This window comes from Kribbella sp. NPDC104740, assembly GCF_055583505.1.
On the sequence record NZ_JBVJNV010000005.1, the window covers coordinates 392089 to 448964 of the forward strand.

The 56876-nt window shown below is 69.7% G+C and carries 50 protein-coding genes and 1 pseudogene (2 of these 51 only partly in view); 25 read left to right on the plus strand and 26 right to left on the minus strand.

The features are described 5' to 3' along the window. Together gyrA and gyrB are read right to left on the minus strand one after the other, a co-directional pair. Positions 1 to 1417 carry the 5' portion of a DNA gyrase subunit A gene (gyrA, locus tag ACZ6Z4_RS27475; RefSeq protein ID WP_465570203.1) on the minus strand. 1175 nt of this gene lie to the left of the window's left edge, so 1417 of the gene's 2592 nt are visible here — the first part of the coding sequence; it begins with the start codon at positions 1415 to 1417; its stop codon lies off the left edge, out of view. Between the two features lie 157 nt (positions 1418 to 1574). Next, positions 1575 to 3611, minus strand: a complete 2037-nt coding sequence (gene gyrB / locus ACZ6Z4_RS27480) for a DNA topoisomerase (ATP-hydrolyzing) subunit B (protein ID WP_465569958.1) — start codon at positions 3609 to 3611, stop codon at positions 1575 to 1577. Positions 3612 to 3953: 342 nt separating this feature from the next. Between gyrB and ACZ6Z4_RS27485 the strand changes: the two genes are divergently transcribed. Genes ACZ6Z4_RS27485 through ACZ6Z4_RS27495 form a run of 3 tightly spaced genes read left to right on the plus strand, consistent with a single transcriptional unit; the run spans position 3954 to position 5745 of the window. Further along, a complete protein-coding gene (locus tag ACZ6Z4_RS27485; RefSeq protein WP_465569959.1) occupies positions 3954 to 4586 on the plus strand; it encodes a hypothetical protein in 633 nt (210 codons plus the stop codon). Continuing rightward, the gene (locus ACZ6Z4_RS27490; protein ID WP_465569960.1) at positions 4583 to 5179 is read left to right on the plus strand and encodes a hypothetical protein; all 597 of its coding nucleotides are present in this window, start codon (positions 4583 to 4585) and stop codon (positions 5177 to 5179) included. Before ACZ6Z4_RS27485 ends, ACZ6Z4_RS27490 begins: the two co-directional genes overlap by 4 nt. After that, positions 5179 to 5745 (plus strand): hypothetical protein, encoded by a 567-nt coding sequence (locus tag ACZ6Z4_RS27495; RefSeq protein ID WP_465569961.1) that lies wholly within the window; start codon positions 5179 to 5181, stop codon positions 5743 to 5745. The genes ACZ6Z4_RS27490 and ACZ6Z4_RS27495 overlap by 1 nt, the downstream gene beginning before the upstream one ends. A 4-nt stretch (positions 5746 to 5749) precedes the next feature. Here the strand turns inward: ACZ6Z4_RS27495 and ACZ6Z4_RS27500 are convergent, their stop codons facing one another. The 6 genes from ACZ6Z4_RS27500 to dnaA all read right to left on the minus strand — a co-directional run bounded on the left by ACZ6Z4_RS27500 (position 5750) and on the right by dnaA (position 13681). Next, on the minus strand, positions 5750 to 7069 hold the full coding sequence (locus ACZ6Z4_RS27500; RefSeq protein WP_465569962.1) for a hypothetical protein: 1320 nt from the start codon (positions 7067 to 7069) through the stop codon (positions 5750 to 5752). 81 nt (positions 7070 to 7150) lie between these two features. Next, complete coding sequence (locus ACZ6Z4_RS27505) at positions 7151 to 7726, minus strand: DciA family protein (protein ID WP_465569963.1); 576 nt, start codon at positions 7724 to 7726, stop codon at positions 7151 to 7153. Continuing rightward, complete coding sequence (gene recF, locus ACZ6Z4_RS27510; RefSeq protein WP_465569964.1) at positions 7719 to 8858, minus strand: DNA replication/repair protein RecF; 1140 nt, start codon at positions 8856 to 8858, stop codon at positions 7719 to 7721. Before recF ends, ACZ6Z4_RS27505 begins: the two co-directional genes overlap by 8 nt. Position 8859: 1 nt before the next feature. Further along, positions 8860 to 9777, minus strand: a complete 918-nt coding sequence (gene gnd, locus ACZ6Z4_RS27515; RefSeq protein WP_465569966.1) for a phosphogluconate dehydrogenase (NAD(+)-dependent, decarboxylating) — start codon at positions 9775 to 9777, stop codon at positions 8860 to 8862. Positions 9778 to 9825: 48 nt separating this feature from the next. Further along, positions 9826 to 10971, minus strand: coding sequence for a DNA polymerase III subunit beta (gene dnaN / locus ACZ6Z4_RS27520; protein WP_465569968.1), 1146 nt, complete (start codon positions 10969 to 10971; stop codon positions 9826 to 9828). 520 nt (positions 10972 to 11491) lie between these two features. Next, a complete protein-coding gene (dnaA, locus tag ACZ6Z4_RS27525; protein ID WP_465569969.1) occupies positions 11492 to 13681 on the minus strand; it encodes a chromosomal replication initiator protein DnaA in 2190 nt (729 codons plus the stop codon). A gap of 476 nt (positions 13682 to 14157) precedes the next feature. On the opposite strand from dnaA, the gene rpmH reads away from it, so the two are divergent. The 9 genes and pseudogenes from rpmH to ACZ6Z4_RS27570 all read left to right on the plus strand — a co-directional run bounded on the left by rpmH (position 14158) and on the right by ACZ6Z4_RS27570 (position 23487). Next, positions 14158 to 14295: a 50S ribosomal protein L34 gene (rpmH, locus tag ACZ6Z4_RS27530; RefSeq protein WP_012924626.1), complete on the plus strand. Its 138-nt coding sequence runs from the start codon at positions 14158 to 14160 to the stop codon at positions 14293 to 14295. A 29-nt stretch (positions 14296 to 14324) separates the two neighbouring features. Further along, positions 14325 to 14687 carry a ribonuclease P protein component gene (rnpA, locus tag ACZ6Z4_RS27535; protein WP_465569972.1) on the plus strand — a complete coding sequence of 121 codons (363 nt, stop codon included), beginning with the start codon at positions 14325 to 14327 and terminating at the stop codon, positions 14685 to 14687. Beyond that, a complete protein-coding gene (gene yidD, locus ACZ6Z4_RS27540) occupies positions 14684 to 14995 on the plus strand; it encodes a membrane protein insertion efficiency factor YidD (protein WP_363670482.1) in 312 nt (103 codons plus the stop codon). The genes rnpA and yidD overlap by 4 nt, the downstream gene beginning before the upstream one ends. After that, positions 14996 to 15985: pseudogene (gene yidC, locus ACZ6Z4_RS27545) on the plus strand (membrane protein insertase YidC); the annotation flags it as partial. Between the two features lie 321 nt (positions 15986 to 16306). Beyond that, on the plus strand, positions 16307 to 16816 hold the full coding sequence (locus ACZ6Z4_RS27550) for a Jag family protein (RefSeq protein WP_465569974.1): 510 nt from the start codon (positions 16307 to 16309) through the stop codon (positions 16814 to 16816). Between the two features lie 52 nt (positions 16817 to 16868). Then, entirely contained in the window at positions 16869 to 17504 is a 636-nt protein-coding gene (rsmG, locus tag ACZ6Z4_RS27555) for a 16S rRNA (guanine(527)-N(7))-methyltransferase RsmG (protein ID WP_363670480.1), read from the plus strand. An 836-nt stretch (positions 17505 to 18340) separates the two neighbouring features. Next, positions 18341 to 19276: a ParA family protein gene (locus ACZ6Z4_RS27560; protein ID WP_363670478.1), complete on the plus strand. Its 936-nt coding sequence runs from the start codon at positions 18341 to 18343 to the stop codon at positions 19274 to 19276. A gap of 1571 nt (positions 19277 to 20847) precedes the next feature. Next, positions 20848 to 21027, plus strand: a complete 180-nt coding sequence (locus ACZ6Z4_RS27565; RefSeq protein WP_465569978.1) for a hypothetical protein — start codon at positions 20848 to 20850, stop codon at positions 21025 to 21027. A 1470-nt stretch (positions 21028 to 22497) separates the two neighbouring features. Beyond that, a complete protein-coding gene (locus tag ACZ6Z4_RS27570; protein WP_465569980.1) occupies positions 22498 to 23487 on the plus strand; it encodes a ParB/RepB/Spo0J family partition protein in 990 nt (329 codons plus the stop codon). Positions 23488 to 23704: 217 nt separating this feature from the next. On the opposite strand, the gene ACZ6Z4_RS27575 is transcribed toward ACZ6Z4_RS27570, so the two are convergent. From ACZ6Z4_RS27575 to ACZ6Z4_RS27590, 4 genes are all read right to left on the minus strand, one after another. After that, entirely contained in the window at positions 23705 to 24058 is a 354-nt protein-coding gene (locus ACZ6Z4_RS27575; RefSeq protein ID WP_465569982.1) for a DUF3817 domain-containing protein, read from the minus strand. Further along, on the minus strand, positions 24055 to 24918 hold the full coding sequence (locus ACZ6Z4_RS27580) for an SURF1 family protein (protein WP_465569984.1): 864 nt from the start codon (positions 24916 to 24918) through the stop codon (positions 24055 to 24057). The genes ACZ6Z4_RS27575 and ACZ6Z4_RS27580 overlap by 4 nt, the downstream gene beginning before the upstream one ends. A 7-nt stretch (positions 24919 to 24925) precedes the next feature. Next, positions 24926 to 25873 (minus strand): D-alanine--D-alanine ligase family protein, encoded by a 948-nt coding sequence (locus ACZ6Z4_RS27585; protein ID WP_465569987.1) that lies wholly within the window; start codon positions 25871 to 25873, stop codon positions 24926 to 24928. 174 nt (positions 25874 to 26047) lie between these two features. Then, positions 26048 to 27358 carry an aminotransferase-like domain-containing protein gene (locus ACZ6Z4_RS27590; RefSeq protein ID WP_465569989.1) on the minus strand — a complete coding sequence of 437 codons (1311 nt, stop codon included), beginning with the start codon at positions 27356 to 27358 and terminating at the stop codon, positions 26048 to 26050. Between the two features lie 198 nt (positions 27359 to 27556). On the opposite strand from ACZ6Z4_RS27590, the gene ACZ6Z4_RS27595 reads away from it, so the two are divergent. From ACZ6Z4_RS27595 to ACZ6Z4_RS27610, 4 genes are read left to right on the plus strand one after another with little or no spacing between them, the layout of a single operon-like run. After that, complete coding sequence (locus ACZ6Z4_RS27595) at positions 27557 to 27733, plus strand: hypothetical protein (RefSeq protein ID WP_363670468.1); 177 nt, start codon at positions 27557 to 27559, stop codon at positions 27731 to 27733. Positions 27734 to 27773: 40 nt separating this feature from the next. Continuing rightward, positions 27774 to 28448, plus strand: a complete 675-nt coding sequence (locus ACZ6Z4_RS27600; RefSeq protein WP_465569991.1) for a GNAT family N-acetyltransferase — start codon at positions 27774 to 27776, stop codon at positions 28446 to 28448. Between the two features lie 19 nt (positions 28449 to 28467). Beyond that, positions 28468 to 28863, plus strand: coding sequence for a DUF2784 domain-containing protein (locus tag ACZ6Z4_RS27605; protein ID WP_465569993.1), 396 nt, complete (start codon positions 28468 to 28470; stop codon positions 28861 to 28863). Between the two features lie 30 nt (positions 28864 to 28893). Then, positions 28894 to 29538: a permease prefix domain 1-containing protein gene (locus ACZ6Z4_RS27610; RefSeq protein ID WP_465569996.1), complete on the plus strand. Its 645-nt coding sequence runs from the start codon at positions 28894 to 28896 to the stop codon at positions 29536 to 29538. Here ACZ6Z4_RS27610 and ACZ6Z4_RS27615 read toward each other — a convergent pair. Next, positions 29535 to 29861 (minus strand): PadR family transcriptional regulator, encoded by a 327-nt coding sequence (locus tag ACZ6Z4_RS27615; RefSeq protein WP_465569998.1) that lies wholly within the window; start codon positions 29859 to 29861, stop codon positions 29535 to 29537. The two genes, ACZ6Z4_RS27610 and ACZ6Z4_RS27615, sit on opposite strands and share 4 nt — an antisense overlap. Before the next feature lie 81 nt (positions 29862 to 29942). Here ACZ6Z4_RS27615 and ACZ6Z4_RS27620 point away from each other — a divergent pair, with 81 nt between their 5' ends. Beyond that, positions 29943 to 32210: an MMPL family transporter gene (locus ACZ6Z4_RS27620; RefSeq protein ID WP_465570000.1), complete on the plus strand. Its 2268-nt coding sequence runs from the start codon at positions 29943 to 29945 to the stop codon at positions 32208 to 32210. Here the strand turns inward: ACZ6Z4_RS27620 and ACZ6Z4_RS27625 are convergent. From ACZ6Z4_RS27625 to ACZ6Z4_RS27665, 9 genes are all read right to left on the minus strand, one after another. Next, entirely contained in the window at positions 32201 to 33157 is a 957-nt protein-coding gene (locus ACZ6Z4_RS27625; RefSeq protein ID WP_465570002.1) for a DUF6528 family protein, read from the minus strand. The two genes, ACZ6Z4_RS27620 and ACZ6Z4_RS27625, sit on opposite strands and share 10 nt — an antisense overlap. A gap of 107 nt (positions 33158 to 33264) precedes the next feature. Further along, complete coding sequence (locus ACZ6Z4_RS27630; RefSeq protein ID WP_465570004.1) at positions 33265 to 34398, minus strand: N-acetylmuramoyl-L-alanine amidase; 1134 nt, start codon at positions 34396 to 34398, stop codon at positions 33265 to 33267. A 54-nt stretch (positions 34399 to 34452) separates the two neighbouring features. Then, positions 34453 to 34770: a thioredoxin gene (gene trxA / locus ACZ6Z4_RS27635; protein ID WP_363670586.1), complete on the minus strand. Its 318-nt coding sequence runs from the start codon at positions 34768 to 34770 to the stop codon at positions 34453 to 34455. A 46-nt stretch (positions 34771 to 34816) separates the two neighbouring features. Next, positions 34817 to 35815 (minus strand): thioredoxin-disulfide reductase, encoded by a 999-nt coding sequence (trxB, locus tag ACZ6Z4_RS27640; protein ID WP_363670452.1) that lies wholly within the window; start codon positions 35813 to 35815, stop codon positions 34817 to 34819. A 118-nt stretch (positions 35816 to 35933) separates the two neighbouring features. Then, a complete protein-coding gene (locus ACZ6Z4_RS27645; RefSeq protein ID WP_465570007.1) occupies positions 35934 to 36689 on the minus strand; it encodes an anti-sigma factor family protein in 756 nt (251 codons plus the stop codon). A 112-nt stretch (positions 36690 to 36801) separates the two neighbouring features. Continuing rightward, positions 36802 to 37485, minus strand: coding sequence for an RNA polymerase sigma factor SigM (gene sigM / locus ACZ6Z4_RS27650; protein ID WP_465570009.1), 684 nt, complete (start codon positions 37483 to 37485; stop codon positions 36802 to 36804). Further along, positions 37482 to 39113: a protein kinase family protein gene (locus ACZ6Z4_RS27655; RefSeq protein WP_465570011.1), complete on the minus strand. Its 1632-nt coding sequence runs from the start codon at positions 39111 to 39113 to the stop codon at positions 37482 to 37484. The genes sigM and ACZ6Z4_RS27655 overlap by 4 nt, the downstream gene beginning before the upstream one ends. Before the next feature lie 158 nt (positions 39114 to 39271). Further along, a complete protein-coding gene (murJ, locus tag ACZ6Z4_RS27660) occupies positions 39272 to 40927 on the minus strand; it encodes a murein biosynthesis integral membrane protein MurJ (RefSeq protein WP_363670446.1) in 1656 nt (551 codons plus the stop codon). Then, positions 40920 to 43283: a DUF6049 family protein gene (locus ACZ6Z4_RS27665; RefSeq protein WP_465570013.1), complete on the minus strand. Its 2364-nt coding sequence runs from the start codon at positions 43281 to 43283 to the stop codon at positions 40920 to 40922. The genes murJ and ACZ6Z4_RS27665 overlap by 8 nt, the downstream gene beginning before the upstream one ends. A gap of 24 nt (positions 43284 to 43307) precedes the next feature. Between ACZ6Z4_RS27665 and ACZ6Z4_RS27670 the strand changes: the two genes are divergently transcribed. From ACZ6Z4_RS27670 to ACZ6Z4_RS27685, 4 genes are all read left to right on the plus strand, one after another. After that, the gene (locus tag ACZ6Z4_RS27670) at positions 43308 to 44777 is read left to right on the plus strand and encodes a CCA tRNA nucleotidyltransferase (RefSeq protein WP_465570015.1); all 1470 of its coding nucleotides are present in this window, start codon (positions 43308 to 43310) and stop codon (positions 44775 to 44777) included. 72 nt (positions 44778 to 44849) lie between these two features. Further along, positions 44850 to 45518 (plus strand): hypothetical protein, encoded by a 669-nt coding sequence (locus ACZ6Z4_RS27675; RefSeq protein WP_465570017.1) that lies wholly within the window; start codon positions 44850 to 44852, stop codon positions 45516 to 45518. Between the two features lie 61 nt (positions 45519 to 45579). Next, positions 45580 to 46194 (plus strand): hypothetical protein, encoded by a 615-nt coding sequence (locus ACZ6Z4_RS27680; RefSeq protein ID WP_465570019.1) that lies wholly within the window; start codon positions 45580 to 45582, stop codon positions 46192 to 46194. 41 nt (positions 46195 to 46235) lie between these two features. Further along, positions 46236 to 47672 (plus strand): ATP-binding protein, encoded by a 1437-nt coding sequence (locus ACZ6Z4_RS27685; protein WP_465570021.1) that lies wholly within the window; start codon positions 46236 to 46238, stop codon positions 47670 to 47672. Here the strand turns inward: ACZ6Z4_RS27685 and ACZ6Z4_RS27690 are convergent. Then, positions 47665 to 48105 (minus strand): GNAT family N-acetyltransferase, encoded by a 441-nt coding sequence (locus ACZ6Z4_RS27690; RefSeq protein WP_465570024.1) that lies wholly within the window; start codon positions 48103 to 48105, stop codon positions 47665 to 47667. The genes ACZ6Z4_RS27685 and ACZ6Z4_RS27690 overlap by 8 nt on opposite strands. Before the next feature lie 113 nt (positions 48106 to 48218). Here ACZ6Z4_RS27690 and ACZ6Z4_RS27695 point away from each other — a divergent pair, with 113 nt between their 5' ends. After that, positions 48219 to 49769 carry an alkaline phosphatase D family protein gene (locus tag ACZ6Z4_RS27695; protein ID WP_465570027.1) on the plus strand — a complete coding sequence of 517 codons (1551 nt, stop codon included), beginning with the start codon at positions 48219 to 48221 and terminating at the stop codon, positions 49767 to 49769. 7 nt (positions 49770 to 49776) lie between these two features. Next, the gene (locus ACZ6Z4_RS27700; protein WP_465570030.1) at positions 49777 to 51033 is read left to right on the plus strand and encodes an amidase; all 1257 of its coding nucleotides are present in this window, start codon (positions 49777 to 49779) and stop codon (positions 51031 to 51033) included. Positions 51034 to 51041: 8 nt separating this feature from the next. On the opposite strand, the gene ACZ6Z4_RS27705 is transcribed toward ACZ6Z4_RS27700, so the two are convergent. Next, on the minus strand, positions 51042 to 52550 hold the full coding sequence (locus ACZ6Z4_RS27705; RefSeq protein WP_465570032.1) for a GMC family oxidoreductase: 1509 nt from the start codon (positions 52548 to 52550) through the stop codon (positions 51042 to 51044). A 127-nt stretch (positions 52551 to 52677) separates the two neighbouring features. After that, on the minus strand, positions 52678 to 54582 hold the full coding sequence (locus ACZ6Z4_RS27710; protein ID WP_465570034.1) for a glycoside hydrolase family 30 beta sandwich domain-containing protein: 1905 nt from the start codon (positions 54580 to 54582) through the stop codon (positions 52678 to 52680). Between the two features lie 135 nt (positions 54583 to 54717). Here ACZ6Z4_RS27710 and ACZ6Z4_RS27715 point away from each other — a divergent pair, with 135 nt between their 5' ends. Beyond that, positions 54718 to 55716: a LacI family DNA-binding transcriptional regulator gene (locus tag ACZ6Z4_RS27715; protein WP_465570036.1), complete on the plus strand. Its 999-nt coding sequence runs from the start codon at positions 54718 to 54720 to the stop codon at positions 55714 to 55716. Here ACZ6Z4_RS27715 and ACZ6Z4_RS27720 read toward each other — a convergent pair. Continuing rightward, positions 55709 to 56314 carry a TetR/AcrR family transcriptional regulator gene (locus tag ACZ6Z4_RS27720; protein WP_465570039.1) on the minus strand — a complete coding sequence of 202 codons (606 nt, stop codon included), beginning with the start codon at positions 56312 to 56314 and terminating at the stop codon, positions 55709 to 55711. The two genes, ACZ6Z4_RS27715 and ACZ6Z4_RS27720, sit on opposite strands and share 8 nt — an antisense overlap. Before the next feature lie 70 nt (positions 56315 to 56384). Here ACZ6Z4_RS27720 and ACZ6Z4_RS27725 point away from each other — a divergent pair, with 70 nt between their 5' ends. Next, positions 56385 to 56876 carry the start of an acyl-CoA dehydrogenase family protein gene (locus tag ACZ6Z4_RS27725; protein ID WP_465570042.1) on the plus strand. Its footprint extends 738 nt past the window's final position, so only the first 492 of its 1230 coding nucleotides appear in the window; its start codon is at positions 56385 to 56387; its stop codon lies beyond the right edge, outside the window.

A 56876-nucleotide genomic window follows, 5' to 3' on the forward strand; every position in this document is an offset into this window, starting at 1 on the left:
TCCGCCGCTCGTCGCCGTACTTCTCGACGATCTCGGCCAGCTCGTCGCGGACGATGGTCCGCTGCCGGACCGGGTCGGCCAGGATGTCCTCGAGGTCGGCGATGATCGCTTCCAGCTCGTTCAGCCGGTCGATGATCTTCTGCCGCTCCAGGGCGGCCAGCCGGCGCAGCTGCATGTCCAGGATCGCCTGGGCCTGCGTCTCGTCGATCTCCAGCAGGCTGATCAGGCCCTGGCGGGCCTCGTCGACGTCGGGGCTGCGCCGGATCAGCGCGATCACCTCGTCGAGGGCGTCCAGCGCCTTCACGTAGCCGCGGAAGATGTGCGCGTTCTTCTCCGCCTCGCGCAGCCGGTACCGGGTGCGCCGCTGGATGACCTCGATCTGGTGGTCGATCCAGTGCGTGATGAACAGGTCCAGGCTGAGCGTGCGCGGTACGCCGTCGACCAGCGCCAGCATGTTGCAGCCGAAGGTGTCCTGCAGTTGCGTGTGCTTGTACAGGTTGTTCAGTACGACGCGCGGCTGCGCGTCGCGCTTCAGCACGATCACCAGTCGCTGCCCGGTCCGCGACGAGGTGTCGTCGCGGATGTCGGCGATCCCGGTCATCTTGCCGGTGTTCACCAGCTCGGCGATCTTCTGCGCCAAGTTGTCCGGGTTGACCATGTACGGCAGCTGGCTGACGACCAGGCTGGTCCGGCCCTTGGCGTCCTCCTCGATGTCGACCACCGCGCGCATCGTGACCGAGCCGCGACCGGTGCGGTAGGCGTCGTCGATGCCCTTGTAGCCGACGATCAGGGCGCCGTTCGGGAAGTCCGGGCCCTTGATGTTCTCCATGCACGCGGCCAGGACCTCTTCCTGGGTCGCGTCCGGGTGCTCGAGGCACCAGTTCGCGGCCGCGGCGACCTCGCGCAGGTTGTGCGGCGGGATCTGGGTGGCCATGCCGACGGCGATGCCGGCCGAGCCGTTGACCAGCAGGTTCGGGAAGCGGGCCGGGAGGATCACCGGCTCCTGCGAGCGGCCGTCGTAGTTGGGGCGGAAGTCGACCGTCTCCTGGTCGATGTCGCGCACCATCTCCATCGCCAGCGGGGCCAGCCGGCACTCGGTGTACCGCATCGCGGCGGCCGGGTCGTTGCCCGGGGAACCGAAGTTGCCCTGGCCCTGGATCATCGGCGCGCGCATCACCCACGGCTGGGCGAGCCGGACCAGGGTGTCGTAGATCGCGGAGTCGCCGTGCGGGTGGTACTGACCCATCACGTCACCGACGACGCGGGAGCACTTGGAGAAGCCGCGGTCCGGGCGGTAGCCGCCGTCGTACATCGCGTAGAGGATCCGCCGGTGCACCGGCTTGAGCCCGTCGCGCACCTCGGGCAGCGCGCGGCCGACGATCACGGCCATCGCGTAGTCGAGGTACGACTGCTGCATCTCCGTCTGCAGATCGAGGGGCTCGATCCGGTCGTGTCCCGGGGAAATGGGGGTCTCGGTCATGTGAAGCTCGTCCCGTTCGGTTCAGACGTCGTACGTCGGTGAGTTCGGCGCTGGGGACCGGCCCCGGTACGGCGTACCGGAGCCGGTGGGGCGCTCAGATGTCGAGGAAGCGGACGTCCTTGGCGTTGCGCTGGATGAAGTTCCGGCGCGCCTCGATGTCGTCGCCCATCAGCGTCGCGAACGTCTCGTCCGCGCGCGCGGCGTCGTCCAGGGTGATCTGCAGCAGCACCCGGTTGGCCGGGTCCATCGTGGTCTCCCACAGCTCCTGGGCGTTCATCTCGCCCAGACCCTTGTACCGCTGGATCGCGTTGTCCTTGGGCAGCTTCTTGCCCGCCTCGGCACCGGCCGCGATCAGGCCGTCCTTCTCCCGCTCGGTGTAGGCCAGCTCGTGCGGCTGGTTGCTCCAGCGGATCTTGTACAGCGGCGGCTGGGCGGCGTACACGTGACCGCGCTCGATCAGCGGCCGCATGAAGCGGAACAGCAGCGTCAGCAGCAGCGTCCGGATGTGCTGGCCGTCGACGTCGGCGTCGGCCATGATCACGATCTTGTGGTACCGCAGCTTCTCCTCGTCGAAGTCCTCGTGGATGCCGGTCCCCAGCGCGGAGATGATGGCCTGGACCTCGTTGTTCTGCAGGACCTTGTCGATCCGGGCCTTCTCGACGTTCAGGATCTTGCCCCGGATCGGCAGGATCGCCTGGAACTTCGGGTCCCGGCCACCCTTGGCGGAGCCACCGGCCGAGTCACCCTCGACGATGTAGACCTCGCACTCCTCGGGGTTGGTCGACTGGCAGTCGGACAGCTTGCCCGGGAGACCGCCGCCGCCGAGCAGGCCCTTGCGGTTGCGGGCCAGGTCGCGGGCCTTGCGGGCGGCCAGCCGGGCGCTCGCGGCCGCGGTCGCCTTGCGGATGATCTCGCGACCCTCCTGCGGGTTCTGCTCGAACCAGGCGCCGAGCCGGTCGTTGACGACCCGCTGGACGAAACCCTTGACCTCGGTGTTGCCGAGCTTGGTCTTGGTCTGGCCCTCGAACTGCGGCTCGGCGAGCTTGACCGAGATGATCGCGGTCAGGCCCTCCCGGATGTCGTCACCGGTGAGCCGGTCCTCCTTCTTCTTGATCATCCCCTGGTCCTCGCCGAACGAGTTGACCAGTGAGGTGAGCGCGGCCCGGAAGCCCTCTTCGTGCGTCCCGCCCTCGTGGGTGTTGATCGCGTTCGCGAAGGTGTGCACCGACTCCTGGAACGAGCCGCTCCACTGCATCGCGACCTCGAGGCTGAGGTTGTTCTGCCCCTGCGCGGCCTCGAACGCGATCACGTTCTGGTGCACGGTCTCGCGGATGCCGGTCAGGTACTTCACGTAGTCGACCAGGCCGTCGTCGTACTTGAACGACTGCTCGACCGGGTTGCCGTCCTCGGTGTGGTCCGGGCGCTCGTCACGGATGACGAGCTCGAGGCCCTTGTTCAGGAAGGCGTACTCGCGGAAGCGGGTGGACAGCGTCTCGTAGGAGTAGACGGTGGTCTCGAAGACGTCGGCGCTGGGCCAGAAGGTGATCGTGGTGCCGGTGGAGTCCGCGGTCCCGGTCTCGGCCAGGTCCTCGTCCGGGTTGCCCATCGTGAACGTCTGCGTGTAGCTCTTGCCGCCGGTGTTCACATCGACCTGGAGCTTGGTGGACAGCGCGTTCACGACCGAGACACCCACGCCGTGCAGACCGCCGGACACCTTGTACCCGCCGCCGCCGAACTTGCCGCCGGCGTGCAGCACGGTCAGTACGACGGTGACGGCCGGCTTGCCCTCGGACTCGACGATGCCGACCGGGATGCCGCGGCCGTTGTCGACGACGCGGACGCCGCCGTCGGCCAGCAGCGTGACGACGATCTTGTCGCAGTACCCCGCCAGGGCCTCGTCCACGGCGTTGTCGACCACCTCGTAGACCAGGTGGTGCAGACCGCGCTCACCGGTGGACCCGATGTACATGCCCGGCCGTTTGCGGACGGCGTCGAGGCCCTCGAGGACCTGGATCGCGCTGGCGTCGTACTCGCGTTCGACGACGCTGGACGTGATCTCGGTCAGTTCCTCTTCGGTGCCGGTGCTGTCGGCGGACGGGATGGCGTCGGTCTCGGTCGGCTCGTCGGTCACCGGATGTTGTCCTCCTCGGACCCCGGTCAGCGGGGCATCGATGCACAGTGGACGCCGCCCCTGTCCCACCCCGCCCAGGGGATCCTGAGCAGAACAGGGAGGCGCGGCGCTCTCAACCCCTCCAGTCTACCCGTCGACCGAAGCAGAACCTGCCATGAGGCGCCCGAAACTCGGGTCAGGGCGTCTTTTCTCCCTCGTCACCATGTCCCCTCTCGCGGGTGGGGGCCCGGAAAGCGCTCACGGCCCCTCAGTGCCTTCCGGCCGGTTCACCCGTGACCGTCTGGTTTCCGAGACGAGCAACGCCCGGACCGCGCGCACCCGGCGGCCCCTAAGATCGCTGCCGTGGAAAGTCTCGACGACGTCATCGACGCCATGATCGCCGACCGGGTGATCCACCGGCACCGGCGCAAGTGGCTGATCGCGCTGGCCCTGATCGTCGTGCTGGCCGTCGTCATCTTCCTCACCGGCGGCTTCAAGGAGCACAAGGGCCGGGCGATCCCGACCGTCGAGGCACCGACCAGCGTCCAGGCCGGCCGGTTCGAGTACGGCTTCACCAAGGCGAAGATCATCCGCACCCCGAAGACGGAGTACAGCGAGGCGAAGGCCCGGCTGCAGGTCTACTTCGACCTGAAGAACACCGACGAGGACACCAAGACCAGCGTCTCGATGTCCGGCCGGCTGCTGAACTTGGTGCCCGGCGGCGGCGCCGACCTGATCGAGTCCAACGGCGCCACCTGCCACGACGAGTTGAACGTGGTGCAGGTCTACGGCCTGGAGTCACAGCCCTGCTTCGCGAAGTTCGACGTACCGGCGGACTTCGCCGCGGACGTGGTCGAGATCGGCGTCATGGCCGAGGAGTACAAGGCCGACGACGGGCTGACCGGAGCCAGCGAGGAGCCGTACTGGCACTCGCCCGGGGTCGCGAACTCCGTGGTCCGGATCAACGCGACCATCGAGACGGAGAAGGACGAATGAAGCTGTACCGCCCAGCCACCGTCGCCGTCGGGGTGCTGTTCGTCCTGCTCGGCGGGCTGTTCCGGCTGCTCGAGCCCGAGTCGGTCTACGAGGACCGGACCCGGGTGATCACCAAGGGCGCGATCGGGGAGGACGTCCGGTTCTTCGACTCGACCGTGACCGTGACCCGGATGCGGTTCGCCAAGACGTTCGCCGAGGAGAAGGGCGGCAGCGACAGCCCGCAGGTCGGCACCGAGGGCACCTTCGTCGCGGTCGAGTACGACGCCGTCCGCGGCACCACGGACCCGGGCAACAACTCCGTCACGCTGACCGCCGACGACGGGTCGGTCTACACCCCGGTCACCGAGATCATCGAGACCGGGATCGGCTTCACCGAGCCCGGCTTCGCCCGTAGCGCCGCGCTGGTCTTCGAGGTCAACCCGGCCGACGTCGTCGGGCTGACGCTGAAGGTGCACCCGACGTCGCTGTTCAACACCCTCAACCAGGACCTGGCGATCGACCTCGGCGTCCCCGACGAGGAGGTCGCCGAGCGCTCGATCGAGCAGGCGGAGGCCCAGTACGTGATTCCCGACTCCGTGGTCCGGGTGGCCTGATGACCGTCCCCGACCGCGTTCTGCAGCTGACAGCGAAGATCGCTCTGCTGGTCGCGCTGGCCTCACTGGGCGCGTTCCTGCTCGTCCGTACCTACCTGGGCGACCCCGAGACGGTCTACAAGCTGGGCACGGTCACCGACACGGTCTCCAAGGGCCCGGTGACGATCGAGAAGGTGCGCTGGCAGCTCGGGTCGATGCAGGTCTACACACAGCTGGTCGACAAGGAAGAGCAGCGCAAGGTCTCGCTGGAGAACAACGTTCCCGGCTCGGTCGTCGTCGCGGTGCACATGGCGGTGACGCCGCTGACCGGGCGCGACCAGCTGAGCGGCGGCGGTTTCGTGTGCGCGACCGAGCTGCGCGACGACCGCGGCAACGTCTGGAAGAACCAGGACGTCGCCACCGATCTCGGGCCGGCCTCCTGCTCCGACGACGACCACCCGATGAAGGCGAACCAGCCGAACAAGCTGGTGAAGCTGTTCGTCGTACCGGCGGACGCCGTACCGCACCTGGTCGGAATCCAGGTCGGGTCGCTGGACGAGTACCGCCGGGTGCTGATCACCTTCTGAGGGATCAGGCGGGCTGCTCGGCCTCGTCGGCGGCCTTCGCCTCGGCGGCCTCGGCCCGGCGCTCGGCGCTGACCGAGATGCACAGGTCGAACGCCGCTGCCAGCAAGGCGATCCGCAGCGTCTCGAAGACGACGTCGCGCAGCGCGCTCGCGATCTCGTGGTTCATCAGGTCCCACTGGTCGCCGTGGACGCCGATCAACCGCTGGATGCCGAGGAAGGTCCAGTCGGAGCCGAGCAGCCAGAACGTGTAGACCGTGCAGACCACACCGAGGAACACGGGTCCGACGCGGACCAGCAGCCGGAACGCGTTCAGGGTCGGGTAGAACTTCTCGCGGAAACCGCCGAGCACCAGGTTCGGCGCCTGGTTGGTGAGCTTGACCAGCCGACTCGGCTCCGCGGCCTCGACCGGCGTACCGCCGAAGCGGCGCTCGACCCGGGTACCGCGGAAGACGCCTCCGCTGGACAGCACCCGGTGCCCGAAGACGACCGTGGTGATCGCCAGCCAGGTCAGCGGCTCGCCGACCCCGTCCTTGAACAGCGGCCACAGGGTCTCCCAGGTGAAGCCCCAGAGCCACTCGAGACCACCGGGCAGCGGGATGCGGATCTTGTCGAAGAACTCCTTGACGCCGTCCCACCAGTCGACGGTGAAGTACCAGAAGCTGCGCGTCGCCAGCCAGGCCTTCAAGTCGCCGATCGCGTGCGGCGTGACCAGCACGGTGAGCAGGATGAAGAACGCTTCCGCCCACACCTGCAGGAATTTCGCCGGCCGGCTCGGCCAGCGGTCGTCGATCGCCTCGACCACACGGCGGATCACCAGCAGGATCACGATCGCCGGCAGGTAGTCCTTCCAGCCGCCGTCGACGAGGACGAAGAAGGCCGCCCCCGGACCGAGCCCGAGTTCGACGGTGTTGCTGACCGACAGCTCGGCGATCCGCTCGTCCAGGAAGCCCCAGGCCGACCAGACCGCGACCAGCGGCAGCAGCGTGACCGACAGCAGCTCCATTAGACCCTGCTGGGTCGGGTCCGAGGTCTCCTCGGACTGGTTCGCGGCCGCGTCGCGCCAGCGGTACAGCGAGGTGGCGCAGGTCCGGATCATTCCGACCGAGGCCGCGATCTGGATCAGTACGCCGAACGAGAACAACCCGACGCCGAGACTCTTGTGCTGGTGCTGCCCGAGCCAGATCGCGCCGTTGACCGACGCCCGGAAGCCGACGTACCCGGCCAGGAACCAGGTCACCAGGGGTAGCAGGTTGCGCCACCACAACCGGAAGGTGTCTCCGATCAGGTGGACCATCTCGCGGAAGCCGTCGACGATCGTGCGCATCGCGCCGATCCTAGGGGAGTCGCGGGTCCGGTCGGCAAGCCGGAACCCCGATATTCCTCTGGGAGCGGCTTTCTGCGGGCTCTACCCGTACGTGTCGCGCGGTCCACGGCCGCCGCGGACCGTGCGGGGGCCCTTGCGCCAGCTCGGCGCGTGCGGGCCCTGGACGTTGACGTGGGTGACGGTGCCCTCGCCGAGCTCGGCGTTTAGGCGGCGGATCAGCTCGGGGGCGAGCATCTTCAGCTGGGTCGCCCACGCGGTGGAGCTGGTGCGGACGGTGAGCTGGGTCTCCTCGTAGCTCTCCGGTGTGCAGTGCTCGGCCATCTCCGGGCCGACGATCGACGGCCAGCGGGCCATCACGCCGTGCACGGCGACGTCGACCTCCCAGCCCTGGTCGCGCATCAGGCGGCCGAGGGTGTTGGTGAGCTTCTGCGGGTCGCGGTCGTCGGGGCGGGCGCCGCTGACCTGGAAGCCGTAGGTGGTGGTGCGGCGGCGTCGCGTCCGGCGTACAGGCTGGATCGGGCCGGCGCCCTTGAGGCGGCCGGCCAGCGACTTCGCCAGGTCGAGGCCGTGCTTGTCGTGCTCCGGTTCCTCGTCGGGCAGCGTCGGGGCGTCGTCGCTCTCGTTGCCGCTCTCAGAGGAATTCCGGGGTTCAGGCACGGTTGACCGACCCGTCGCCGACCGCGAACCGGACACCCGACAGCTCACCCGGTACGTCGGCACCGACCGCCGCGGTGACCAGCACCTGCTTGGCCGGCGCCACCAGCTCGGCCAGCCGGTCGCGGCGCTGCGAGTCGAGCTCGGCGAACACGTCGTCCAGGATCAGCACCGGCTCACCTCCGTCCGCCCGCAGCAGCTCGTACGACGCCAGTCGCAGCGCGAGCGCGAACGACCAGGACTCACCGTGACTCGCGTACCCCTTCGCGGGCAAGTCCCCGAGCCCGAGCAGCACGTCGTCACGGTGCGGCCCGACCAGCGACGTACCGCGGTCGAGCTCGTCCTGCCGCTTCTCCCGTACGGCGGCCAGCAGCGCCTCGGCGAGCTGCTCGCGGGAGCGCATCCCGGGCTCGAGCGGCACCGACGACTTGTACTCCAGCCGGGCGTCACCCTTGCCGCGGGCAACAGCGTCGTACCCGCTGGAGACCAACGGACGCAGGGATTCCAGCAACTCGAGCCGGGTCGCGAGCAGCTCGGAACCGGTGCGCGCGAGGTTGGAGTCCCACACCTCGAGCGTCCGGAGCTGCCCCTCGGCGGCCGACGAACGGTTCTGCCGGCGGGCCATCTGGGCGCTGCGGAGCAACGAGTTCCGCTGCTTGAGCACGCGGTCGTAGTCCTGGCGGACACCGGCCATCCGCGGCGTCCGCAACGTGAGCAGCTCGTCCAGGAACCGGCGCCGCTCGGACGGGTCGCCCTTCACCAGCGCCAGATCCTCCGGCGCGAACAGCACCGTGCGGAGCAGGCCGAGCACTTCCCGGGGGCGGGGGACCGGCGACCGGTTGATCCGGGCCCGGTTTGCCTTCCCAGGATTGATTTCCAGCTCGATCACGACATCGCGCTCGTACTCGCCGCGGACCTCGGTCCGCACGATCGCGCGGGACGCGCCGGCGCGCACCAGCGGCGCGTCGGTCGCGACCCGGTGCGAACCGAGCGTCGCGGTGTAGTGGATCGCCTCGACCAGGTTGGTCTTGCCGTGGCCGTTCGGACCGACGAAGGCCGTCACGCCCGGGGAGAGCTCGACCTCCGCCTGCTGGTACGACCGGAAGTCGAGCAGTCCCAGGGCGGTGACGTACACCTCAGTGCTTGACCGGCGGCGTCGCGTACGACGGGTCCTCGGCGCCCTTCACCGCGTGCCCGCCGAACTGGTTGCGCATCGCGGCGATCGCCTTCATCGCCGGGGAGTCGTCCTGCCGGGACGCGAACCGCGCGAACAGCGACGCGGCGATCGCCGGCACCGGGACGGCGTGGTCGATCGCGGCCTCGACGGTCCAGCGGCCCTCGCCGGAGTCGTCGGCGTAGCCGCGGATCTTGTCCAGGTGGGTGTCTTCCTTGAGCGCGTTCACCATCAGGTCGAGCAGCCAGGACCGGATCACGGTGCCCTCGCGCCAGGAGTCGAACGCCTCCGGCACGCTCTCGACGATGTCCGCGGCCTCGAGCAGCTCGAAGCCCTCGGCGTACGCCTGCATGATCGCGTACTCGATGCCGTTGTGGACCATCTTGGTGAAGTGGCCGGCGCCGACCTTGCCGGCGTGCACGAAACCGAACTCGCCCTCGGGCTTGAGCGCCTCGAAGATCGGCATCAGCGTGGCGATCGTCTCGGACTCTCCGCCGACCATCAGGGCGTAGCCGTTCTCCAGGCCCCAGACGCCGCCGGAGACACCGACGTCGACGAACTTGATGCCCTTCTCGGCCAGCTGGGCGGACCGGCGGGTGTCGTCGGTCCAGCGGCTGTTGCCGCCGTCGATCACGATGTCACCGGGGGAGAGCAGGTCGGCGAGCTCGGTGATCACCGGGTCGATGGCCTGCACCGGCACCATCACCCAGACGATCTTCGGCTGACCGTCGGCGGTCAGCTTGCCGATCAGGTCGGCGGTGTCCTTGGCGTCGGAGATCTCCTGGTTGTGGTCCAGGCCGATCACCGTGTGACCCGCGTTGCGGATCCGCTGGCGCATGTTGCCGCCCATCTTGCCGAGACCGACAAGCCCGAGCTCCATCGTGAAATCCCCTTGTTCTGTTGGCTTTTCCCGTTGGTCTGGTGGCGGTCAGCTGTTCAGGCGGACCGGCATCAGCACGTACCGGAACTCGCTGATCGGGTCACCGTCGAAGTCCTCGACCCCGGTCAGCTCGGCCGGCTTCGTCGCTTGGGTGAACGCCAGATGGGCCACCGGTGTTCCGATCGCGTTCAGGCCGTCCAGCAGGTACGTCGGGTTGAAGCCGACCGTGACCGGCTCGCCGACCACGCGGGCCTCGATCGACTCCGACGCCTGCGCCTCGTCACCGCTGCCGGCGTCGAGCGTCACCGAGTCCTCGGAGAACGTCAGCCGGACCGGCGCGTTGCGCTCGGCGACCAGAGCGACCCGCTTGACCGCCTCGACCAGGGTCGCGGTGTCGAGCCGGACCCGGGTGGCGATCGCGGAGTCGGTCGGGATGATGCCGCGGACCTTCGGGAACTCGCCGTCGAGCAGCCGTGTGGTGGCCCGGCGGTTGCCGCCGGAGACCTCGCCCTCGAAGCCGACGATGCCGTCGCCGCTGCCGGGAGCCGCCAGCGACACGATGATGTCGGTGCCGGTCATCGCCTTGGCGGTCTCCGACAGCACCCGGGCCGGGATCAGCGCGGCGGCCGAGGCGTCGGGGGACTGCGGGTTCCACTCCAGCTCGCGGATCGCCAGCCGGTACCGGTCGGTGGCGAGCAGGGAGATCGTGGAGCCCTCGATCTCGACCCGGACGCCGGTCAGCACCGGGAGCGTGTCCTCACGCCCGGCCGCGGTGACCACCTGGGAGACCGCCTGGGCGAACACGTCGCTCCGGACGGTGCCGCTGGCGGCGGGGAGGTCGGGCAGAGCCGGATATTCCTCCGTGGGAAGCGTCTGGAGCGTGAACCGCGAGCTGCCGCAGGTGACCTGGGCCTTCGCGCCGTCCACGGCGACGTCCACGGGCTGGTTCGGCAGGCTCTTGGAGATGTCAGCGACCAGCCGGCCGGAGATCAGGCACTTTCCGGTGTCGGCCACCTGGGCCGGCACGGTGACACGTACGGAGGTCTCGTAGTCGAAGCCGGACAGGGTGATCTGCCCTTCCTCGGCCTCGACGAGAAGCCCCGCCAGGATCGGGACGCTGGGACGACTGGGCAAGCTGCGAGCGGCCCAGGCCACCGACTCGGCCAGTACGTCGCGCTCGACGCGAAACTTCACCGCTGGGTGCCTCCTGATTCGGCTGTGTGCCAGGCAGATCCTGCCACGGACGGATGTGATGTGTGTCCACCGGGCTTGACGCGGCGGTTCGCCACATCTCGTACCGACAGCCTGACAGGTTCCACCGACACTGCCCAGCACCGGGAGACGAGGGGTCGGTGAAGGGCCGAAAAACGGAGTTTTCCCCAGGTTGGGCCGCTCGAACCATTTTCGGACTTTGGAACCTCTGTAGATTCCATAAGGTTCTTCGCACGTGTGGAAAGTGTGGAAAAGCGGCGAAACCGCAGGTCAGACCGCGAATTGGCCTGTGTGCCGGGTGTGGACGAAATCGGGCTTGCCTGGGGACGCCTGGGTACGACGAGATCTGTCCCCACAGGCCCTCCACAACGAAACGCCCTTCGTCCACCGGGATACCCACAGTTATCCACAGCTGTGTCCCCAACCTGTGGGGTGCTCGTGACCGGGTCGTGGCGCTCGGCGTACGGGGTTCGTACGGCGGCTGTCGACCCGGCCGGCGAGGTCATTGCTGCTTGGCCTGGTGCTTGATCCGGTTGGTCAGCTCGGTGACCTGGTTGAAGACGCTGCGCCGCTCCGACATCAGCTGGCGGATCTTCCGCTCGGCGTGCATCACGGTGGTGTGGTCGCGGCCGCCGAACTGCTGACCGATCTTCGGCAGTGACAGGTCGGTCAGCTCGCGGCACAGGTACATCGCGATCTGGCGGGCGGTCACCAGGACCCGGCTCCGGCTCGATCCGCACAGGTCGTCGATCGACAGCCCGAAGTACGACGCGGTCTGGCCCATGATCATGCTCGCGGTCACCTCGGGCTTGCTGCCCTCGGGGATCAGGTCCTTCAGCACGATCTCGGCCAGGCTCAGGTCGACCGGCTGCCGGTTCAGGCTCGCGAACGCCGTCACCCGGATGAGGGCGCCCTCGAGCTCACGGATGTTGGTCTGCACCTTCGACGCGATGAACTCCAGCACCTCCGGCGGCGCGGTCAGCCGCTCGGTGGCCGCCTTCTTCCGCAGGATCGCGATCCGGGTCTCCAGGTCGGGCGGCTGGATGTCGGTGATCAGGCCCCACTCGAACCGGTTTCGCAGCCGGTCCTCGAGCGCCTCCAGGCGCTTGGGCGCCCGGTCGGAGCTGATCACGATCTGCTTGTTCGCGTTGTGCAGCGTGTTGAAGGTGTGGAAGAACTCTTCCTGGGTCTGGATCTTGCCTTCCAGGAACTGGATGTCGTCGATCAGCAGCACGTCGACGTCGCGGTACCGGCGCTGGAACTGGGACGCCTTGTCGTCGCGGATCGCGTTGATGAAGTCGTTGGTGAACTCTTCGCTGGACACGTACCGCACGCGGGCGCCGGTGTAGAGGCTGCGCACGTAGTGGCCGATGGCGTGCAGCAGGTGGGTCTTGCCCAGCCCGGAGTCGCCGTAGATCAGCTGCGGGTTGTACGCCTTGCCCGGCGCCTCGGCGACCGCGACGGCCGCGGCGTGGGCGAACCGGTTCGAGCTGCCGATGACGAAGGTCTCGAAGGTGTACTTCGGGTTCAGCCGCGCCTCGCCCTGGGCGTCGCTGGCCGGCGTACCGATCGGGGCCGAGCCGTTCGGCGGCGGGGCGACCGAGCCGAGCGGCTGCTGGTGACCGATCCCGTAGCCGTTGCCCTGGGCGTACTGCTGGTTGTTGTGCTGCGGCTGTTGCTGCTGGGGCGCCGGCTGCTGGTGCTGCGGAGCTTGGTGCTGCGGCGCTTGCTGGTGCGCCGGCGGCTGCTGCTCGTGGGACTGGTGGTTCTGGGGCTGCTGCTGCGTGTGCTGCTGCTGGGTGAGCGAGTCAGGCGCGGTCAGCTCGGACTGGATCGTCGGCTGGTACGAGCCGTCGGTCTGCAGCGGCTGGCTCTGCTGCTGCGGCGGCTGCTGGGACTGCGGCTGCTGCTGGTGAGCCTGAGGGGACTGGTCGTGCTGCGGCTGCGGCTGGTGCTGCTGGCTCTGCTGCTGCGCGTACGACTCGTCCTGCTGGAGCTGGCTCTGCTCGTACCGGTTCTGCCCCAGCGGGCTCGGCTGGAACTGCGCCGGCGGCTGCAGGTAGTCGCCACCCAGCTGGCCTTGCTGCTGCGGCTGCTGGTTCGGCTGCAGGTGGCTGGGCTGCTGGTGGTTCGGCTGGTGACTCTGGTGGTTCGGCGGCTGGTACTGCGGCACCGGCGGCTGGAACGGATTCTGCTGGCGGACCGGCTCCGGCTGCGGCGCCGGCTCGCGGAGCTCCGGGTCCAGCGACGGGTCGACGGTGACCGCGATCCGGATGTCCCGGCCGAAGCTCTCGCTGAGGATCCGCTCCAGGTCCGGCCGCAGCCGGGTCTCCAGCTGCCCGCGGGTGAAGTCGTCCGGTACGGCGACGATCGCGGTGCTCTCGTGCAGGGTGACCGGGCGGCTGTTGGTCAGCCAGGCCCGCTGGTTCGGGGGCAGACCGGCGAGCACCCGGGTCCAGGCCTCGTCCAGATCCTTCACTTCTGTCCTGCCGTCCGCGCTTGCGGACTGGTCCTCGACCACGCGTTGCTCCCCGAATCCATCGCTGCGGTGGCCGGTCCGCCCGGGCTGTGCTGCCCCGGCCGGTGCGACCTCGTCCCGATCACCGGCCACTGCTGGTGCGCCCGGTGGCCGCACGTCGCAATCGCTGGTCTCCTCAACCGGGTTTTCCTCATTGTCCACACGGTTGTCCACAGTTGTGAACGAAGCGCGGACCAGGTTGGTTACCGGGTGGGGAAAGTGGGACCTCTGGTGTGAAGGGCTGACGCTAACAAGTCCCGTCCTGCTGCTTCAAGCCGTCATCCACAGGCTATGCACGCCAAATTGGGGGCAACGTGCGGCGTGTCGGGTGGACGCCGGAGCGCAGTCGTGGTGGGCCTGTCGCTGTGGGTAGGCGGCCTGACCACGCTGTCACCGGGCCCTGACGGTGGGTTTCGTCCACAACCCTGTGGAAAACTATGGGGACGGCTGGTTTGACCTGTCCACAGGCCGCCACGTACCGTGGATCGGTCGGCGTTGAGCCGGCCGTTTCGTGCTGCGCTCCAGAGGGACCGTCTGTTTGTCGGCGTCATGTTGACTGGGTTCTGGGTCGGTGTGCAGGACCTGCACCATGGGGCAGATCTACCAGTGGATTTGTCGACAATCATGATCGAGTAACCGGAGTCATTCCAGTGAGCAAGCGGACCTTCCAGCCGAACAACCGTCGTCGGCACAAGAAGCACGGCTTCCGTCTTCGGATGCGCACCCGCGCGGGCCGCGCCATCCTCGCCTCCCGTCGTGGCAAGGGCCGTCAGCGCCTCGCGGCCTGAGGTCCGCCGACCGACGCGGTGACCACCTCGTGCTGCCCCCGTCGCACCGGCTCCGCCGGTCCGACGACTTCCGCCGCGCCGTCCGATCGGGACGGCGGGCTGGTCGGCGTGCGGTGGTCGTTCACCTGCTGCCCGGATCCGGCGTCACCGCCGGGACTCCGGTCGACGCTGCTCGTGTCGGATTCGTGGTGAGCAAGGCGGTGGGCAACGCGGTTGTGCGCAACCGTGTCCACCGCCGGCTGCGTGCCGTCCTGGCCGCGCGGCTCCCCGACCTGCCGGCCGGCAGCCTGACCGTCGTCCGGGCCCTGCCCGCGTCGGCCACGGCGTCGTACCCCGAGCTGGTGGCCGACGTCGACGGTGCGCTGCGGCGCGTCCTGGTGGACTCCCGATGACGTTCTCGCCCGTGAAGTACGGGCTGATCGGGTTCCTCAAGCTCTACCGGAAGGTCGTCAGCCCGATGTACGGGCAGGTCTGCCGGTTCTACCCCAGTTGTTCGGCGTACGCCCTGGAGGCGGTCGAGCGGCACGGCGCGGTGCGCGGTAGCTGGCTGGCGGCGAGGAGACTCGCCCGCTGCCACCCGTGGAACCCCGGCGGCTACGACCCCGTTCCACCCACAGATGTCGACCAGCGCGGAGAGTCGCTCTCCGCCAACCAGCCCGGATCGTCGACCGACGCCGGGCCTGTGCAGCGAGGTGCCTGAGTGATCATTCCCCTGGCCATCCCCGAGCTCGCCTTGTGGGACGGAATCGTCGAACTGTTCAACACGGTCATGACTCCGCTCTACTGGGCTGTCTCGGCACTGCTGGTGGGGTGGCACTGGCTGCTCTCGCAGGTGCTGGACCCGAACGGCGGCTGGGCCTGGGCGCTGTCGATCGCCGGCCTGACCATCGTCATCCGGACGCTGCTGATCCCGCTGTTCGTGCGGCAGATCCGCTCCAGCCGGAACATGCAGCTGCTGCAGCCGAAGATGAAGGAGCTGCAGAAGAAGTACGGCCACGACCGGGAGAAGCTCGGTCAGGAAATGATGAAGCTGTACAAGGAGACGGGCACCAACCCGTTCTCCTCGTGCCTGCCGCTGCTGCTCCAGTCGCCGATCTTCCTGGCGCTGTTCCGGGTCCTCGACTACGCGTCGAAGGGCAAGACGCACGCGAGCATCATGGACCCGCACGTCTCGTCGCTGCAGCACGCGAAGATCTTCGGCGCGGAGATCTCCCAGACCTTCCTGAAGGCCAACGGCGACGGCGCGACCAACGTCAAGATCGTCGCGATCGTGCTGATCATCCTGATGACCAGCACGATGTTCATCACCCAGCTGCAGCTGATGCGCAAGAACATGCCGAAGGAGGCCCTCGAGGGCCAGGCGGCGCAGATGCAGAAGATCATGCTCTACGTCTTCCCGATCTTCTTCCTGATCGGTGGCTTCAACTTCCCGATCGGTGTGCTCATCTACTGGTTCGTCTCGAACGTGTGGACGATGGGCCAGCAGTTCTACGTGATCCGCCGCAACCCGGCCCCCGGCACCCCGGCGTACGACGCGATGGAAGCCCGCAAGCGCGAGCACAACCGGCGCGCCGGCAAGCCCGAGGACACCGGTCTGGCCGGCGCCCAGGCCGAGGGTGACACGCTGACCGATCGCCGGCCGGCCCAGCGGCAGCAGCCGAAGCGCCAGTCGCGGAGCGACCGGAAGAGCGGCCCGACGGCCGGGCCGGCCGGCGCGAGCGGCGTACAGGACGAGCCGAAGGCGTCGATTAACGGCCAGCCGTCCTCCGCGTCGGCGACCCCGGCTCCGGCCAAGAAGGCCCCGGCCGCGAAGAAGGCTCCGGCCGGCGGCAAGCGCCAGCCGGCCGCCAAGTCCCGTGCGCAGCGGACCGCCCAGCAGAAGGCCGGGCAGAAGAAGTCCGGCGGCGGAACGCCCCGCAAGACCGACAGCTGAGCCACCGGCCGCTGTGATCCCTGCTTTTGTACGAACCGGGTCCCCGTGGGGCGGATCTCGAACCGTGAAGGAGTGGCCGTGAGCGACGGCATGCAGAACGAGTCGGCGGACAAGTCCACCGCTGACGAGCGTCTCAAGGCGCTGGAGGCCGAGAGCGACATCGCGGCCGACTACCTGGAGGAGCTGCTCGACATCGCCGACCTGGACGGCGACATCGACATGGACATCGACGGCGACCGCGCCGCGGTGTCGATCGTCGGCGCCGACCTGAGCAACCTGGTCGGCGAGAACGGCAAGGTCCTCGAGGCGCTGCAGGAGCTCACCCGGCTGGCCGTCTACCGGGAGACCGGTGAGCGGTCGCGGCTGATGCTCGACGTGTCGAACTACCGGGCCAACCGGAAGGCCGAGCTGGAGAAGGTCGGCAAGAAGGCCGTCGAGGACGTCCAGGCGACCGGCAAGCCGGTCCGGCTCGACCCGATGACACCGTTCGAGCGCAAGGTCGTGCACGACGTCGTCGCCGCGGCGGGCCTGACCAGCGAGTCCGAAGGCGAGGAGCCGCGTCGCCGGGTCGTCGTCCAGCCGGCCTGATCGTCGTGCTCTGCTCGTGACAGATGACGTTTCACGTGAAACCCCGCCGCTCGTGGAGGAGCTCTTCCCCCGGGCGGCGGGCCGCCTTGCGGCGTACGCCGACCTGCTGGCGACCGAAGGCACCCTCCGCGGCCTGATCGGCCCGCGCGAGGTCCCACGGCTGTGGGACCGCCACCTGCTGAACTGCGCCGTGCTCGAACGGCTGATCCCGGAGGAGTCCACGGTCGCCGACATCGGCACCGGGGCCGGCCTGCCCGGGATCGTGCTGGCGCTGGTCCGCCCCGACCTCCAGGTCGCGCTCGTCGAGCCGTTGCTCCGGCGTACGACGTTCCTGGAGGAGGCGGTCGACAAGCTCGGCCTGGACAACGCGTCGGTTGTGCGCGCCCGGGCCGAGGACCTGCGCGGTACGACGTACGACGTGGTGGCCTCGCGCGCGGTCGCGCCGCTCGGCAAGCTGGCCGGCTGGTGCCTGCCGCTGCTCGACGAGGGCGGCCTGATGTTGGCCATGAAGGGCGCCTCGGCAGAGGACGAACTGGCCGGCGCGGAGGGGGAGCTGGAGGCCCTGGGCGCGGAAGTTTGGCACGTTCACCAACTCGGCGTCGAGGAACTGGCCCAGCCGACGACTGTCGTGAGTATTGTGGCCGGACGTGCTGCGCGGGGATCCCAGCACAGAAGACGCGGGAGGTGAACGGGTTGGTGAGTCGCGCCGTCGGATGGCCGGACAGGAGCACGGGGGAATCCCGTACGACCCAGGGAATCGGCTGGCCGGCAGACCCCGGCACGCCGGTCGTCCGCATCATCGAACGCCTCACCCCCGAACCCCCGGTTGCACCGTCACCGGCTCCGCCCGTCGACCCCACCCCGGCGCTCCCATCGGCTGAGGCTGCACCGGCGCCGACGCAGGCACCGACCGAGCCGACGGAGCTCACGCCGACTGAGTCCACGCTGTCTGAGCCCACGCTGGCCGAGCTGATGCCGACTGAGTCCACCCCGGCCGGGCTCACCCCGGCCGGGCTCACCCCGGCCGGGCCCACCCCAGCCGAGACCGCACCGGCCGAGACCGCACCGGCCGAGACCGCGCCGGCCCCCGCACCGGCCCCCGGGCCGGTTCCGGCCGCCGAAGCCGCAGCGGCGTCTCGTCCAACCCCGCTGGCCGAGCCCTCCTCTGCCACGCCTGCTCTGTCTTCTTCCCCTGTTTCCTCTGCTCCGTTCGACCCCGCTCCGGCTCCGGCCGTCGAAGCGGCCGACCGGAACTCCATGCTCCAAGCCGCGGCCTCCCTCGACCTGGGAGCCGCCCCCACGACCTCGGCGACCGAGCCCGTTTCACGTGAAACCAGCCCGGCGCCGACCCCTGACGAAGAGTTCCCCGAGTCTCCACCACCTGTGGATGACCACCCCCGGAACCCACCCTCCCACGCGGGAATTCGTCCACAACCCCCTGTGGACAAAGCTGGGGAGGGACCAGCTCCGTCCCCGACCGACATCCTCTTCGGGCCACGTCCCGTACCTCTTGGAATGGGCGCCATGACTGCCGCACAGATCGCCGCGCGGGCCACCTCGGACGAGCTTCAGCGACGACTCCTCGAAACTCCGATCGCCGCCGCCACCGAACGGACCCTGCTCGTGAACGAAGGACGCACGATGGGCCGCGAGTTCCCGCTGCCCGCCGAGACCCGGGTATTCGTCGTCGCCAACCAGAAGGGCGGCGTCGGCAAAACCACCACCACGGTGAACGTCGCCGCTGGCCTGGCTCTCTACGGCGCCCGCATCCTGGTCATCGACCTGGACCCCCAGGGCAACGCGTCCACCGCCCTGGGCATCGAGCACTCCGAGGGCACCCCCGGTGTCTACGAGGCGATCATCGAGAACGAGCCCCTCAGCAAACTCCTCCAGCCCTGCGAGGAGCACCCCGGCATCGTCGTCATCCCCGCCACCATCGACCTGGCCGGCGCGGAGATCGAACTCGTCAGCATCGTCGCCCGCGAAAGCCGCCTGAAGAAGGCCCTCGACGCCCACCTCGCCGAAACCGAGGCCGCAGGCGAGAAATACGACTACGTCTTCATCGACTGCCCCCCGTCCCTAGGCCTCCTCACTGTGAATGCTCTAACCGCAGCCCGCGAGGTCCTGGTCCCCATCCAAAGCGAGTACTACGCCCTGGAGGGCCTCTCCCAACTCCTCCGCCACATCGAGATGGTCAAGTCCCACCTGAACCCCACCCTCGACGTGTCGACCATCCTCCTGACGATGTACGACGCCCGCACCAAGCTCGCCGGCGAGGTAGCCGCCGAAGTCCGAGGCCACTTCCAGGAAGCCGTCCTCCGCACTGCCGTCCCCCGCTCGGTCCGAATCTCCGAGGCCCCCAGCCACGGCCAAACAGTCCTGGCCTACGACCCGGCCTCAGCAGGAGCCCTCTCCTACCTAGAGGCCTCCCGAGAGATCGCGATGCGCAACAACGCCTGACCCACGCACCTCCCAGAAGGCCCGGACCCCAGTGGTCCGGGCCTTCTGCGTTCCACGTGAAACCACGCCCTGCCGTTCCGCTGAGACGGCACTCGCCGTTCCACGTGAAACGCGACCTCGCCCCACGCGAGCCCCCTGCATCCGCCGACTCGGCAGACCCCTTCCGATGTAGACGGCCGACTTCGCCCCACTAGTCCGGCGTCTGTTTCACGTGAAACGGCACCTGACGAGGTAGACGAGTCGACATGTCGCCGTACCGCTCTGACAGCTCACTCGCGATCAGTGCTGGTGCCCACTGGTAGCGCCCGGCACCTTATCCATGGACCTACAAAGCCCGCGTTCCACGTTGCGGCGCGATGATGCGTCCCTGATAGAGCTCGAGAGCAAGGCATACCTGGCAGCGACCTTGACGTAGCCGGAGGCAGGCTAGAAGTTCCGGCCCTGCGCCTGGTGGACAGGGACGGCAACTGTCGTACCGGGACCGCGAGCTAGCTGGAACCTTTCACGGGGCTGAGGGCTGAGCGCTGAGGGCTGAGGCTGAACCTCCTGGGCTGTGGGCCGTGCGCGGCGGGCGAGGCCTACGCGCTGAGGCCTGAGGGCCGGGAGTCCGAAAGCTCTGGACCGAGGTGGCGGACCGAGGCGCCGGTCCAATGGCGGCGGTCCGAGGGCAGCGGTCCGAGGATGGTGGACCGAGGGCGGGACGCGACGTTGGGGGAGACACGTGCGTGCTGCGCGGGCTCAAGCCGAGGGAGCGGGCCATGTGCTGGCCCGTCCGATCGCCGAGCGGCCCCTGCTCTTCAGGTGTGCGGGATGGGCTGAGTCACTATGCGACGCACTATGGGGAGAGGTGGCCGGGAGGGGGGAAGCGAGCTATCCCCCCAGGTTCACGCCGGCGCCCTGGGAGTCCAGCGATCCGTCGTCCCAGCTCCGCGGCGGGACGTGGGCGCACACCGCGCGGAGCGCTAGCGCTTTTGTGCTGATGGCACGTGGGATGGGTCCGTAAGGGGTCACGAGAACGATTGGTGGAGAAGGAGACTCGCGGAACCGCGAGTCGCCTGAAGGCCAATCAAGTCGCGGAGGACTGGCGTCCATCCGCGCAGTGAATGTGGGCATCCGAGCCAGACGGCTGTCAGGTCTCAGCAAAGCGGAGTGTGGTGTGACTGATCCCTTCCGGACGGAGGCGGCCCGAGGAGCGCTTGGCAGCTCGATGACTCCAATCTGATGCCGGCGCGAGCCGTGGTGCTCGGGCCATCTGTCGGTATCTGGGCCGAGCGCCAGTTGGCCACGGTCGCGCCGACTGTGCCATCGTCGCCAACCGCACCGTCGCCAACCGCACCGTCGCCGACCGCGCTGTCGTCGGGCCGGCCCCGCCATCGTCGCGCCAACCGAGTCATCGTCGCCTCGGCCGTGCCGACGTCGCCCCGGCCTCTCAGGTTGGTTCGACGCAGCGGTTGTGGCTGGGGAGCGTCGACCGAGTAGCGCGAAACGAGCTGTGGTTCGGACGTGGCACATAGAGGCGGTACTCCACGAACTGCAGGGTCGGCATGAGACCTGGCCCTGAGCGCGGAAGAATGGCGAGCGGCGTAGTCGACGGCTCTCCTGCGCGGTCTTGGGGAGGCGGTCTGAGGTACACGATCGCGGAGTACACGCCGGGGCAGGCCGCGGCGTTCACCGTCGTCAAGGCCGACGCGATGGAGGTCAGTGCCGAAGCGATCGGGTGCAACAGCCGCGCCGATCTGGAGTGGCGCTAGGGGGAGATGGGCCCATTGGGTCTGAGTCCGAAGTGGTATTGATGCCTGATCTGGGGTGGACCGGTTGATCGGCGTCGGCGATCTCGTCGACCGCGGCGGCCTCGACGCGGCACGGGCGGGTGCTGTACGGGGTAGTCCAAGGCGTCTCGCGCGGGTCCCGGCAGCCCGGGCTGTCGGGACCCGGCAACCGAGCCGGAGTCGCGGGAACGGTCGTTGGTGGCCCGGCGGTGCTGGTGGTGGAAGGCGATTTCGGGGCGAACGGTCGACAATATCGACGGTGGCCAAGGTATGGCAGGGACACGTGTGTCCGGCGGTGACGCGAGTGTCGGCGGTGACGTGAATGCCGGCGGCGACACGGGGGCATGGCGGGAAGACGCGCTACTTGGATTCTGTGAGAGCGGGGCGGTCCCAGGGCCCCGGAGTCGCTTGCCCTGGATGACCGGCCCGCAGATTGCACGGCGTACGGAACGCCCTCGCGGGCTCGGCCATGGCTTCGAGGGGGCGTTGCGCTTCGCGGATGTCGGGCAAGGATGCTGCTCTCAAATGGATCGACCGAAATACAGGCCTCGCGCTGAGGACAGCAGTGGGGTCAGCCTGAGCTCCCGAGCCTGGTTGCCAACGGCGGCGGTGGCATGTGCGGTGCACGGCAATGCTTGTGGATCCTTTGCCGCATGGTGCACTGCGGTCAAGGGCGCCTCGAGTCGGCTGCGGCCTCGCCATCTATATACAGCCGTCGGTGAGTTCCGGCGGCGGCGTTTAAGACGCGGGTGCAACGTTGTGTCCGCAGGCGCTCGCGTGGTCAGGGCTGGAGTATGTGGCTGGGGGACCCCTTTGCATCGGCGGGTGGACTTCGGCTCGGGTGGCTCGCGGAGATGGGCTCGCCGTCGGAGGTACGCGTCGGTGACAACGGACTAGGAGGAGAGCACCGAGTGCTCAAGTGGTCCGACCGCGCGGTGCCGCGGTAGCGCGTTCCACGTGAAACGTGCCAGCCTTCGCGCCAACGGCCGTCAGCTGCTGGTGGGTGGAGGGCCGAGCGGAACGGGGCGGAGGGGCACCGACCCCCGGGCGTCACAGGTAGGCCTGGAGCGTGCGTGGTCGTGATAGGGGCGGTGATGTTTCACGTGGAACGCCGCGGAGCCTGGCCCGCTGGCGCATGAAGCAGTCGGCCGCTTCGGCTGAAGGTGGAGGAGCGGCGGGGGTAGTTCACGTGGAGGAGGATCGAGGTGGTCGCCAGCGCCAATCAGTCCGTGAGGGTGGAGCGGGCAGGCGGAGATGCTTCACGTGGAACGGGGGGGCTGGGAGGGCTTGGGCGGCGTCGCGTCTCACGTGGAACGGGGGAGTTGGTGTGGGGGCGACACGGGGTGGTGGGGGTGAGGGTGTTGATGGGGCAGGGACCGGTTACCGTTGCGGGGCCGGGGTGGGGGTTTGCTCGGGTGGTGGATTCTGTGGTGGCTGACCTTGAGGAGCGGTATGAACACCAGGCTTGGGCGTGGACTGGGTGCTTTGATTCCGAGTAACCCGGCTCCGGGGGGTGCGACTTTGGGGAGTAAGTCGAGCTCGATTCCGGGGGCGCCGCCTGTGCAAGGGGAAGGGGCCGCTGGGGTTGGGGCGGCTGGTGGTGGTGCGGGTGGGGAGCTGGCTGCCGTGCCGGGGGCTGAGTTTGCTGAGATCGAGGTTGGGAAGATCACGCCTAATCCGAAGCAGCCTCGGAGTGTCTTTGATGAGGATGCGATGGCGGAGCTGGTGCACTCCGTGAAAGAGATTGGGTTGTTGCAGCCGATCGTGGTGCGGCGGCTCGAGGGGGACAAGTACGAGCTGGTGATGGGGGAGCGGCGGTGGCGGGCGACCCAGGAGGCTGGGTTGGAGACGATTCCGGCCATTGTTCGGAACACGTCTGACGATGTGATGCTGCGGGATGCGTTGCTGGAGAACCTGCATCGGAGTCAGTTGAATCCGTTGGAGGAGGCGGCTGCTTACCAGCAGATGCTGGATGATTTCGGGTGTACGCAGGAGGACCTGGCTTCGCGGATCGGGCGGAGCAGGCCTCAGATCTCCAACACGCTGCGGCTGTTGAAGTTGCCGGCTTCGGTGCAGCGGCGGGTGGCTGCGGGGGTGTTGTCTGCGGGGCATGCTCGGGCGTTGCTCGGGTTGCCGAGTGGGGATGCGATCGAGCGGCTGGCGCAGCGGATCGTTGCTGAGGGGCTTTCGGTGCGGACCGTTGAAGAGATCGTTGCCTTGGGCGACATGTCTGCCGACGACCCGACGCCGGCCCGGCGGCGGAACAAGCCGGTGGCGCCGCGGCTCGTGGACCTGGCGGATCGGCTGTCGGATCGGTTCGAGACTCGGGTGAAGGTCGACCTCGGGAAGACCAAGGGGAAGATCACTGTCGAGTTCGCATCGATCGACGACCTGGAGCGGATCGTCACGTTGATGGATCCGAACAAGCAGAGCGAGCAGTAGAGATGGGAAAAGCCCCCACCGGCGCTCGGGTGGGGGCTTTCGGAGGGGCTGCAGGAGCGATTTCGGTGAGGTCAGGTCGCTGAGGTCTGATCGTCAGATCGCTTAGGATCGCTCTCACAGAACTTTTCGGGGCACTTCCAGACCGATAATCGCGATATGTCGACAAATACATATGGCGGTTTACCGTCGCCGTTTCACGTGAAACGGCGATCGGCGCTCAACGCGTGAGGTCGTGGTGGACCTTGCGCTCGGCGTAGAACGACAGGAATGGGATCGTTCCGGCAAGAGCGACCAGGACCAGGCGGGTCAGCGGCCAGCGGACCCGGCGGGCCAGGTCGAACGAGGCGAGCAGGTAGACGACGTAGAGGAACCCGTGCATCGGGCCGACGACGTTCATCACTGCCGGGTTGTCGCCGAAGTACTTGAACGGCATCGCCACGAAGACGAGGACCAGGAGCATCACGCCGACCACGTAGGCGATCACGCGGTAGCGGGTGAGGGCACCCCGAGTTGCCGCGGAGAGCTGCGGCTGGGTGGCGGCGGGCGTGGCGGGATCTGCGGGGGAGGTCACGCAGAAACGGTACCGCTTGGGTCCTCAGGAGCCGGGGGCTGGTGGTCGGGATCACCTGTGCGGTGCGCGTCCAGCACCATTCGGCCCCACATCCACAGGGTGAACGCGGCGAAGATCCACCACTGGAAGGCGTACGCGACGTTGCGCAGGCCGGCGTGGTCGGTCGGCGGGGACGGCGGCTCGACGAGCGCGAGACCGGACGCTGATGCGCCGGCCGCGGGGGTGCTCGGATCTGCGGCGGTCTGGACGACGAAGGCGTCGTACACGCGGTAGTCGACCATGTGGACGATCGTCGGGATCCGCAGCGACTGCAGGATGCGGGTCTGGTTGACGTCGCCGGAGGAGTCCTGGGCCTCGGAGGAGGCGATGCCGCCGGTGAGAGTGGCGGGGCCGGTCGGCGCCTTGGCGGCGGGGTCGTTGACCGTCGGGACCCAGCCGCGGACGACCATCACGGCCCCGGGTGCGTTGAGACCGTCGAGCAGCAGCGGCGTGACGACCCAGAAGCCGTTCTGGCCGTTGTGCGCGCGATCGGAGATGTAGAGCTGGTCAGTCGGGGCCGCCCAGGTGCCGGTCACGGTGACGCGGCGGGCGACGGCTGAGGCGGGGAGGCCTGAGTCGATGGGGAAGAGGGACTGCAGCGGCACGGCGGGGATCGCTGCGCGGCCGGCTGTCGCTGCTGCGGTCTTCGAGCGGTAAACGTCGAGTTGCCAGACGCCGAGGACCGACATGACAGCAGCAATTGCCAACGCGAGCAGGAGCAGCGCCGACCACCGTGGGGTGAGTGCAGTACGCCAGAGTGGACGCCCTGCGGGCTGAGGAGGAGAAGACATCACGGGATCGGTCGGCGGGGCAACGGGCATCAGCGGATCAACGCGCAGCGGCCGCGGCGAGCAGGTCGCGGCACAGGACACCCAGCTCGATCCCCGCGGCCTCAGCGGCGAGCGGAACGAGCGAGGTCTCGGTCATCCCCGGCGCCACGTTGACCTCGAGGAACCACGGCACACCCTCGGCGTCGACGACCAGATCCGACCGCGAGAGGTCCCGCAGCCCGAGCGCCTGGTGGGCAGTGACAGCCGCCGCCGCGCAAGCCTCAGCGACCGCAGCATCCAACCGAGCCGGTACGACGAACTGCGTCGCCCCCGCCGTGTACCGCGCCTCGTAGTCGTAGAACCCCGAGTCCGGCCGGATCTCCACCGCCGGCAGCGCCCGCGGCCCGTCACCGGTGTCGACCACGGTGACGGCGACCTCGGTCCCGTCGACGTACCGCTCGATCAGCGCGACCGGGCCGTAGGCGTAGCAGTTCACCATCGCCGACGGCAGCTCATCCATCGTCCGCACAATCGAGGCGCCCAGCGCCGAACCACCGCGCGCAGGCTTGACCACCAGGGGCAGCCCGATCTGACCGGCGACCGCTTCCATCAGCGCCGCGGCGCCGAGCTCGCGGAACGTGTCGTGGCCGAGCACCACCGACTCCGGCGACCGCAGCCCGGCCGAGCGCACCATCGTGCTCGCGACCGGCTTGTCGAACGCCGTCCGGCAGGCGGCCGCGTCGGCGCCGACGTACGGGACGCCGTACAGGTCGAGGACCTGGCGCAGGGCGCCGTCCTCTCCGGTGACGCCGTGCAGGACCGGGAAGACCGCGTCGGGCGGGTCGTTGCGGAGGCGTTCGACCAGGCTCGCGTCGACATCACGCTGCTCGACCTCGACACCGACGCTGCGCAGGGCGTCCGCAACGCGCCGGCCCGAACGCAGCGACACGTCCCGCTCGTGCGACAGACCGCCGGCCAGTACCAGCACTCGACCCAGATCACTCATAGAACTTTCCCGATCACTCGTGGGCGATTCCGGCTCGGCGCCGGTCCCGAGGCCCATGGGAACGGTACCGCTACCCGGTCGCGGACCCACGGGCCGCCCGAACTTCCCAGCACGGATTTAGCACGGGCTCACCCAGCGTGGCGGTGCCCCCGGCAACGACCCCGGGCCGCCGCATCAGCTCAGCTCCGGACCCGGAGCGTCGTAGTCGTGCCCCGCGCCCGGCGTCAGCGGCCCGAAGGTCTGCCGCAGCTCGAGCTCCTCGTTGATCACCGCGGCCAGCCGCGCGACACCTTCGGTGATCCGCTCCGGCGTCGGATGACAGTACGACAGCCGCATGCACTGGGAGCCGAAACCGTCGGAGAAGAAGGCCGTTCCGGGCACGTAGGCGACGCGAGCGGTGACCGCGCGCGGCAGCATCGCCTTCGCGTCCAGGCCGTCCGGCAGTGTCAGCCAGACGTAGAACCCGCCGTCCGGCTTCGTCCAGGTGGTTGCCGCGGGCATCTTCTCGGTGAGTGCCGCGAGCATCGCGTCCCGGCGTTCCCGGTACATCTCGCGGAACTGCTTCACCTGCCCCATCCAGTCGTGCCGGGTCAGGTACGACGAGATCGCCAGCTGGCTGAACACCGGCGGGCAGAGCGTCGCCGACTCCTGCGCCAGCACCAGCTTCTCCCGTACGGCGTGCGGCGCGACCGCCCAGCCCACCCGGAACCCCGGCGCGAACGTCTTCGAGAACGACCCGAGGTAGATCACGCCTTCGCGGTCGTCCGCGCGCAGCGCCCGCCGCGGCTCGCCGTCGAAGCCGAGCAGGCCGTACGGGTTGTCCTCCAGCACCAGCAGGTCGTTGCGCTGGCAGATCTCCAGCACCTGACCGCGGCGCGACGCCAACAGCGAGACACCGGCCGGGTTGTGGAAGTTCGGGATCGTGTAGAAGAACTTGATCTTCTTGCCGGCCGCCCGGACCGCGGCGATCGCCTGCTCCAGCGCCTCCGGTACGACGCCGTCGTCGTCCATCGCGACGTGCACGACCTCGCACTGGTAGGCGCGGAAGACGCCGAGCGCGCCGACGTACGACGGTGCCTCGCAGATCACCACGTCGCCCGGGTCGCAGAACACCCGGGTCACCAGGTCGACGGCCTGCTGGCTGCCGACCGTGACGACGACATCGTCGGGGTGCGCGTCGATGCCCTCGAGCCGCATCACGTCGCAGATCTGGTCGCGCAGGGTCGGGTCGCCCTGACCGGAGCCGTACTGCATCGCGGTGGCGCCGTGGTCGACGACCAGGTCGCGCACCGCGGAGCCGACCACGTCGAGCGGCAGGCCAGCGATGTTCGGCATTCCGCCGGCCAGCGAGACCACCTCGGGGCGGCTGGCCACCGAGAACAGAGCCCGGATCTCCGATGCCGTCATGCCCTTGGTCCGTGCTGCGTACCGGTCGACGTAGTTGTCGAGACGGGTCTGCCGGACGTCGGGCAGGTCTGCACTCACGGAGCGGCTCCAGGGACTCGAGGGGGAAGTCTCAAGGCTACGCCGTGGTATCCGGGCGCGTGGATACCGATCGGCGCTTCCTCTCACTACCATGCCTTATAGGGGCAGGTTCGACCATGCCGCGGACTGGCAGCTGAGACGGCTGCCGGCCACACCTCACGCGGCGCGACCTGGCGGCACCGCGGAAGGCAGGACGGAATGAGCGTGGGCAAGGCGTTCGGTTTGGCACTCGGAGGACTGGTTCTCGGCCTGCTGGCCGGGTTCGCCGGCGAGCTGTTCAGACGGCAGCCGGCGGCCAAGGTGCAGCAGCGGTACGTCGCACCGGAGGCGGCCGAGACCCCGGACGCCCGGACCCCGGCGCCGGCGGCGCGATGAGTCCCGGCGCTCCGAGTCCCGAGAGCACCAGGGCCCGCTGATGGCCCGCCGGCTGGAACCGTTGACGCTCGCCAACCTCGGCGAGCTCCCGGCGCCGTGCCGGGCCTGCGTGTTCTGGGAGCTCGACCCGGTGGCCGCGAAGACGGCGAGCCGGACCGGTGACTCCGAGCTGGAGAAGGAAGCCTGGCTGTCCCAGCTGCTGCTCGACTGGGGCTCGGCGGGCTTCCTGCTGTACGTCGACGAGCAGCCGGCCGGCTACGTGATCTACGGCCCGGCCGCGAACCTGCCGCGGATCCAGGCGTTCCCGACGGCGCCGGTCAGCCCGGACGCCGTCGTACTGGCGACCGGGCGGATCCTGCCGCGCTATCTCGGGACGGGTCTCGGCAAGCTGCTCGTCCAGGCGGTCGCGAAGGACGTGCTGAAGCGCGGTTTCCGGGCGGTCGAGGCGTTCGGCGACTCGCGCTGGGACGGTCCGGGCTGCGTCTGGCCGACGGACTTCCTGCGCGCGGTCGGCTTCGGCGTCGTACGGGACCACCCGCGCAACCCACGACTCCGACTCGACCTGCGGTCGACCGTGACCTGGCGCAGTGAGATGGAGGCGGCCGTCGAGCGGGTCTGGGGCGTGATCCGCCCGGAGGCCCCCGCGCCGCGGCCGGTGACCGTTCGCGAGGTCAAGGAGCCGCAACGCCTCGAGCACGGCCCCGCCCCCGGCTGACCGACAGAAAGGCCCGCCCATGATCTACCGGCTGCTCGCCGACCTGATGATGGTGCTGCACGGCGCCTTCCTGCTGTTCTTCGCGATCGGCGGCTTCCTGGCCTGGCGCTGGCCGAAGGTGATCTGGGCGCATCTGGCGGTCGGCGTCTACAACATCATCAACGTGACGCTCGACTTCGCCTGCCCGCTGACCGGCGTCGAGAAGCACTTCCGCCGCGAGGGCGGCGAGATCCCGTACGACGGCGGCTACATCGCGCACTACCTGGACGGCCGGATCTGGCCCGAGGGCGGGACCCCGGTCGCCGAGAAGGTCGGCTTCGCGCTGCTGGTGATCTCGTACGTCGGCTTCTTCGTGCTCCGCAGCCGCCGCAAGCGCCGCGCAACCAGGGAAGGATCAGTGGTCACCCGGACGTGATCCGGGACCGGGATCCCTAGGCTGGTCGCCGTGACCAGTCCTGTCGACGCCTACATGGCCGACCTCAGCCGTGCGCTCAGCGGTCCTCGCCGGCGCCGGGCCGACCTGATGGCCGAGGCCCGGGACAGCCTGGAGGACGCCACCGAGGCGTACGAGGCGGGCGGGCTGGAGCGTCTCGAGGCCGAGCAGCACGCGGTCGGCGACTTCGGTGCGCTGGCCGAGGTCGTGCCGGGCTACCGGGCCGAGCTGGGGATCGCGCAGAGCCGGCGTACGGCGGTGCTGCTGTTCCTGGTGATGATCGCCCAGCCGGTGGTCTGGCAGGAGGGCGCCTGGGCTTGGACGCAGCAGCCGGAGGGCACCACGCCGCTCCTGGAGCTGCTGAACCGGTCGGTGATGGTCACCGGGTCGCTGTCGATCGTCGGAGCGGTGCTGGCGGTCGTTGGGACGGGTCTGGGCCTCCGCTACCCGTGGCTGCGGGACAGGGTCGCGCGGGCGACCGCTGTGTTCGCGCTGGTCAGTGCTGGAGCAGTAGGGACGATCGCTGTGCTGATGGGTTGGTTCAGCACCGAGCTGGAGGGCTCCAACCTGGCCGGGCTCAGTGTGGTCAGCGGCTTCGTGCTGCTGCCGTTGCTGCTGGTCTCGTACTCCGCGCAGCGCTGCCTGCGGCTGGCTTAGACCGTCCGGGGGCGCAGCACGCCCTCGATGACCGTCCGGAAGGTCTCCCACTCGCCCCGGCCGTCCACCAGCATCTTCTGCCCCGCGGACGTGAGCTGGTACGTACGGCGCTTGCGGCCGCTCACCGTGCTCCACTCGCTGGCCAGGTATCCAGCGCGCTCCAACCGCCGTAGCGCCGGGTAGAGCGTGCCGGTGGGCAGGTCCACCGCGCCGCCGCTGCGCTCCTGCAGCGCCTCCATGATCGCGTAGCCGTGCAGCGGCTCGTGCTCGACGACCGCCAGGATCATCGGGTCGAGGTGTCCACGCAGCGCATCCGCCTTCATGTAGCCAGTCTACCCATACGGCTGTTACCGTCGTCAGTAGATAAGTAGAACGGCTACATGTAGCGAAGCGAGGCGCAAGCGATGACCGTCGAAACCCCTGCCAGGCCGACCCAGGCGCCTGGACTGCTGCACCGGATCGCCGGGTGGGCGCAGCGGCACGCCGGACCGGCGGTCGCGCTGTGGCTGGTCGCGCTGATCGCGGTCACCGCCGCGTCGCAGTTGGTCGGAAGCGCGTACGAGAACGACACGTCGCTGCCCGGCACCGAGTCCCAGCGGGTGATCGAGGTGCTCGAGCAGCACCAGCCGCGCGGGGCCGCCGACGAGCTGCAGATCGTCCTGGCCGGAGACCTGAAGGCACCTGCGACCAAGGCGCGGGTCGACGCGATGCTCGCCGAGGTTCGGGGGATGCCGCATGTCGCCGAGGTCGCGGATCCGTACGCCGGGCAGGGGACGCTCGCGGAGGACGGCCGCACGGCGCACGCGACGGTGACGCTCGACGGGACCGGCACCGACCCAGAGGCGGTCCGGGCGATCATCACCGAGGCGCAGAACGCTGCCCAGCAAGGGCTTCAGGTCGAGCTCGGCGGCGACGTCGTGCGTGAGGCCGCCGAGAGCGCCGGGGGAGCCGCGGAGGGCGCGGGCATTCTCGCCGCGCTGGTGATCCTCATCTTCCTCTTCGGATCGTTGCTCGCGGCAACACTTCCGCTGCTGACCGCGGTCTTCGCCGTCGGCAGCACGCTCGGGTTGCTGGTGCTCGCTTCGCACCTGTTCACCGTTCCCGACTACACCGCGCCGGTGATGATGCTGGTCGGTCTCGGCGTCGGGATCGACTACGCGCTGCTGATCTTCTCGCGCTACCGCAGCGAGCTTCGGCGCGGTGCCGAGCGCCGGCGTGCGGCCGAGATCGCGCTCGACACGGCTGGGCGATCGGTGCTGTTCGCGGGGTGCACGGTCGTGATCGCGCTGCTCGGTCTACTGGCGCTCGGCCTCGGAGCCCTGCAGGGCATGGCTCTCGGCGTCACGCTGACCGTGCTGATGACGATGCTCGCGGCGGTGACGCTGCTGCCGGCGCTGCTCACGCTCTTCGGCAAGCGGATCGAGCGCAGCGTGCTCAAGCACGCCGCCAAAGCACGCCGTACGCCGGGAGACGGCTGGCGCAAGCTCGCGGGAGTCGTCCAGCGCCGCCCGTGGACGCCGCTGCTGCTCGGCGTCACCGCGCTCGTCGTGCTCTGCCTACCTGTGCTCGATCTGCGCCTCGGCTTCGCTGACGCCGGGACGGACGACCAGGCGAAGACCACGCGGAAGGCGTACGACCTGCTGGCGGACGGTTTCGGGCCCGGCTTCAACGGGCCGCTGATCGTCGTCACCGAGGTCGATCGCGCGGCGGCGGGGACTGCGGGCTCCACCGGGGCCGGCGAGGCCGCCCGTCCTGCGGACGTTACGAGGGCCGCCGAGGCTGCACAGCGCACGTTGGCGGGCCAACCCGGCATCGCGGCGGTGACCCCACCGCAGTTGAGCCCGGACGGCCGGATCGCCACCATGATCGTGTTCCCGACCTCGGCGCCTCAGGACGAAGCAACCGTCCGTTTGGTTGGCAAGCTGCGCACGGAGACGCTTCCAGCGGTTGCGGCACGGGCCGGCGGGAGCGGGGAGACCGGCGGGAGCCGGGAGGCTGGCGGCAGCGGGGACACCGGCGGGGCCGGAGCGAGCGGCGTCACCTATCTGGTCGGTGGCTCGACCGCCGCAGCAGAGGACTTCGCCGGAGCGGTCAGCAGCCGGTTGCCGATCTTCGTCGGCGTCGTCGTCGGGCTCTCCGCGCTGCTCCTGCTCGCGGTCTTCCGCTCGGTGCTGATCCCTCTCAAGGCCGCCGTGCTCAACCTGCTCAGCATCGGCGCAGCCCTCGGCGTCATCACGCTCGTCTTCCAGCACGGCTGGTTCGGCGCGCAGCCCGGTCCGATCGAGGCGTTCGTCCCGGTGATGATCTTCGCGATCGTCTTCGGGCTCTCGATGGACTACGAGGTCTTCCTGATCTCCCGGATCCACGAGGAGTGGCGCCGCAGCGGCGACCCCGTCCAGGCCGTCCGTGAGGGCCTGGCCAACACCGGCAGCGTGATCACCGCCGCGGCGGCGATCATGATCGTCGTCTTCGGCGCTTTCCTGCTCAGCCCGGATCGAATGCTGCAGCAGTTCGGCCTCGGCCTCGCGACCGCCGTACTGGTCGACGCCCTGCTGATCCGCTGCGTCGTCGTACCGTCGGTCCTGCGGCTGCTCGGGAACCGCGCGTGGTGGCTCCCGAGCAGGCTCGGCAAGCTGCTACCGACGATCGCGCTGGAGCGCGATCATTCGTAGGAGGCGCTCCAGACGCGGGCCTTGTAGATCTGGGCCTCGGGCAGGGTCCGCGTCGCGACCGGGTGCTCGAGGTTGACCGTGTCGGTGCACCAGCCGGTCAGGCAGCCAGGCTTCGGCGTGGTCCAGACCTGACGGCCGGCGCGGTTGGTGGTGACGCTCTTGATCCCGGCGCGGTCCGCGGTCGCCACGATCGCGGCCCTGGACTTGCTCACCCGGTAAACCTTCGAGCCCGTGGTCACCCAGAGCAGGTCGTGGTTGTCGAGCGCCGGCGCGAGGTCGTGGCCGCCGTCGGTCGGGAGGGTGACGAGCTCGGTCTCGGTCAGCTTCGGAGCGGCCGGCGGACCGGTCACCTTCAGCGCCGCCAGACGGGTGCCACCGAGGACCCACAGGACCTGGTGGTCCGGGTCCCAAGTGACACCGTGGGCGTCCGGCAGGGCGTATTCGGCGTACGTCGCGGAGGCGGCGCCCTGCGACGCGGTGTAGACCCGGACGAACCCGCCGGTGCTCGCCGCGACGGCGACGTTGCCGTTCGGCAGCAGCTCGATGCTGTGCGGGTTCGCCGGTCCGCCGACGTTCGTGCCCCACACGCGCCGCCCGCTCGGGTAGCTCGCCACGGCGGCTAGGCCGCGGGAGTCGGTGACCAGCGCGACATCCCGGCCGGACCGCGTCCGGCGCAGCTTCGCGTCGCTCGGCAGACCCCAGGCCGCGGTCAGGTCGGCGAACCCGTTCCGGGCCGTCGGGGACCAGGACCACTTCTCGGCGGCCGACTTGCTCCAGTCGGCGACCTTCGGGTCCATCACCCGGATCCGGGCCGCCGGTCCGTCCTCAGACTGCTGGTCGGTGATCGCCACCAGCTGGCCGTCGTCGGCGGGCCGGGACGCCGAGGCCACCGTGGGCGTGACCAGCGCGGCGCCCACCAGCACTGTTCCGATCAGTGCCTTGAACATCGTTCCACCACCTTGTGTAGTTGGTTGTTCACCAACAACACAAGGCATCGGTTAATGGGTGGCGACCGGCGGGGGTGATCAGAAAACTGATCGGGGAAACCGCGGGGTCAGACAGTCAACTGACCGAAGCGCAGCATGCCGGTGGCGGCGTCCTGCTCCGGCGGCAGGTAGACGCGCTGGATCGCGACCACGATCGCCTCGGCGACCACGTCGCGGAACTCCGGGTCGGCCAGCCGGGACGCGTCGTGCGGGTTCGTCACGTAGCCGATCTCGAGCCGGACGGCGGGCATCCGGGTCCGGCGCAGCAGGTCCCAGGTCTTCTGGTGGGTGCGGCAGTTGAGCAGGTCGGTCCGGGCGACGATCTCGCGCTGGACCAGCCCGGCGAACTGCTCGCCGATGCTCGACGACGTCCCGTGCAGGTCGGCGCCGTAGTAGTACGTCGCGACGCCCTGGGCCTCGGGGTTCATCGAGCCGTCGGTGTGCAGCGAGACGCACAGGTTCGCGTCGGTCTCGTTCGCGAAGGCGGCCCGGGCCAGCTCGTCCGGCCCCTGGTCGCGACCACGCGACAGATAAGCCCGTACGCCGGTGGCGCCGAGCCGGCCCTCGATCCGGGCGGCCAGGTCGTACGCGACGTCGGACTCGCGCAGGCCGAAGCCCTCCCAGCCGTAGTCGAAACCGCCGTGGCCCGGGTCGATCACCACGGTCTTGCCGGACAGCCGCGGACCGGCCGCGCGGACGGCCTCGGCCGAGCGCAGCGCGTCCGGCCGGCCGCCGGTGGCCATCGGGCGGATCCGCTGCAGCGCCTTGAAGGTGGACGGGCCGCAGGTGCCGTCGCCCGGCAGGCCCATGTTGCGCTGGAACTCGGTCACCGCGCGCTGGGTGTCGGGCCCGAAGATCCCGTCCACCCGCGCCACGGCGAAGCCGAGCTCCTGCAGCTTGGCCTGGAGCGCGAGCACGTCGTCACCGGTGAGCGGGTGCGAGACGACGTAGGTCAGCAGCCGGTCGCCCAGCCGCCAGCGCGCGTCGTCGATCGCCCGGTAGGTCTGCGGGCCGACGATGCCGTCGATCATCAGCCCGCGTTGCTGCTGGAAGCCCCGTACGGCGTGGGCGGTCGCCTCGTCGTAGACGAAGTGGTCGCCCGGTGCCAGCAGGCCGAGACGCTGCAGTTTGCCGATGATCTCGGCCACCGCCTCGCCGCTGTCACCGATCCGGTAGATCCGGGCGCCGTTGCTGGCTTCCATCAACACTCCTTGCCGTGCGGCGGATGACGTCCCGTTGCCGGGACAGACTGCAGGTCAGCTCGTGAAGTCGGCGAGTTCCTTCAGCAGCGCCGCCTTCGGCTTGGCGCCGACGATGGACTTGGCCAGCTCACCGTTCACGTAGACGTTGATGGTAGGGATACCGGTGACACGGTAGTTGCTCGGGGTGACCGGGTTCTCGTCCACGTTCATCTTCACGAACGTCATCTTGTCGCTGTGGTCCTGCGCCAGCTCCTCCAGGATCGGGGAGACCTGGCGGCACGGGCCGCACCACTCGGCCCAGAAGTCCACCAGCACCGGCTTGTCGCTCTTCAGCACGGTCTGGTCGAACTCGGCATCGGTGACGGCGTTCATCTTCTCGCCCACGGCGAACTCCTTAGGGTTGTTTCTCGAGTGTGTGTCAGACGGAGACGGGCTCGGTGGCCGCCGCGCCCGCGGCGGAGTCGCTGTGGCTCTCGGCGAACTCCAGCGTGGCCAGGTACCGCTCGGCGTCCAGGGCCGCCGAACAGCCCGTGCCGGCCGCGGTGATGGCCTGGCGGTAGGTGTGGTCGACCAGGTCGCCGGCCGCGAACACGCCCGGCAGGTTGGTGTTCGTCGTCCCGGCCTGGGTCAGCACGTAGCCGTCCTCGTCCAGGTGGATCTGGCCCTTGACCAGCTCCGAGCGCGGGTCGTGGCCGATCGCGATGAACAGACCGGTGACCGGCAGGTCGCGCTTCTCGCCGGTGACGGTGTCCGTCAGCTGGACGCCGGTCAGCTTGCCGTCGCCCTGGATCTCGGAGACCGCGGAGTTCCAGGCGAACTCGATCTTGTCGTTGGCGAAGGCGCGCTCGGCCATGATCTTGGAGGCGCGCAGCTCGTCGCGGCGGTGCACGATCGTCACCTTGTCGGCGAACCGGGTCAGGAAGGTGGCCTCCTCGATGGCGGTGTCACCACCACCGACGACGGCGATCTCGTGCTGCTTGAAGAAGAAGCCGTCACAGGTCGCACACCAGGACACACCGCGCCCGGACAGGACCTCCTCGTTCGGCAGGCCGAGCTTGCGGTAGCCCGAGCCCATCGCGAGGATGACGGTCTTGGCCTGGTGCACGGTGCCGGCCGAGTCGGTGACGGACTTGATGTCGCCGGTCAGGTCGACGCTGACGATGTCGTCGGGGACCAGCTCCGCGCCGAAGCGCTCCGCCTGGTCACGCATCTCCGACATCAGGTTCGGGCCCATGATGCCCTGCGAGAAACCGGGGTAGTTCTCCACCTCGGTGGTCGTCATCAACGCCCCGCCGGCGGTCACCGAGCCCTCGAACACCAGCGGCTCCAGCTGCGCCCGCGCGGCGTACACCGCAGCGGTGTAACCCGCGGGGCCCGAGCCGATGATGATCACGTTGCGAACGGCTGTGTCGCTCACGAATGGCCTTCCTAGCTTCCGAAGAGACTGGACGTCGTACTCAACGGATCCTAGAGGCCGACCATTCCCACGGTACCCACCGCCGCCGCCCGGCAAGCCAGGGGCTCACCGAACGGAATCAGCGGTTGCGCAGTGTCACAGTCGTGTCGTAGAAGGGCGTCGCGATCCCGCCGGAACCGCTACATCCGGTCACCACGAAGATCTTCACCTCGCGTGCCGACGCACCCGGTACGCCGATCACCGTCGCCCGCTTGCCGTCGACCGTGACCGGCTGCACGAGCCGGAGGTCGGAGTCGGGCTGCGTGGCCGCGAACTGCTTGGCGCACGCCTGCTCCTCGGCGTCACCGTGCAGGACCGGGCCGTTCGACCCGTCCAGCCAGCGCTGCGCGTCGGGGCCCACCTGGTCGGTGGAGATGCTCGGGACCGAGCTCGGGCTGCCGATCCCGGCCGCGCCGTCGGTGCTGTGGTCCGCGGTCGCCAGCACGACGCCGACGACGCCGGCGCCCGCGACGACGACCACCGCGGCCGCGGCGAGCAGCAGCTTCGGCAGGTGCCGGTGCGGCTCCTCACGGAGCTGGACCAGCGAGTGCACGCCGACCGTCGAGGCCCGCAGCACGGACTCCGACGCGATCACGGCGTTCAGGTGCTCGGCGACGTCGGCCGGCATCGGGATGTCGGTGCGGCCCTCGTCGGCCAGGTCCTCGGTCAGCTGCAGCAGCGCGTCGTACGTCTGCTGGCAGTCCGGGCAGGCCTTCACGTGCTCGCGGGCGCTGTGCGCCTCGGGGGCGGGCAGCAGGTTCTCGATCAGGTCGGCGATGGTGTCGGTGTCGAGGTGCTCGAGGTGCTCACTGGTCGGCAGACCGGCGTCGGTCATCGGTGATCCGCCCCCTCGCGGGACGTGCCCAAAGTGGTCATCGGTGGAGTGCTCCGGTCGGGATGCGCGGACAGGTCGCGGGTAGGCGACTCTGCTCCGACGGGTGACCAGGTCATTCGGTTCCCACCGTTCCCGAACTCGTCGCGGCCGGTACGTCGGCGCTGCCGCCGCGGGTCGTCTGCCAGTGCCGCAGCAGCGGCAGCAGCTTGGCGCGGCCGCGCGCGCAGCGGCTCTTCACCGTGCCCGGCGCGCAGCCGAGGATGGCGGCCGCCTCCTCGATCGAGTAACCCTCCATGTCGACCAGGACCAGCGCGCTGCGCTGGTCCTCGTTGATCTGCTTGAGCGCGTTCAGCACGTCGAGCCGGCGCTCGCGGATCTCGGCCGGGTCGTCCTCGGCCGGTCCGGCCAGCTCGGCGGCGCGGTCCTCGTCCTCCGGCAGCGGGTCGGCCGCCCGGACTTGCCGGCGCCGGATCCGGTCCAGGCAGGCGTTCACCACGATCCGATGCAGCCAGGTGGTCACCTTCGCGTCACCGCGGAACGAGTCGGCCCGGCGGAACGCCGAGATGAACGCCTCCTGCAGCGCGTCGGCGGCCTCCTCAGGCTCGCCCAGGGTGCGGATCGCCACCGCCCACATCCGGTCCCGGTGCCGTTTGACCAGGTACCCGAAGGTGTCCGGGTTGCCGGCCACGTGCAGCCGGAGCAGCTCGTGGTCGTCCATCGCCTCGTAGCCCTGCGGCGGCACAGGCCCCGCGCCCGGGCTGGGCGGCGGTCCGATCCGGGTGATGTCGGAGGTCATTTCTGGATCTTGACCTCCGAGATCTCGCCGCGGTACCCGCTGCCTTCCTTCGGCAGCTTCGTCAGCCAGACCAGAACGTACCGCGTCTCCTCCGGCGCGGCCGGCTTCAGCACCACCGAGTCGTTCGCGTCCTTGGCGGTCGCGACCGACTTCCAGCCGTTCGCCGAGGTCGGCGACACGCTCGGGTCGTCCTTGGGCACCATCAGCTCGAGGTCGGTGTCCTGACCGACCAGGTCGACGGTCACCTGCGAGACGTTGGTGGGTTCGCCGAGGTCGTAGACGATCCCGACGCCGTCCTTCTGCCCGCCGAGGTCGGCCCGCTTCTTGTACGACATCGTCGTCCAAGTGGTGTCGGACTTGCCGTCGTAGGTGTTCTTGACGTCCTCGGGGTGCTCCTCGCCGTTGCCGTCCGGCGGCGGGTCGAAGTCCTTGGCCCCGGCGATCGTCGCGGCCTCGTTGGTGACCGGCGGCGGGCCGGAGCTCTGCGGCGCGTCCGGCGTGGTCTCGCTGCCGCTCTGCTCCTTGTTGATCGCGCCCTTGACCAGGAACTGCGCCATCAGTACGACGGACAGCAGCGCCAGGATCGCCAGCAGGATCAGGATCCGGCCGCCCCAGCTGCCGCGGCGCCGCGGCTCCTCGGCCGGCGGGCGACGGCGACCGCCGCCGTTCTGCGCCGGCTGCTGCTGGCGGCGTACCGGGCGGGTCTCCTGGGTCTGGTTGTACTGGCCGTTGCTCGCGGCGCGCGACGGCGTCGGGTCGAGTGCCGGCGGCGGAGCCGCGGGGACGACCTGGGTGGCGTCGTCGATGCTGCCGTTCTGCCGGGCGACCGCGACGGTCTCGTCCATCTGGTTCGGCGGCTCGTGGGAGCTGCCGACGACGCCGGACAGCGCTGCGGACAGTCCTGCGGCGCTGCTGATCGCGGCCGCGTGGTGCCGCGGCGGGTCGCCGAGCAGCCGGTCGGCGATGTCGTCCAGCGAGCGCGGTACGCCGGCGCGCACCTGGCGCGGGCTGAGCAGCCGGCCGTGCTCGACCGGAGCGGGCTGGAGCCCCCAGGCCGGAGCCGGACCGGGCCAGCGGCCGGTCAGCGACGAGTAGAGCAGCTCACCGAGCGCGCGGACGTCCTGCTCCGGCGTACCGGGGCCGGTCGAGCGCAGCGCGGCCTCGGTGGCCAGGCCGACCACCTTGATCGCGCCCGCGTCGGTGACGACGACGGTGGCCGGGCTGATCGAGCCGTGCGAGTGGCCGGTGCGGTGCAGGTTCTCCAGTGCCTCGGAGACCTCGCGGGCCAGCCAGCCGGCCTGCTGGCCGGTCAGCGGCCCGGCGCCGAGCATCCGCTCCAGCGGGCGGCCACCGGCCCACTCGCGCACGCAGTAGGTGACGCCTTCGAACACGTCGCAGTCGAGCACCCGCAGGAAGCGGGGGTCGTTCGCGGCCGCGGCCCGCCGGGCCGCGTCGAAGAGCACGTTGGTCCGCGGGTCCCCGACCGGGAGGACGTCCACGACGACCGCTCGGCTGAGCACCTCGTCCACTGCCCGCCACACCCGCGCACCGTCGATCTCCGCGAGCAGCTCGGCGATCCGGTAGCGGCCGGCGAGCAGGGCACCAGGACTGACGGTCTGGTTCGACACGGTGTCTCTCGCCCTCCTCGATGCACTGGTCGGCCTGCGTCTCCGCTCCGGATCCGGTCGCGAGGACCCGGTTGCGAGCGGATGGCGGCCGATCGCAGGCCCCATGCTAGTGCCCTGGACCACTCATCCGGCGGGCACGAGTGCACAAGCGGCCCGGATCAGGACCGGCGGGCCCTTCCGGGCAGCTTCGATGTGACCATGGACACCACGTCGGTGACCTCGTGGATCCGTAGTACCCGCGCCACCCCGACGTACACCGGCAGCATCACCACGGCGCCGATCCCGAGCTGCAGGATCGAGGCGACCGGCCCGCTCCACTCGACCTGCGCGTTCACCAGCGACAGCACGCCGCGGCCGACCCCGGCGCCGACCACCGCGGCGATCACCATCGCGAGCATCGGCAGCCCGATCCCGGCGCCGTGCACGCGCGGGACCTTGCGGGACAGCACCCGGCGCGAGATCACCACCGCGACCAGGTACGACAGCGCGTACGCCGCCCCCAGCATCACGCCGCTGTAGCGCAGGTGCTCGGCGTCCAGGATCACCCGGACGCCGACCAGCGCCGCGGTGATGTTGGTGGCGGCGATCGCGACCTGCAGGAAGAACGGCGTCCGGGTGTCCTCGAAGGCGTAGAAGGTGCGCAGCTGGAAGTACTGGACCGTGTACGGCACCAGGCCGAGCGCCAGCGTCATCAGCGTGTACGCCATCAGCGTCAGGTTGTTCTTGCCCGAGCCGTAGCCGGCGATCACCGAGACGATCGGGTGCGCGAACGCGACCATCGCGGCCGCCGCCGGTACGACGATGGCGAGCGTCTGCCGGATCGACCGCGCCGACAGCCGGGCCACCTCGGTGACGTCGCCGTCCGCGGCCAGCGAGGACATCTGCGGCATCGCGGCCGTCGCCAGCGAGACCGTGACGATGCCGTGCGGCACCAGGATGATCAGCATCGCCGTGCTGTACGCGAACAGACCGGCCTTCGCGCCCGGGTCGTCGCTGGCGCTACCGGCGATCGCGAGCTGCGTCACCACGACCAGCGTCACCTGGTTCACCGCGACGAACAGCACTGTCCACAGGCCGAGCTTCGCGGTGTGGCCGAGGCCGGTGCCGCGCAAGCCGAACTTCGGGCGGTAGTGGTGACCGCTGGCCCGCAGGTACGGCAGCAGCACGAGCAGCTGGACCGCGATCCCGACCGTGTGGCCCAGACCGAGCAGCAGCTCCTCGTTCGTGCTGTACGTCGCAGGGTTGTCGCCGGTGCGGTAGACGAGCAGGAAGACCACGATCGAGGCGCAGGCGACGATGTTGTTCGCGATCGGCGCCCACATCATCGGGCCGAACCGGCGCCGCGCGTTCAGCACCTGGCCGACCAGCACGAACGCGCCGTAGAAGAAGATCTGCGGCAGGCAGAGCCGGACGAACATGATCATGTTCGCCTTCTCGGCCGCCCGGGACGGGTCGTGCAGCTCCTTGGGCAGGTACAGCTCGGCGATCGCCGGCGCCAGCAGCACGCAGCCGACGGTCACGACGGCGAGCACCACGAAACCGAAGGTGAGCAGCCGGTTGGTGAAGTCCTGGCCGCCGTCGTCGTGGTTCTTGATCGCCCGCACCAGCTGCGGCACCAGCACGGTGTTGAAGACACCGCCGGCCAGCAGGATGTAGAGGCTGTTCGGGATCGTGTTCGCGGCGGTGAAGATGTCGCCGCGCAGCGCGGTGCCGATGGCGGCCGCGAGCAGGGCGATCCGGACGAATCCGAGCAGGCGGGACAGCACCGTCCCGGCTGCCATCACCGCCGCGGAACGCAGGGTGCGGTCAGCCATCCTTCGACCCGACTCCTTCTTTCAGACTCTCGGGGGTGACCCGCAGCGGCTCGACCGGGGCCAGCGGGTTCGGCTCGTCCGGATGTGGGTCGTCGGTCCCGACCCCGTTGCGCGGCTCCTCGAGAGCCAGCGCGGCCGGGTCGATCGGCGCCGGGTGCAGCGGGTCGGACCCGGGCTCGGGGGCCGGGTTGCGGCGCTCGGAGCGCACCCGGCGGTAGATCCGGACGGCCGACGTACCGAACAGCAGCGCGACCGCGGACCCGACCAGGATCCAGCCGACGCTGCCGTACTGCGCGGCCTGGATGACCAGCTCGCGGGAGCTGCCGACCGGCAGCTCGTCGACGGTGACCACCTGGGCCTCGGCGCGGATCAGGCCGTTCTGCTCGGCGCTCGCGTCGATCTGGTACGTCGCCTTCTGGCCCGGCGGCACGGTCTTGATCTGCACCGGGTCGATCCGCAGGTCGGTCCGGTTCACCGAGCGGACCACGACCCGGACCCGGACCGAGACGTTCAGCTCGTTGGCGATCGTCAGCGGGAAGGTGCCCTTGCTGCCGGACAGGTTCACCTTGAGCTCGCGGTGCGTCCCGGCGGCGCCGCCGGAGTTCGTCACCAGGTGAACCTTGCCGAGGTAGTAGTTCACCGAGCTCAGCTCGGAGGTGGTGAACCGCTGCGACTCGTCCGGGAAACCGCGCCAGCTGCTCGACGCGCTGCGCAGGAGCGCGCGGCGCAGGTTCTCGTCGGCGCGCTCGCGGTTGGTCAGCAGCGAGACGTACGTCGAGGTCGCGGTCGCCAGCGACTTGATCTGCTGCAGCTGGTTCGCGGTCAGGCCGGGCGTGGAGCGCGGGACGTTCGGGCCCTTGGTCAGCACCGGCTTGGCCTGCGGGTGCTTCGGGTCGTTGCGGTAGAACACGTCCAGGCCGACCGGTGTCGTCCACGGCAGGGTCAGGCCTCCGGCCAGCGCCGCCGTCGCGGCGGCCGGGTCCTCCCAGCCGCGCGGCGGCACGGCGACGACGGTGATCTGGCCCTTGCCGGTCGCGGCCAGCAGCGCGGTCTCGGCGGCGAAGCGCTGCCGGACCTGGATCGGGTCGTTCGCGGTCGACGGGTCCGGCCCGCCGGAGGTCAGCGCCGAGTCCGAGATGATCGTCCGGACGCTCTTCACCGGGCCTTCGGGCGTCAGTACGTCGTACATCGGGGTCGGCGCGAGCGCCGGGCGGGCGTCGGGCGTCCACGCGGAGCTGGGGACCAGGTTCACGTCGTCGGGCTTCGTCCCGGCGTACCCGGTGGTGGCGGCGGCCAGGTTGCGGCTGCTGGCGGCACCGTTCTCGAGCCAGAGCCCGGACTGGAAGTACTGCGGGCCGCCGAGGTTGAACTGCTCGGTCGCGGTCCGGGCCTGGCCGACCAGGTCGCGCAGCGCGCCGCCGCCGTCGATCAGGCTGCCGACGTCCGGGTCGCCGTACGGGAGCATGACGACCGGGTTCCGGGCCAGGCTGGCGCTGAAGGTGCTGAACCAGGCGGCGGCCACCTTCTGGCCCTTGCCGGCGCGGGTCTGGCCGTTGTCGGTCACGCGGTAGCCGGCGACCATCCGCTTGACCTCGTCGATCATCGCCGGGTCGACCAGCCAGGTCACCTTCTGGGTCTTGCCGATCGCCAGCAGCTTGCCGAGCTCGCCGGCCGGAGCCAGGGCGTCGGCCAGGGACTCGTTCGCGAACCGGTCACCGGTCAGCAGCGTCGGGCGGTGCCGCAGCGGGACCACCAGCGCGGTGGTCACCTTGCGCGGCAGCGGCGTCGCGGGGACCACCGGCATCAGCGTCCGGGCCAGCCCGGCGGAGATCCGGCCGAACTCGTCGGTGTCCTCGTTGCGGTAGTCGCCGCGGAACCGGACGCCGACCGTGTACGCACCGGGCCGGTTGTCCTTCAGCCCCCAGTCCGACCAGCGGACCACGAGCCGGAACGGGACCGTGGCCTTCGGCGCCAGCGGAGCGTCGTACTCCTGGAAGGTCGCGGAGTCGGAGTTGTTCAGCCCGACGCAGTCGTTGCGGTCGTTCAGCGGCTGGTCGGCCTCGGTCGGGATCGCGGCCAGCTGCGCGCGCGTGGTGAGCCGCCGGTCGACGATGCAGACCTGGGCCTGCGAGTTGACCAGCGTGGCCTGGCTGGTGTTGGTGACCCGGCCGGTGATCACCACCTGGTCGCCGGGCTTGGGTGCGGTCGGCGTGAAGGAGTCGATGGTCACGTCGACCACCGGGTCCTCCGCCGAGGGGCTCGCGACCGCGTCCGGGACCGGCTGGGCCGCCACCGACGCAGCGATCACCAGGCTCGCGCCCACGCTCGCGCAGAGCCTCAGTCGCCGTCTGAACACGCCGTCACCGTAACCTAGTTCCCCGTGTCTCCTACTCCCGACCAGTCGCGCTCCTCCGGATCGCTGTCCGCCATCCAGCGGCAAGGCGTCCAGGCGTTGCTGAAGATCGCCCCGGTGGTCGACGAGCTGGGTGCTCGCTTCGACGCGGCCGGCCACGAGCTCGCGCTGGTCGGAGGTCCTGTTCGCGACATTCTCCTCGATCGTGGGAGCAAGGATCTCGACTTCGCCACCTCGGCCCGGCCCGAGGTCGTCCAGCGGCTGCTGACCGGCTGGGCCGACCACGTCTGGGACATCGGCAAGGCCTTCGGCACCATCGGCTGCCGCAAGGACGACTGGGTCCTGGAGATCACCACCTACCGTTCGGAGTCCTACGATCCCACCTCGCGCAAACCGGAGATCGAGTACGGCGAGACGCTCGAGGACGACCTGGCCCGGCGCGACTTCGCGATGAACGCGATGGCGGTCCGGCTGCCCTCGCACCAGTTCGTCGACCCGTACGGCGGCCTCGAGGACGTCGCGGCCAAGGTGATCCGGACCCCGGGCACCCCGGAGGACTCGTTCTCCGACGACCCGCTGCGGATGATGCGGGCGGCCCGGTTCGCCGCCCAGCTCGCGTTCACCCCGGACCCGGCGGTGGTGGCGGCGATGACCGCGATGGCCGACCGGATCACGATCGTGTCGGCCGAGCGGGTCCGCGACGAGCTGGTGAAGCTGGTCTGCGCGCCGTACCCGCGGGTGGGGCTGGACCTGCTGGTCTCGACCGGGCTGGCCGACCACGTGCTGCCCGAACTGCCCGCGCTGCGGCTGGAGCTCGACGAGCACCACCGGCACAAGGACGTCTACCAGCACTCGCTGACCGTGCTCGACCAGGCGATCGACCTGGAGCCGCGGCTGGCCAAGGACGGGATCGAGGCGCCGGACTTCGTGGTCCGGTTCGCCGCGCTGATCCACGACATCGGCAAGCCCAAGACGCGGCGCTTCGAGGGCGACGGCAAGGTGACCTTCCACCACCACGACGTGGTCGGGGCGAAGCTGGCCAAGAAGCGGATGCAGGCGCTGCGGTTCAGCAACGACGAGATCCAGAAGGTCGGCAAGCTGGTCGAGCTGCACCTGCGCTTCCACGGCTACGGCAGCGGCGAGTGGACCGACTCCGCCGTCCGCCGGTACGTCCGCGACGCGGGCGACCTGCTGAGCCGGCTGCACGTGCTGACCCGGGCCGACTCGACGACGCGGAACCAGCGCAAGGCCAACGCCCTGCGGTCGGCGTACGACGATCTCGAGGTGCGGATCGACCGGCTGCGCGAGCAGGAGGAGCTGGACGCGATCCGGCCCGACCTGGACGGCAACCAGATCATGGAGACGCTCGGGATCGGTTCGGGGCGCGAGGTCGGCGAGGCGTACAAGTTCCTGATGGAGCTGCGGATGGACCGCGGCGAGATCGGCGCCGACGCCGCGCGCGAGGCGCTGCTCGCCTGGTGGGCCGCCCGTAGCTGACCCGGTCAGGGTGACCTGATCGTGCCCTGTGAGTTGTACACAGGTCTGTCCACAGGAAGGTAACTTCTGTGGATGGAGTGGTTGCTGGCCGCCCTCGGCGGCGGTGGGGTGGCGCTGCTCGGCCGGTATCTGTGGGACCGCCGGAGTACCCGCAGAGCGGCCCGGCGGGCTGACGCGGAGGAGCTGGCCGAGATCCGTCGGCTGGCCGACGAGGACATCACCCTGCTCGGCGAGGAGCTGAGCCGGCTCGACCACCGGGTCACCGGCCGCACGCTGGACGCCGACGCGCGGATCGACTTCCAGATCGCGCTGGACGCGTACGAGGCCGCGCAGCGCGCGGTGCAGGGAATCCGCTCGCCCGACGGGATCAGCGCGGTCACCGACGCGCTCGCGACCGGGCGCTACTCGATCGTCTGCGTGCAGGCGCGGGTCGCGGGCGAGCCGGTGCCGGAGCGGCGGGTGCCGTGCTTCTTCAACCCGCAGCACGGGCCGTCGACCACCGACATCGTGTGGACGCAGCCGAAGTACGGGACCCGGACGGTGCCGGCCTGCGCGCAGGACGCGGCGCGGGTGAGCGCGGGCGAGGACCCGGAGGTCCGGTACGTGCGGATCGGGCTGCGGCGGGTGCCGTACTGGCAGGCGGGGGCGGCGGTCACGCCGTACGGGCAGGGGTACTTCGCGCTCGGGCCGTGGACGAGCTACGTGCCGCTGACCGGGTTCGACAAGAACGGCGAGACCTGACCGCGCCGTTCCACGTGGAACAAAAGCCAGTCCACAGGCCGGGCTGGTCTACTCTCCGGCCATGGACTTGTGGAGCATCATCGGCTGGGGCGGCTCGGCCCTGGTCGTCGTGTCGCTGCTGCAGACCCGGATCCTGCGCCTGCGGCTGCTGAACCTGGTCGGCTGCATCGTCCTGGTCGCCTTCAACCTGGTGATCGGCGTCTGGCCGATGGTCGGCATGAACGCCGTCCTCGCGGTGATCAACGTCGTCCAGCTCTACCGCCTGCTCCGCCACCGCCACGACACCTCCGAGTACGCCGTCCTGCAGGTCGGCTCCGGCGACGCCTACCTGAAGCACGTCCTCGACGCCCACGCCAAGGACATCACCCGCTTCAACCCCGACTTCACCGCGGCGACCGCGCCGTACGCGTTCCTGGTCCAGCGCGGCGAACGCACCGTCGGCGTCGTCCTCGCCCACGACGCCGGCGACGGCCGCGCCCAGATCGACCTCGACTACGTCCTGCCCGAGTACCGCGACTTCACCCCCGGCGAGTTCGTCTACCGCCGCAGCGACGTCTTCACCGCCCACGGCTTCCACCAGGTCGTCGCCCCCCGCCGCATGCGCGAGTCCGCCGGCTACCTGAACAAACTCGGCTTCCACCGCGAGGGCGCCGACCTGGTCCTCACCCTCACCTGATACTTGTATAACTGTATTTATAATAAGTACACTTCTACATTATGCAGAAGCCGTCCTGGATCTTCGCCCGAGATGCCGAGTGGCAGCACCTGACGCGGTTCGCAGCCAGTGCACCCGAGCGTCCCCGCCTCGGGGTGGTCAGTGGGCGGCGGCGCCAGGGCAAGACCTTCCTCCTGCAGGCGCTCGCCGAGCGGACCGGCGGGCTCTACTTCGGTGCGACCGAGGCGACCGAGACCGAGTCGCTCTCGTTGTTCGCGACAGCGCTTGCGACGCACGTGGGGGCAGCGGCGCCACCACGGTTCGACAGTTGGGACGACGCTGTCCGGTACTTGTTCTCCCTCCCTCCGGCTGCCGGGCCGCTGGTCATCGATGAGTTCCCCTACCTGAGCAAGATGTCTCCGGCGCTGCCATCGATCCTCCAGCGAGAGTTCGACCGTGCGGTCCCGGGTGCCGGCAGAACGCAGTTGCTGCTCTGTGGGTCTGCGATGTCGGTGATGGGCGGGCTGCTCTCCGGCACGGCGCCGCTGCGCGGCCGGGCGAACCTCGAACTGATCGTCAAACCGTTCGACTACCGGTTGGCCGCCGCGTTCTGGCAGGTCGATAACCCGAAGGTCGCGGCGCTGCTGCACTCGGTGGTGGGTGGGACGCCGGCGTACCGGCGGTTCGTCGACGATGACGCACCGACGTCCGCCGGCGACTTTGACGACTGGCTGCTCCGCACCGTGCTCAGCCCGGCCAGTCCACTCTTCCGGGAGGCTCGCTACCTGCTCGAGGAGGAGACCGAGATCAGGGACACCGCGTTGTACCACTCGGTGCTCGCAGCCGTTGCCAACGGCAACGGGACGCGGGGTGGGATCGCGAACTACGTCGGTCGCAAGTCCACCGACATCGGTCATCACCTGCTGGTTCTGGAGGACAGTGGGCTGTTGCGCCGTGACCAGGACGTCTTCCGGTCCGGCCGTTCGACGTACCGGGTGGCCGAGCCGCTGGTGGTCTTCTACCAGGTGGTGATGCGCCCGCAGTGGGGCCTGCTGGAGAGCGGACGTGCCGAGAACGTCTGGTCCGCGGCCCGGCGTCGGTTCGCGTCACAGGTCGTCGGTCCGCACTTCGAGCAGCTCTGTCGCGAGTTCGCGGCGAGCGCACCCGCCGACCTGTACGGCGACCTGCCGACCGAGGTCGGCCACGGCATCGTCGCGGACCGCTCCCGGCGGACCCAGATCGAGATCGACGTCGTCGTCCTGGGTCCGGCACTCCCGGGACAGCGTCGCAGGCTGCTGTCGCTCGGCGAAGTCAAGTGGGGTGAGGTGATGGGTCGCCGTCACATCGCCCGGTTGGAGCGCGCCCGCGAGCTGCTCTCCAAGGACTACGACACCACCGGCACGATCCTGGCCTGCTACAGCGGCGCCGGCTTCGAACCTGATCTTGACCCCGCCGTCCTCACGCTCGGCCTCAAGGATCTCTACAGCCCAGCTAGCTGAGCTCCTTGGCGAAGCAGAGGGACGCCGGTTCGTGCTCGAAGGGTGGGTACGGCGGGGTCGGGGTGTAGCCGTACGACGTGTAGAGGGCGATGGCGGCGTGCTGCTCGGTGCCGGTCTCGAGGCGGAGGGTGATGAGGCCTTGGCTGCGGGCCTCGGACTCCAAGTGGGTGAGGAGCAGGCGGGAGAGGCCTCGGCCGCGGAACGGTGGGGCGACGTACAGGCGTTTGACCTCGCCGAGGGTGGGGGTGACCGGTTGGAGGCCGATGCAGCCGACCGGGGTGCCGTCGAGGAGGAGCAGGGTGAAGGCGGTGTCGGGGTGTGGGGTGACCAGGGGCTGGTCGGCGCCGTAGATCGCGGCTAGCTCTGACTGCTGGGCGGTGGTGAGAATGATCAGGGCCGGGTCGGTGGGGGTGGCCGGGCGGAGATCGAGCATGGATCCGGACGCTAGCAACGGGGTGTGACGGCGAGGTTTCCGGAGACTCTCGGTCACCGAGTGGTTGCTGTGAGGTCTTCCCCAATTCATCATTACCGTTCAGTATTTCTCGCATGGTGACGCGCAGAGCAGTCCTCGGTGGGGTAGTGGCGGCCGGTGTCGGAGCGGCTGGTGTCGGGCCGGCGTGGGGTGCGCCCACGCTGCGGACGGCGGCGGATGCTTCGGCGACGCTCGTCAGGGGAGCGACTTTTCCCGAGGGAGTGATGGCTGGGGTCCCGCGGACGGACGGGGCGACGCTGTGGACTCGGGTGCCGCGCGGGGTCTTCGAAGGGGACGCCGAGCTGGCGGTCGTGGTGTCGAAGCAGCGGGATCTAAGTCGGCCGGTGGTCGTCGAGACCGTGGTGGCGGAGAAGCAGTGGGACGGGTGCGTGCACTTCCAGGCCGTGGGGCTGAGTGCGGGCGAGGAGTACTTCTACCAGTTCCGCGGGAAGGACACGGCCTCTCCGGTCGGGCGGTTCCAGACGTTGCGGCCGGCTGATTCGAACCAGCCGGTGCGGATCGGGTTCTTCACCTGCCAGGGGTTCACCGAGGGGTACTACGCGACGCACCGGCATCTCGCGCAGGAGGATCTCGACCTCGTGGTCTGCCTCGGGGACTACGTGTACGAGGCGACCGTGCCCGGCGTGCGCGGGATCGATCTCAACCTCTATCCCCAGATCCTGCCGACGATGCGTGCGAAGTACACGCTCTACCGCAGTGACCCCGACCTGCGCGCGATGCACCAGCAGCACGCGTTCCTGCCGTTGTGGGACGACCACGAGTTCCGCAACAACTACAGCAAGGACAACTGGACGCTGCCCGAGCTGTTCTTCCAGGAGAAGAAGTCCGCGGCCTGGCACACCTGGTTCGAGCGGATGCCGGTCCCGCGGTACGCCGGCGACATGACCCGCACCTACCGCTCGCTGAAGCTCGGCCGGACCGTCGAGCTGTTCGCGATCGACAACCGGCAGTACAAGGACGACCAGCCCTGCGACGACGGCGGCAGCATCGTCTGCGCGGCCGCGGACGCGCCCGGTCGCTCGATGCTCGGCGCACCGCAGAAGGCCTGGCTGGAGAACGGGCTGCGCTCGTCGGGCGCCCGCTGGAAGGTGCTCGCGAACCCGAACATGATGATGGGCATGGTCACCGGCGCCGCCGGCGAGCGCGCGTTCATGGACACCTGGGACGGGTACGGCGCCGAGCGCACCGAGCTGCTGTCGCTCGCTGCCGAGCGGGTCTCGGACCTGGTGGTCGTCACCGGTGACGACCACGACACCTTCTCCGGCGAGCTCTGGGACACCGGCTTCGCGCCCGGCAGCCCGGGCAACCCCGGCGGCAGCAAGAGGGCCGGCGTCGAGTTCGTCGTACCGTCGGTGTCGTCGACGAACACCGGTGACCTGAGGACCGCGGCGGCGACGAAGGCCGAGGAGCAGAAGCGCCTGCAGTACAACCCGCACCTGAAGCAGATCGACATGCGGCAGCACGGGTACGGCGTCCTCGAGGTCACCCAGGACGCCGCGACGCTGTCCTACCGCGCGGTCGACAAGCTGCACGCGAACGCCGGGGTCACGACCAGCTATCAGGTTCGGACGAGCAGGGGCAGTTCGACGCTCGACGTGCTCTGATAGCCCGATGCTTCAGGAGATCGCCGCCCAAGTCCGCTCCGGTGAGCTGGATCCGGCCGACCTGGTCGAGGAGGCGCTCGGCCGGGCGCGCGATGCCGCGGCGCTGAACGCGGTCGTCCATCTCGACTCCGACGGCGCCCGGGCGGCCGCGGCCTGGCACGACCGGAAGGGCGCGCTGGCCGGCGTTCCGGTGCTGGTGAAGGAGATCATCGAGGTCGAGGGCTTGCCCTACCGCTGCGGTTCGGCGGCGATGGACGAGATCGGCAAGACCGACGCCGACGTCGTACGCCGGTTGCGCGCGGCCGGCGCGATCGTGATCGGGCTCAGCCACTCGCACGAGTTCGCCTACGGCTGCACCGGTACGTCGAACCGCGTGGGCCCGTGCCGCAACCCGCACGACCCGGAGCGGATGACCGGCGGGTCGAGCTCGGGCGCCGGCGCCGCGGTCGCGGCCGGGATCGTGGCGCTGGCGATCGGGACCGACACGGCCGGCTCGGTGCGGATCCCGGCCGCGCTGTGCGGAGTGGTCGGCTTCAAACCGGCGTACGGGACGTTGCCGGCCGACGGGGTGTTTCCGCTGTCGCAGAGCCTGGATCACGTCGGGGTGCTGACCGCGACCGTCGCCGACGCGACGTACGCGCTGGCCGCGCTGACCGATTCGTTGCCCTCGGCACCTATGGCGACGGCGCCGAAGCTCGGGGTGGTGACGACACCCGAGTGCGACGCCGAGGTGGCCGAGGCCTGGTCGGCGAGTCTGGCGCGGTTGCAGACCGCCGGAGCGACCACGACGCCGGTCGAGCTGCCCGACGGCCTTCGGCAGACGGCGATCGATCTGCAGGGGCCGGAGGCGGTGGCGAACCACGCCGGACGGGACACGAGCGCGTATCAGCCGGACGTGCAGCTGCGGTTGAAGGAGGCGGCGGAGATCCCGGCCGCGCGCTACGTTCAGGCGCAGCGGGATGCCGAGACGATCCGCGCGCAGGTGCTGACGATGCTGACGACGTACGACGCTGTGGTGCTGCCGACCGTGCCGATGGTCGCGCCGCTGATCTCGGCGGTCGCGGATCTGGAGGACTCGACCGCGGTCCGCGCGCAGCTGATGCGCAACACGCGCCTGGGAAATCTCACGGGCTTTCCGGCGATCAGTGTCCCGCTGCCGGTCCGTGGCCTGCCGGTCGGGCTCCAGGTAGTTGCCAGAGACAACGAAGCCGCGGCCGCCACGGCCTTCTGGATCGCCGGCCGGACGGGGGCGGACCTGCTCTGAGCACAGGATCAGTCGAGCAGCAGGTCCGCTGCCTTCTCGGCGATCGCCAGCACGGTGGCGTTGGTGTTCGCCGACGGCACGCTGGGCATCACCGAGGCATCCGCGACCCGGACTCCGTCCAGCCCCCGCACCTTCAGTTCCGGGTCGACGACCAGGCCCAGTGCGCAGGTCCCGACCAGGTGTGAGTACGTCCGGGTGCTCAGCTTGACGTACTCCCGGAGGTCGTCGTCGGTTTCCAGCCGGTGCCCAGCGCCGCCCTCGTCGAGGCGCCACTTCAGGAACGCGTCCGAGCGGCCGAGTCGCAGGGCCAGCCGGAGCCCGTCGACCATCCGGTCCAGGTCGCTCGGGTTCTCGTAGTAGGCCAGGTCGATCACCGGTCGGACCGTGGGGTCCGGGCCGGCCGCCCGTACCGTTCCGCGGCTCTTCGCGCGGGCGGCCGAGAACAGGAACGTGTAGCCAGGCTTGCTCGGGGGCTTCCAGCCGCGGGTGCCCCACGGCTCCACATCGTCGTCGGGTGACCGGACGTCGATATTGCCCGGGGCAAGCATCATGAGCAGGTCCGGGTCGGCCGACGGTGAGCTCCGGACGACCAGCCGGGGCATGTTCGGACTCGTCGCCGGGACCTGCTCGGCCGTCGCGAAGCTGACATTCGCCTGCGGGTGATCCTGCAGGTTGGCGCCGACGTCCGGCAGGTCGAGCACCGGTTCGATCCCGATCGCCCGCAGGTGGTCCGCCGGACCGACGCCGGACAGTTGCAGCAGGTGGGGTGAGCCGATCGCCCCGGCGCTCAGCACCACCTCGCGAGCGGCGGCGACCTGCACGGTCCGGCCGTCGACGTCGTACTCGACACCGGTGCACCGGGTCCCGTCGAGCACCAGGCGGCGGACCAGCGCGCCGGTGGTCACGACGAGGTTCGGTCGGTCCCGGACCGGATCGAGGTAGGCGTCCGCCGCGCTCTGGCGCCGGCCGTCCACCACGTTGAGCTCGTGGGGGGCCACACCTTCGGTGTCCGCCCCGTTGCCGTCGACCAGGCTCGGGATCCCGGCCTCCTCGGTCGCCGTCAGGAAGGCGCTGTAGAAGGGGTCCTGCGCGAGCGGTACCGGCGTCGGCAGCGTCATCGGCCCGTCGGCGCCGCGCCAGCGCGGATCACCGTCGCTCCGCTCGCTCCGGCGGAAGTACGGCAGCAGGTCGTCGTAGTTCCAGCCTTCCGGCCAGTCGGCGTAGCTGGTCCGGTGACCGCGGATGTGCAGCATCGCGTTGATCACGCTGGTCCCGCCCAGCACCCGGCCCCGGGGCAGCGGGACCCTGACGCCGTGCAGACCGGCCTGCGGCGTACTGGTGAAGGCCCAGTCGTACGGGCCTTCCCACAAGGTCCAGAGTTGCAAGTTGGTTTCGGGGATCTCGTCCGGGCCCGCCTCCAGGAGCAGCACGCTGTTGGCCGGGTCGGCGCTCAGTCGGTTCGCCAGGACCGAGCCCGCGGTGCCGGCACCCACGACGACGTGCGTAAAGGTGTCCATGCCCCCACGGTGGTCCTTGATTCGGAAGGCACCAACCCAATGGCGAAAACATGCCTTTTCAGTTGTCGGCGGCAACCAAAGGAGCGGCCGGTCCCCGGGGCGGGGGACCGGCCGCTGCGTCCCGGCGTCAGCTGTAGGCGCGCACGTCCGCGAGGGTCCACCAGTGGTCGCTCGCACCCGTCGACGTGACCTTCAGGTGCCGCGCCCGTGTCGGCGGAACGTCGACGGTGGTGAGCTGGCCGTCCGACGTACCGGACTTCAGCGGACGCCACGTCGTACCGTCGTTGCTGTACGACAGCTGCCAGGTCCCCGGGTAGTCCCCGATGTTCCCGCCGCTGTCGAGCGCGACCCGCCGAACCGTCCGCGCCGTCCCGAGGTCCACCGCGACGGACTGGCCGGAAGCGATCGCCTCCTTGCTCTGCCACAGCGTCGAGCCGTCGTCGTCAGCAGCGAACGCCGCCAGATCAGCACCGACCGAAGCCGTCGCCGAAGCGATCGGCAGCGCCCGGTACTCCGAACGCAACTCCCGCGCCCACACGAACGTCCCGATCGATCCGCCCGGCAGCGTGTACTCGAACGACTTCCCACCGACCGCGACCGCGAACGACCGCGGCTCGTCGTTCTCGTTGTGCACGAGCAGCGCCGTCGACCCGTCCGGGTTGCGGAAGGCGGCCGACATCAGCTGCCCGTTCCACCCGGTCGTCCCGTACGACGTGGAGCCGATCCGCCGCGCGCCCGGCTTCACGAACTTCGACAGGTGACCGATCGTGTAGTACTCCGCGTCGGTGGTCACCGTCCCGTCGGCCTGCCGCGTGACCAGACCGGTGCAGGTGTCGCAGCCGCCGTTGTGCGGACCGCCGTCGGCGTTCAGCGCGATGTTCCAGTTCACCACGGAGCGAGCCCAGTTCCGCGTGGTGCCGAGCATCAGCGTCCGCGCGTGCCAGGTGAGCGTGCCGCGGAAGATCTGCGGCGGGGTGTCGTTCGGCCCGTGCGAGCCCGAGCACTCGGTGAACCAGATGCCCTTCTCCGGGAACGCCTGCTGCAGCTTGCTCTGGTCGGAGGGGTTGCCGGAGTAGCAGTGGTACGCCGTACCGGCGATCCAGCGCGCGGCCTTCGAGCTGAGCAGCTGGTACGGGTAGTCGGTCTCCGGGTCCTCACCGGGCGGCGTGTTGGCGACGTCGCCCGGGTGCGTGGTCCAGTTGTGGTCGTAGCCGAGGATCTTGGTCCGCGGGCTGACCGCCTTCAGCATCGGGCCGAGCTGCTCGATCACCGCGGCCGCCTGACGCACCGGCAGGTCCGTGCCCGGGTAGCCGCTGGGCGTGCGGTTCTGCGGCTCGTTCTGGATCGACAGGAAGTCCACCGGTACGCCGGCCGCCGTGTACGCCTGGACGAACTTCACCAGGTAGCGCGCGTAGGCGTTGTAGATCCGCGGGTCGTCCTTGAGCCGTCCGCCGACCAGTGAGTCGCCGGTCTTCATCCAGGCCGGCGGGCTCCACGGAGTGGCCATCACCTTGAGCGCCGGGTTCAGCTGCTTGGCGCGGCGCATCAGCGGCAGGATCTGCTTCTGCTCGTGGGCGATGCTGAAGTGCCGCAGCGGGAAGTCGGTCTGGCCCGCGGGCACGTCGTCGTAGGTGTAGTGCTCGGTCTGCGCGGTGAAGTCCGACGAGCCGACGACCTGGCGCAGGAAGCTGACGCCGATGCCCTGCTTGGGGTCGAAGAGCGAGCGCATCGTCTTCTCGCGGTCCGCGGCCGAGAGCTGGTAGAGCACCGCGGCCGAGGAGTCGGTGATCGAGGCACCGAAGCCGTCGACGGTCTGGTACGTCGTACCGGGGTCGACCGTGATCGTGGTGTGCTTGCTCGCGCCCTGGGCGAAGGCGACCGGAGCCCGCTCGTGCAGCAGCTCGGCGCGGTCGGGGGTGGTCACCCAGACGCGGGCCTGCTCGGTCGGTGGCCGGTGCGCCTGGGCGGCGGCCGGGCCGGTCAGTGAAGCGGTGGCGAGCGCCAGGGCGGCGGCGACTGCCGGTGTTCTCATCGCACTCCTCAGGTTCGTCCCCAGATGAAACACGGCTGCAACAAATCGCCTCAGGAAACTCCGCTGGCTCGACCTCTGTCAAGGTGCTGAGGCGGCACGCTAGGGTGCTGAGCGTGAAACAAAGCGATGTAACAAATGCCTAGCGGACGCGCGACCGTCCGCGAGGTCGCGGCCGCCACCGGGGTGTCGATCGCGACCGTCTCCCGGGTGCTGAACCAGCAGGGCAGCGTCGCGCCGGAGACCCGCGCCCTGGTCGAGCGCGCGGTCGAGGAGCTCGGCTTGCGCGCGCCGAGCCCACGCGGCGGCACGCCGAAGCCGGCTGCCGGCGCGGTCTACGTGCGCTGCCCGTACCTGCTGACCGACTACTTCGGCCTGATCGTCAGCTCGATCGCCGAGTCGTTGGACCGGCACGGCCGGCAGCTGGTGCTGAATGCAGGGCAAGGAGTGGCTTCCACTCTGCGAGAGCAGTCAGGAATTGCTGGTGCTCTTTTGATCCTTCCACCGGAGTCTCCTGACGAGCTCCTCCAACTCCGCAACCGGCGCACGCCGTTCGTCGTCGTCGATCCCCGGACGCCGCTGCCGCGCGACATCGCCTCCGTCTCCGCCGCGCACTTCTCCGGCGCGCGCCAGATCAGCGCGCATCTCACGAGCCTCGGTCACCGGCGGATCGGCGTCGTCGCCGGTCCCCGCGAGTGGCTCGCCAGCGATGCCCGGCTCGGCGGCCATGCGGCAGCTCTCGCCGACGCAGGCTCGCTGCCCGACCCGTCCCTCGTCCGCTACGTCGAACCGACGACCGAGGAGGGCCACCGCGCGGCAGGCGAACTGCTCGACCTCCCCGACCGCCCGACCGCACTCGTCGCCTTCAACGACAAGGCCGCCGTCGGCGCGCTGCAAGCAGCCGCCGAGCGCGGCCTCCGCGTCCCGGACGATCTCTCGGTCGCAGGCTTCGACGACATCGACGTCAGCCGCGCGACCTCGCCCATGCTCACCACCGTCCGCCAGCCCCTCCAGGAGATGGGCCGAATGGCAGTCAGCCTGCTGATCCGCCTCCTCGACCGCCACGAGGTAGAAGCCCTCCACGTCGAGCTCGCCACCGAGCTGGTCGTCCGCGGCTCCACCGGCCCGGCTAGCTGAGCGCCTTCAGCGCGTTCAGCGCGCGGTCGACCAGATGCTCGGCCGAGTACGGGCGCTCAGACTCAGGCAGGCCCGACCACTCGATTGCCAAATCCTCGACGTACGCCAACCACGCGTGGACGGTGAGCCGCAGCGGTGACCCCGGCCGGTCCTCGCCGGGCTGGTCGAGCAGTGCCAGCACCCGCGCGGTCAGCGCCGCGCGCGTCTCGGCGTACACCTCGACGACGAAGACATCCCCGCCGGCAGCGCCGCGGACGAAGGAAATGTAGGAGTCCCGCCGCCGCCCGACGAAAGCGACGAACGCGAGCAGCATCTGCTGGAGCTGGTCGGCCCGCGGCAGCGAGTCGTCCGGCCGGGTGACCCGCAGCAGGCGCCGCCCCGCGGCGCGCATCACCGCGATGTAGAAGTCCCGCTTGGTCGGGAAGTAGTGGAACAGCAGGCCCCGCGAGATCCCCGCCTCGGCGGCGACGGCGTCGATCGAGAGGTCGTGGATCGGCTGGGTGCGCAGCATCATCAGGCCGATCCCGACCAGTTGCTTGCGGCGGTCGTCGGCGCTCAGCCGGCGCCGGGCCGGCGTCGCGGGCTCGTCCACACTCACGCTATTGAGCATTGCTTAGAACGTGCGCTACGGTCAAGAACGTCCGAGCTGTCCGTTCCGAGGAGTGCTGATGGGGTTCGCGCCGTCCGCGAGGGCGCAGGAGCTGATCCAGCGGGTCGACCACTTCCTGCGCACCGAGATCGAGCCGGTCGAGGCCGAGCTGCACGCCGCGACCGCGCACGCCGCCGACCCCTGGCAGCCGACGCCCGCGTTCAAGGACCTGCAGGCCAAGGCCCGTGAGCAGGGGCTGTGGAACCTGTTCCTCCCGCCCGCCGAGCCCGGCAACGAGCAGTACGGCGAGGGCCTGAGCAACGTCGACTACGCCCCGATCGCCGAGCTGACCGGCCGCTCGTTCCTCGCGCCGTACGTCTTCAACTGCAACGCCCCGGACACCGGCAACATGGAGGTCCTGCTGCGCTACGGGACGGCCGAGCAGAAGCAGCGCTGGCTGGAGCCGCTGCTCGACGGCACGATCCGGTCCGCGTTCTGCATGACCGAGCCCGACGTCGCCTCCTCCGACGCCACCAACATGGCCGCGACCGCGGTCCTGGACGGCGACGAG

What these genes read in the sequence shown, in the direction of transcription:
- ACZ6Z4_RS27565 (WP_465569978.1), top strand. Translation starts at nt 20,848, where the DNA reads ATGGCGAGCGGCGTAGTCGACGGCTCTCCTGCGCGGTCTTGGGGAGGC.
- ACZ6Z4_RS27500 (WP_465569962.1), bottom strand. Translation starts at nt 7,069, where the DNA reads ATGCGCACGATCGTCGACGGCTTCCGCGAGATGGTCCACCTGATCGGA.
- ACZ6Z4_RS27710 (WP_465570034.1), bottom strand. Translation starts at nt 54,582, where the DNA reads ATGAGAACACCGGCAGTCGCCGCCGCCCTGGCGCTCGCCACCGCTTCA.
- ACZ6Z4_RS27570 (WP_465569980.1), top strand. Translation starts at nt 22,498, where the DNA reads ATGAACACCAGGCTTGGGCGTGGACTGGGTGCTTTGATTCCGAGTAAC.
- ACZ6Z4_RS27585 (WP_465569987.1), bottom strand. Translation starts at nt 25,873, where the DNA reads ATGAGTGATCTGGGTCGAGTGCTGGTACTGGCCGGCGGTCTGTCGCAC.
- ACZ6Z4_RS27615 (WP_465569998.1), bottom strand. Translation starts at nt 29,861, where the DNA reads ATGAAGGCGGATGCGCTGCGTGGACACCTCGACCCGATGATCCTGGCG.
- ACZ6Z4_RS27645 (WP_465570007.1), bottom strand. Translation starts at nt 36,689, where the DNA reads ATGACCGACGCCGGTCTGCCGACCAGTGAGCACCTCGAGCACCTCGAC.
- ACZ6Z4_RS27580 (WP_465569984.1), bottom strand. Translation starts at nt 24,918, where the DNA reads ATGCCCGTTGCCCCGCCGACCGATCCCGTGATGTCTTCTCCTCCTCAG.
- ACZ6Z4_RS27685 (WP_465570021.1), top strand. Translation starts at nt 46,236, where the DNA reads ATGCAGAAGCCGTCCTGGATCTTCGCCCGAGATGCCGAGTGGCAGCAC.
- gnd (WP_465569966.1), bottom strand. Translation starts at nt 9,777, where the DNA reads ATGGAGCTCGGGCTTGTCGGTCTCGGCAAGATGGGCGGCAACATGCGC.
- ACZ6Z4_RS27560 (WP_363670478.1), top strand. Translation starts at nt 18,341, where the DNA reads ATGACTGCCGCACAGATCGCCGCGCGGGCCACCTCGGACGAGCTTCAG.
- murJ (WP_363670446.1), bottom strand. Translation starts at nt 40,927, where the DNA reads ATGGCTGACCGCACCCTGCGTTCCGCGGCGGTGATGGCAGCCGGGACG.
- ACZ6Z4_RS27600 (WP_465569991.1), top strand. Translation starts at nt 27,774, where the DNA reads ATGGCCCGCCGGCTGGAACCGTTGACGCTCGCCAACCTCGGCGAGCTC.
- ACZ6Z4_RS27605 (WP_465569993.1), top strand. Translation starts at nt 28,468, where the DNA reads ATGATCTACCGGCTGCTCGCCGACCTGATGATGGTGCTGCACGGCGCC.
- ACZ6Z4_RS27490 (WP_465569960.1), top strand. Translation starts at nt 4,583, where the DNA reads ATGAAGCTGTACCGCCCAGCCACCGTCGCCGTCGGGGTGCTGTTCGTC.
- ACZ6Z4_RS27715 (WP_465570036.1), top strand. Translation starts at nt 54,718, where the DNA reads ATGCCTAGCGGACGCGCGACCGTCCGCGAGGTCGCGGCCGCCACCGGG.
- ACZ6Z4_RS27705 (WP_465570032.1), bottom strand. Translation starts at nt 52,550, where the DNA reads ATGGACACCTTTACGCACGTCGTCGTGGGTGCCGGCACCGCGGGCTCG.
- ACZ6Z4_RS27675 (WP_465570017.1), top strand. Translation starts at nt 44,850, where the DNA reads ATGGAGTGGTTGCTGGCCGCCCTCGGCGGCGGTGGGGTGGCGCTGCTC.
- ACZ6Z4_RS27625 (WP_465570002.1), bottom strand. Translation starts at nt 33,157, where the DNA reads ATGTTCAAGGCACTGATCGGAACAGTGCTGGTGGGCGCCGCGCTGGTC.
- ACZ6Z4_RS27495 (WP_465569961.1), top strand. Translation starts at nt 5,179, where the DNA reads ATGACCGTCCCCGACCGCGTTCTGCAGCTGACAGCGAAGATCGCTCTG.
- ACZ6Z4_RS27695 (WP_465570027.1), top strand. Translation starts at nt 48,219, where the DNA reads ATGGTGACGCGCAGAGCAGTCCTCGGTGGGGTAGTGGCGGCCGGTGTC.
- yidD (WP_363670482.1), top strand. Translation starts at nt 14,684, where the DNA reads ATGACGTTCTCGCCCGTGAAGTACGGGCTGATCGGGTTCCTCAAGCTC.
- ACZ6Z4_RS27620 (WP_465570000.1), top strand. Translation starts at nt 29,943, where the DNA reads ATGACCGTCGAAACCCCTGCCAGGCCGACCCAGGCGCCTGGACTGCTG.
- trxA (WP_363670586.1), bottom strand. Translation starts at nt 34,770, where the DNA reads ATGAACGCCGTCACCGATGCCGAGTTCGACCAGACCGTGCTGAAGAGC.
- ACZ6Z4_RS27630 (WP_465570004.1), bottom strand. Translation starts at nt 34,398, where the DNA reads ATGGAAGCCAGCAACGGCGCCCGGATCTACCGGATCGGTGACAGCGGC.
- ACZ6Z4_RS27700 (WP_465570030.1), top strand. Translation starts at nt 49,777, where the DNA reads ATGCTTCAGGAGATCGCCGCCCAAGTCCGCTCCGGTGAGCTGGATCCG.
- ACZ6Z4_RS27680 (WP_465570019.1), top strand. Translation starts at nt 45,580, where the DNA reads ATGGACTTGTGGAGCATCATCGGCTGGGGCGGCTCGGCCCTGGTCGTC.
- ACZ6Z4_RS27595 (WP_363670468.1), top strand. Translation starts at nt 27,557, where the DNA reads ATGAGCGTGGGCAAGGCGTTCGGTTTGGCACTCGGAGGACTGGTTCTC.
- sigM (WP_465570009.1), bottom strand. Translation starts at nt 37,485, where the DNA reads ATGACCTCCGACATCACCCGGATCGGACCGCCGCCCAGCCCGGGCGCG.
- ACZ6Z4_RS27690 (WP_465570024.1), bottom strand. Translation starts at nt 48,105, where the DNA reads ATGCTCGATCTCCGCCCGGCCACCCCCACCGACCCGGCCCTGATCATT.